73 protein-coding genes, 1 tRNA gene and 1 other RNA gene (2 of these 75 only partly in view) are annotated in these 51,752 nt (G+C 72.2%); 20 read left to right on the plus strand and 55 right to left on the minus strand.

The window, feature by feature from the left end:
• Window positions 1–153 carry the end of a peroxiredoxin gene (locus ACTHAM_RS05795; RefSeq protein WP_440685283.1) on the plus strand. The gene continues 318 nt to the left of window position 1, outside the view, so 153 of the gene's 471 nt are visible here — the last part of the coding sequence; the start codon falls outside the window, past its left edge; it ends in the stop codon at window positions 151–153.
• 53 nt (window positions 154–206) lie between these two features.
• Here the strand turns inward: ACTHAM_RS05795 and ACTHAM_RS05800 are convergent.
• Window positions 207–280, minus strand: a tRNA-Val gene (locus tag ACTHAM_RS05800).
• Between the two features lie 65 nt (window positions 281–345).
• On the opposite strand from ACTHAM_RS05800, the gene ACTHAM_RS05805 reads away from it, so the two are divergent.
• From ACTHAM_RS05805 to ACTHAM_RS05825, 5 genes are all read left to right on the plus strand, one after another.
• Complete coding sequence (locus tag ACTHAM_RS05805; protein WP_440685285.1) at window positions 346–1,194, plus strand: MOSC domain-containing protein; 849 nt, start codon at window positions 346–348, stop codon at window positions 1,192–1,194.
• An 18-nt stretch (window positions 1,195–1,212) separates the two neighbouring features.
• Window positions 1,213–2,262 carry a zinc-dependent alcohol dehydrogenase family protein gene (locus ACTHAM_RS05810; RefSeq protein WP_440685287.1) on the plus strand — a complete coding sequence of 350 codons (1,050 nt, stop codon included), beginning with the start codon at window positions 1,213–1,215 and terminating at the stop codon, window positions 2,260–2,262.
• Window positions 2,259–3,485 (plus strand): Nif3-like dinuclear metal center hexameric protein, encoded by a 1,227-nt coding sequence (locus ACTHAM_RS05815; RefSeq protein ID WP_440685289.1) that lies wholly within the window; start codon window positions 2,259–2,261, stop codon window positions 3,483–3,485. The genes ACTHAM_RS05810 and ACTHAM_RS05815 overlap by 4 nt, the downstream gene beginning before the upstream one ends.
• Window positions 3,486–3,503: 18 nt before the next feature.
• Window positions 3,504–4,250 carry a zinc ribbon domain-containing protein gene (locus ACTHAM_RS05820; RefSeq protein ID WP_440685291.1) on the plus strand — a complete coding sequence of 249 codons (747 nt, stop codon included), beginning with the start codon at window positions 3,504–3,506 and terminating at the stop codon, window positions 4,248–4,250.
• A gap of 87 nt (window positions 4,251–4,337) precedes the next feature.
• Complete coding sequence (locus ACTHAM_RS05825) at window positions 4,338–5,537, plus strand: bifunctional RNase H/acid phosphatase (protein ID WP_440685293.1); 1,200 nt, start codon at window positions 4,338–4,340, stop codon at window positions 5,535–5,537.
• Between the two features lie 37 nt (window positions 5,538–5,574).
• Here the strand turns inward: ACTHAM_RS05825 and ACTHAM_RS05830 are convergent, their stop codons facing one another.
• Both ACTHAM_RS05830 and ACTHAM_RS05835 read right to left on the minus strand, forming a co-directional pair.
• Window positions 5,575–6,744 carry an SLC13 family permease gene (locus ACTHAM_RS05830; RefSeq protein WP_440685295.1) on the minus strand — a complete coding sequence of 390 codons (1,170 nt, stop codon included), beginning with the start codon at window positions 6,742–6,744 and terminating at the stop codon, window positions 5,575–5,577.
• Complete coding sequence (locus ACTHAM_RS05835) at window positions 6,741–7,565, minus strand: YaaA family protein (protein WP_440685297.1); 825 nt, start codon at window positions 7,563–7,565, stop codon at window positions 6,741–6,743. The genes ACTHAM_RS05830 and ACTHAM_RS05835 overlap by 4 nt, the downstream gene beginning before the upstream one ends.
• 76 nt (window positions 7,566–7,641) lie before the next feature.
• On the opposite strand from ACTHAM_RS05835, the gene rnpB reads away from it, so the two are divergent.
• Window positions 7,642–8,036: RNase P RNA component class A (gene rnpB, locus ACTHAM_RS05840), an RNA gene on the plus strand.
• A gap of 173 nt (window positions 8,037–8,209) precedes the next feature.
• Here the strand turns inward: rnpB and ACTHAM_RS05845 are convergent.
• A complete protein-coding gene (locus ACTHAM_RS05845) occupies window positions 8,210–8,446 on the minus strand; it encodes a hypothetical protein (RefSeq protein ID WP_440685299.1) in 237 nt (78 codons plus the stop codon).
• 130 nt (window positions 8,447–8,576) lie between these two features.
• On the opposite strand from ACTHAM_RS05845, the gene ACTHAM_RS05850 reads away from it, so the two are divergent.
• The 4 genes from ACTHAM_RS05850 (at window position 8,577) to ACTHAM_RS05865 (ending at window position 10,047) form a co-directional block, all read left to right on the plus strand.
• Window positions 8,577–8,789, plus strand: a complete 213-nt coding sequence (locus tag ACTHAM_RS05850) for a hypothetical protein (protein WP_440685301.1) — start codon at window positions 8,577–8,579, stop codon at window positions 8,787–8,789.
• Window positions 8,790–8,859: 70 nt separating this feature from the next.
• A complete protein-coding gene (locus ACTHAM_RS05855; protein ID WP_440685303.1) occupies window positions 8,860–9,276 on the plus strand; it encodes a helix-turn-helix domain-containing protein in 417 nt (138 codons plus the stop codon).
• Window positions 9,277–9,441: 165 nt separating this feature from the next.
• Window positions 9,442–9,711 carry a hypothetical protein gene (locus ACTHAM_RS05860; protein WP_440685305.1) on the plus strand — a complete coding sequence of 90 codons (270 nt, stop codon included), beginning with the start codon at window positions 9,442–9,444 and terminating at the stop codon, window positions 9,709–9,711.
• Window positions 9,712–9,726: 15 nt separating this feature from the next.
• Window positions 9,727–10,047 (plus strand): hypothetical protein, encoded by a 321-nt coding sequence (locus ACTHAM_RS05865; protein ID WP_440685307.1) that lies wholly within the window; start codon window positions 9,727–9,729, stop codon window positions 10,045–10,047.
• A 97-nt stretch (window positions 10,048–10,144) separates the two neighbouring features.
• On the opposite strand, the gene ACTHAM_RS05870 is transcribed toward ACTHAM_RS05865, so the two are convergent.
• The 49 genes from ACTHAM_RS05870 to ACTHAM_RS06110 form a co-directional block, all read right to left on the minus strand.
• On the minus strand, window positions 10,145–10,585 hold the full coding sequence (locus tag ACTHAM_RS05870; RefSeq protein WP_440685309.1) for a hypothetical protein: 441 nt from the start codon (window positions 10,583–10,585) through the stop codon (window positions 10,145–10,147).
• A 37-nt stretch (window positions 10,586–10,622) separates the two neighbouring features.
• Window positions 10,623–10,916 (minus strand): hypothetical protein, encoded by a 294-nt coding sequence (locus tag ACTHAM_RS05875; protein ID WP_440685311.1) that lies wholly within the window; start codon window positions 10,914–10,916, stop codon window positions 10,623–10,625.
• 1 nt (window position 10,917) lies between these two features.
• Window positions 10,918–12,069 carry a DUF4082 domain-containing protein gene (locus ACTHAM_RS05880; protein ID WP_440685313.1) on the minus strand — a complete coding sequence of 384 codons (1,152 nt, stop codon included), beginning with the start codon at window positions 12,067–12,069 and terminating at the stop codon, window positions 10,918–10,920.
• 13 nt (window positions 12,070–12,082) lie between these two features.
• Entirely contained in the window at window positions 12,083–13,252 is a 1,170-nt protein-coding gene (locus ACTHAM_RS05885; protein ID WP_440685315.1) for a fibronectin type III domain-containing protein, read from the minus strand.
• On the minus strand, window positions 13,249–13,707 hold the full coding sequence (locus ACTHAM_RS05890) for a hypothetical protein (protein WP_440685317.1): 459 nt from the start codon (window positions 13,705–13,707) through the stop codon (window positions 13,249–13,251). The genes ACTHAM_RS05885 and ACTHAM_RS05890 overlap by 4 nt, the downstream gene beginning before the upstream one ends.
• Window positions 13,708–13,717: 10 nt before the next feature.
• Window positions 13,718–13,867, minus strand: a complete 150-nt coding sequence (locus ACTHAM_RS05895; protein WP_440685319.1) for a hypothetical protein — start codon at window positions 13,865–13,867, stop codon at window positions 13,718–13,720.
• A gap of 1 nt (window position 13,868) precedes the next feature.
• On the minus strand, window positions 13,869–14,714 hold the full coding sequence (locus tag ACTHAM_RS05900) for a peptidoglycan recognition protein family protein (RefSeq protein WP_440685321.1): 846 nt from the start codon (window positions 14,712–14,714) through the stop codon (window positions 13,869–13,871).
• 56 nt (window positions 14,715–14,770) lie between these two features.
• Window positions 14,771–15,193 (minus strand): hypothetical protein, encoded by a 423-nt coding sequence (locus ACTHAM_RS05905; protein ID WP_440685323.1) that lies wholly within the window; start codon window positions 15,191–15,193, stop codon window positions 14,771–14,773.
• On the minus strand, window positions 15,190–16,146 hold the full coding sequence (locus ACTHAM_RS05910) for a gp53-like domain-containing protein (protein ID WP_440685325.1): 957 nt from the start codon (window positions 16,144–16,146) through the stop codon (window positions 15,190–15,192). Before ACTHAM_RS05910 ends, ACTHAM_RS05905 begins: the two co-directional genes overlap by 4 nt.
• Before the next feature lies 1 nt (window position 16,147).
• The gene (locus tag ACTHAM_RS05915; RefSeq protein WP_440685326.1) at window positions 16,148–17,278 is read right to left on the minus strand and encodes a Gp37-like protein; all 1,131 of its coding nucleotides are present in this window, start codon (window positions 17,276–17,278) and stop codon (window positions 16,148–16,150) included.
• Window positions 17,275–18,273 (minus strand): hypothetical protein, encoded by a 999-nt coding sequence (locus ACTHAM_RS05920; protein WP_440685328.1) that lies wholly within the window; start codon window positions 18,271–18,273, stop codon window positions 17,275–17,277. The genes ACTHAM_RS05915 and ACTHAM_RS05920 overlap by 4 nt, the downstream gene beginning before the upstream one ends.
• Window positions 18,270–21,221, minus strand: a complete 2,952-nt coding sequence (locus ACTHAM_RS05925; protein ID WP_440685330.1) for a phage tail tape measure protein — start codon at window positions 21,219–21,221, stop codon at window positions 18,270–18,272. The genes ACTHAM_RS05920 and ACTHAM_RS05925 overlap by 4 nt, the downstream gene beginning before the upstream one ends.
• Window positions 21,222–21,224: 3 nt before the next feature.
• The gene (locus tag ACTHAM_RS05930; RefSeq protein ID WP_440685332.1) at window positions 21,225–21,536 is read right to left on the minus strand and encodes a hypothetical protein; all 312 of its coding nucleotides are present in this window, start codon (window positions 21,534–21,536) and stop codon (window positions 21,225–21,227) included.
• Window positions 21,537–21,562: 26 nt separating this feature from the next.
• Window positions 21,563–22,036 carry a hypothetical protein gene (locus ACTHAM_RS05935; RefSeq protein ID WP_440685334.1) on the minus strand — a complete coding sequence of 158 codons (474 nt, stop codon included), beginning with the start codon at window positions 22,034–22,036 and terminating at the stop codon, window positions 21,563–21,565.
• Window positions 22,033–22,524 (minus strand): hypothetical protein, encoded by a 492-nt coding sequence (locus ACTHAM_RS05940; RefSeq protein WP_440685336.1) that lies wholly within the window; start codon window positions 22,522–22,524, stop codon window positions 22,033–22,035. Before ACTHAM_RS05940 ends, ACTHAM_RS05935 begins: the two co-directional genes overlap by 4 nt.
• Window positions 22,525–22,527: 3 nt before the next feature.
• A complete protein-coding gene (locus tag ACTHAM_RS05945; protein ID WP_440685338.1) occupies window positions 22,528–22,728 on the minus strand; it encodes a hypothetical protein in 201 nt (66 codons plus the stop codon).
• A 14-nt stretch (window positions 22,729–22,742) separates the two neighbouring features.
• A complete protein-coding gene (locus ACTHAM_RS05950) occupies window positions 22,743–23,138 on the minus strand; it encodes a hypothetical protein (RefSeq protein ID WP_440685340.1) in 396 nt (131 codons plus the stop codon).
• A gap of 44 nt (window positions 23,139–23,182) precedes the next feature.
• Window positions 23,183–23,626, minus strand: coding sequence for a hypothetical protein (locus ACTHAM_RS05955; protein WP_440685342.1), 444 nt, complete (start codon window positions 23,624–23,626; stop codon window positions 23,183–23,185).
• On the minus strand, window positions 23,626–24,177 hold the full coding sequence (locus ACTHAM_RS05960) for a hypothetical protein (protein ID WP_440685344.1): 552 nt from the start codon (window positions 24,175–24,177) through the stop codon (window positions 23,626–23,628). Before ACTHAM_RS05960 ends, ACTHAM_RS05955 begins: the two co-directional genes overlap by 1 nt.
• A gap of 130 nt (window positions 24,178–24,307) precedes the next feature.
• On the minus strand, window positions 24,308–24,475 hold the full coding sequence (locus ACTHAM_RS05965) for a hypothetical protein (RefSeq protein ID WP_440685346.1): 168 nt from the start codon (window positions 24,473–24,475) through the stop codon (window positions 24,308–24,310).
• 76 nt (window positions 24,476–24,551) lie between these two features.
• Entirely contained in the window at window positions 24,552–25,793 is a 1,242-nt protein-coding gene (locus ACTHAM_RS05970) for a phage major capsid protein (protein ID WP_440685348.1), read from the minus strand.
• Window positions 25,794–25,842: 49 nt separating this feature from the next.
• A complete protein-coding gene (locus ACTHAM_RS05975; protein WP_440685349.1) occupies window positions 25,843–26,649 on the minus strand; it encodes an HK97 family phage prohead protease in 807 nt (268 codons plus the stop codon).
• A complete protein-coding gene (locus ACTHAM_RS05980) occupies window positions 26,627–27,874 on the minus strand; it encodes a phage portal protein (protein ID WP_440685351.1) in 1,248 nt (415 codons plus the stop codon). The genes ACTHAM_RS05975 and ACTHAM_RS05980 overlap by 23 nt, the downstream gene beginning before the upstream one ends.
• Window positions 27,871–28,044: a hypothetical protein gene (locus tag ACTHAM_RS05985; RefSeq protein ID WP_440685353.1), complete on the minus strand. Its 174-nt coding sequence runs from the start codon at window positions 28,042–28,044 to the stop codon at window positions 27,871–27,873. The genes ACTHAM_RS05980 and ACTHAM_RS05985 overlap by 4 nt, the downstream gene beginning before the upstream one ends.
• An 11-nt stretch (window positions 28,045–28,055) precedes the next feature.
• Window positions 28,056–29,600 (minus strand): terminase large subunit domain-containing protein, encoded by a 1,545-nt coding sequence (locus tag ACTHAM_RS05990; protein WP_440685355.1) that lies wholly within the window; start codon window positions 29,598–29,600, stop codon window positions 28,056–28,058.
• Window positions 29,601–29,616: 16 nt separating this feature from the next.
• Window positions 29,617–30,147, minus strand: a complete 531-nt coding sequence (locus ACTHAM_RS05995) for a P27 family phage terminase small subunit (protein WP_440685357.1) — start codon at window positions 30,145–30,147, stop codon at window positions 29,617–29,619.
• Window positions 30,148–31,430: 1,283 nt separating this feature from the next.
• Window positions 31,431–32,231 (minus strand): hypothetical protein, encoded by an 801-nt coding sequence (locus tag ACTHAM_RS06000; RefSeq protein WP_440685359.1) that lies wholly within the window; start codon window positions 32,229–32,231, stop codon window positions 31,431–31,433.
• Complete coding sequence (locus ACTHAM_RS06005) at window positions 32,228–33,274, minus strand: hypothetical protein (protein WP_440685361.1); 1,047 nt, start codon at window positions 33,272–33,274, stop codon at window positions 32,228–32,230. Before ACTHAM_RS06005 ends, ACTHAM_RS06000 begins: the two co-directional genes overlap by 4 nt.
• 103 nt (window positions 33,275–33,377) lie before the next feature.
• On the minus strand, window positions 33,378–33,986 hold the full coding sequence (locus tag ACTHAM_RS06010; RefSeq protein WP_440685363.1) for a hypothetical protein: 609 nt from the start codon (window positions 33,984–33,986) through the stop codon (window positions 33,378–33,380).
• Window positions 33,983–34,672, minus strand: coding sequence for a hypothetical protein (locus ACTHAM_RS06015; RefSeq protein WP_440685365.1), 690 nt, complete (start codon window positions 34,670–34,672; stop codon window positions 33,983–33,985). Before ACTHAM_RS06015 ends, ACTHAM_RS06010 begins: the two co-directional genes overlap by 4 nt.
• Entirely contained in the window at window positions 34,669–35,223 is a 555-nt protein-coding gene (locus tag ACTHAM_RS06020; protein WP_440685367.1) for a hypothetical protein, read from the minus strand. Before ACTHAM_RS06020 ends, ACTHAM_RS06015 begins: the two co-directional genes overlap by 4 nt.
• Entirely contained in the window at window positions 35,220–35,933 is a 714-nt protein-coding gene (locus tag ACTHAM_RS06025) for a hypothetical protein (RefSeq protein ID WP_440685369.1), read from the minus strand. The genes ACTHAM_RS06020 and ACTHAM_RS06025 overlap by 4 nt, the downstream gene beginning before the upstream one ends.
• Window positions 35,930–36,322, minus strand: a complete 393-nt coding sequence (locus ACTHAM_RS06030) for a VRR-NUC domain-containing protein (protein ID WP_440685371.1) — start codon at window positions 36,320–36,322, stop codon at window positions 35,930–35,932. The genes ACTHAM_RS06025 and ACTHAM_RS06030 overlap by 4 nt, the downstream gene beginning before the upstream one ends.
• On the minus strand, window positions 36,322–36,642 hold the full coding sequence (locus ACTHAM_RS06035) for a hypothetical protein (protein WP_440685373.1): 321 nt from the start codon (window positions 36,640–36,642) through the stop codon (window positions 36,322–36,324). The genes ACTHAM_RS06030 and ACTHAM_RS06035 overlap by 1 nt, the downstream gene beginning before the upstream one ends.
• Entirely contained in the window at window positions 36,639–37,400 is a 762-nt protein-coding gene (locus ACTHAM_RS06040) for a hypothetical protein (RefSeq protein WP_440685374.1), read from the minus strand. Before ACTHAM_RS06040 ends, ACTHAM_RS06035 begins: the two co-directional genes overlap by 4 nt.
• A gap of 74 nt (window positions 37,401–37,474) precedes the next feature.
• Complete coding sequence (locus ACTHAM_RS06045; protein WP_440685376.1) at window positions 37,475–38,305, minus strand: hypothetical protein; 831 nt, start codon at window positions 38,303–38,305, stop codon at window positions 37,475–37,477.
• Window positions 38,302–38,949 (minus strand): hypothetical protein, encoded by a 648-nt coding sequence (locus ACTHAM_RS06050; protein WP_440685378.1) that lies wholly within the window; start codon window positions 38,947–38,949, stop codon window positions 38,302–38,304. The genes ACTHAM_RS06045 and ACTHAM_RS06050 overlap by 4 nt, the downstream gene beginning before the upstream one ends.
• Complete coding sequence (locus ACTHAM_RS06055) at window positions 38,946–39,860, minus strand: ParB/RepB/Spo0J family partition protein (RefSeq protein ID WP_440685380.1); 915 nt, start codon at window positions 39,858–39,860, stop codon at window positions 38,946–38,948. Before ACTHAM_RS06055 ends, ACTHAM_RS06050 begins: the two co-directional genes overlap by 4 nt.
• A 3-nt stretch (window positions 39,861–39,863) precedes the next feature.
• Window positions 39,864–40,214 (minus strand): WhiB family transcriptional regulator, encoded by a 351-nt coding sequence (locus ACTHAM_RS06060; protein ID WP_440685382.1) that lies wholly within the window; start codon window positions 40,212–40,214, stop codon window positions 39,864–39,866.
• Between the two features lie 3 nt (window positions 40,215–40,217).
• Window positions 40,218–41,672 carry a ParB/RepB/Spo0J family partition protein gene (locus ACTHAM_RS06065; RefSeq protein ID WP_440685384.1) on the minus strand — a complete coding sequence of 485 codons (1,455 nt, stop codon included), beginning with the start codon at window positions 41,670–41,672 and terminating at the stop codon, window positions 40,218–40,220.
• Window positions 41,669–41,983 carry a hypothetical protein gene (locus ACTHAM_RS06070; RefSeq protein ID WP_440685386.1) on the minus strand — a complete coding sequence of 105 codons (315 nt, stop codon included), beginning with the start codon at window positions 41,981–41,983 and terminating at the stop codon, window positions 41,669–41,671. Before ACTHAM_RS06070 ends, ACTHAM_RS06065 begins: the two co-directional genes overlap by 4 nt.
• A complete protein-coding gene (locus tag ACTHAM_RS06075) occupies window positions 41,983–42,330 on the minus strand; it encodes a hypothetical protein (protein ID WP_440685388.1) in 348 nt (115 codons plus the stop codon). Before ACTHAM_RS06075 ends, ACTHAM_RS06070 begins: the two co-directional genes overlap by 1 nt.
• Window positions 42,324–42,638, minus strand: a complete 315-nt coding sequence (locus ACTHAM_RS06080) for a hypothetical protein (protein WP_440685390.1) — start codon at window positions 42,636–42,638, stop codon at window positions 42,324–42,326. Before ACTHAM_RS06080 ends, ACTHAM_RS06075 begins: the two co-directional genes overlap by 7 nt.
• Window positions 42,635–42,994: a hypothetical protein gene (locus ACTHAM_RS06085; protein ID WP_440685392.1), complete on the minus strand. Its 360-nt coding sequence runs from the start codon at window positions 42,992–42,994 to the stop codon at window positions 42,635–42,637. The genes ACTHAM_RS06080 and ACTHAM_RS06085 overlap by 4 nt, the downstream gene beginning before the upstream one ends.
• On the minus strand, window positions 42,991–43,182 hold the full coding sequence (locus ACTHAM_RS06090) for a hypothetical protein (RefSeq protein WP_440685394.1): 192 nt from the start codon (window positions 43,180–43,182) through the stop codon (window positions 42,991–42,993). The genes ACTHAM_RS06085 and ACTHAM_RS06090 overlap by 4 nt, the downstream gene beginning before the upstream one ends.
• Entirely contained in the window at window positions 43,179–44,123 is a 945-nt protein-coding gene (locus ACTHAM_RS06095) for a hypothetical protein (RefSeq protein WP_440685396.1), read from the minus strand. The genes ACTHAM_RS06090 and ACTHAM_RS06095 overlap by 4 nt, the downstream gene beginning before the upstream one ends.
• The gene (locus ACTHAM_RS06100) at window positions 44,120–44,353 is read right to left on the minus strand and encodes a hypothetical protein (RefSeq protein ID WP_440685397.1); all 234 of its coding nucleotides are present in this window, start codon (window positions 44,351–44,353) and stop codon (window positions 44,120–44,122) included. The genes ACTHAM_RS06095 and ACTHAM_RS06100 overlap by 4 nt, the downstream gene beginning before the upstream one ends.
• A gap of 44 nt (window positions 44,354–44,397) precedes the next feature.
• A complete protein-coding gene (locus tag ACTHAM_RS06105) occupies window positions 44,398–44,610 on the minus strand; it encodes a helix-turn-helix domain-containing protein (RefSeq protein WP_440685399.1) in 213 nt (70 codons plus the stop codon).
• Window positions 44,607–44,885, minus strand: coding sequence for a helix-turn-helix domain-containing protein (locus ACTHAM_RS06110; RefSeq protein ID WP_440685401.1), 279 nt, complete (start codon window positions 44,883–44,885; stop codon window positions 44,607–44,609). The genes ACTHAM_RS06105 and ACTHAM_RS06110 overlap by 4 nt, the downstream gene beginning before the upstream one ends.
• A 281-nt stretch (window positions 44,886–45,166) precedes the next feature.
• On the opposite strand from ACTHAM_RS06110, the gene ACTHAM_RS06115 reads away from it, so the two are divergent.
• The 3 genes from ACTHAM_RS06115 (at window position 45,167) to ACTHAM_RS06125 (ending at window position 47,469) form a co-directional block, all read left to right on the plus strand.
• Complete coding sequence (locus ACTHAM_RS06115; protein WP_440685403.1) at window positions 45,167–45,691, plus strand: hypothetical protein; 525 nt, start codon at window positions 45,167–45,169, stop codon at window positions 45,689–45,691.
• Window positions 45,692–45,918: 227 nt separating this feature from the next.
• Window positions 45,919–46,329 carry an SHOCT domain-containing protein gene (locus tag ACTHAM_RS06120; protein ID WP_440685405.1) on the plus strand — a complete coding sequence of 137 codons (411 nt, stop codon included), beginning with the start codon at window positions 45,919–45,921 and terminating at the stop codon, window positions 46,327–46,329.
• A gap of 141 nt (window positions 46,330–46,470) precedes the next feature.
• Window positions 46,471–47,469: a tyrosine-type recombinase/integrase gene (locus ACTHAM_RS06125; protein ID WP_440685407.1), complete on the plus strand. Its 999-nt coding sequence runs from the start codon at window positions 46,471–46,473 to the stop codon at window positions 47,467–47,469.
• A gap of 136 nt (window positions 47,470–47,605) precedes the next feature.
• Here the strand turns inward: ACTHAM_RS06125 and ACTHAM_RS06130 are convergent, their stop codons facing one another.
• Together ACTHAM_RS06130 and ACTHAM_RS06135 are read right to left on the minus strand one after the other, a co-directional pair.
• Complete coding sequence (locus tag ACTHAM_RS06130; RefSeq protein ID WP_440685409.1) at window positions 47,606–48,706, minus strand: tyrosine-type recombinase/integrase; 1,101 nt, start codon at window positions 48,704–48,706, stop codon at window positions 47,606–47,608.
• Window positions 48,681–49,286, minus strand: coding sequence for a helix-turn-helix domain-containing protein (locus ACTHAM_RS06135; RefSeq protein ID WP_440685411.1), 606 nt, complete (start codon window positions 49,284–49,286; stop codon window positions 48,681–48,683). Before ACTHAM_RS06135 ends, ACTHAM_RS06130 begins: the two co-directional genes overlap by 26 nt.
• Window positions 49,287–49,373: 87 nt before the next feature.
• Between ACTHAM_RS06135 and ACTHAM_RS06140 the strand changes: the two genes are divergently transcribed.
• The 6 genes in view from ACTHAM_RS06140 to ACTHAM_RS06165 are tightly spaced (each overlapping or abutting the next) and all read left to right on the plus strand, a layout consistent with a single transcriptional unit that may run on beyond the window.
• Complete coding sequence (locus ACTHAM_RS06140; RefSeq protein WP_440685413.1) at window positions 49,374–49,571, plus strand: helix-turn-helix domain-containing protein; 198 nt, start codon at window positions 49,374–49,376, stop codon at window positions 49,569–49,571.
• Window positions 49,568–50,356, plus strand: a complete 789-nt coding sequence (locus tag ACTHAM_RS06145; protein ID WP_440685415.1) for a hypothetical protein — start codon at window positions 49,568–49,570, stop codon at window positions 50,354–50,356. Before ACTHAM_RS06140 ends, ACTHAM_RS06145 begins: the two co-directional genes overlap by 4 nt.
• Window positions 50,353–50,574, plus strand: coding sequence for a hypothetical protein (locus ACTHAM_RS06150; protein ID WP_440685417.1), 222 nt, complete (start codon window positions 50,353–50,355; stop codon window positions 50,572–50,574). The genes ACTHAM_RS06145 and ACTHAM_RS06150 overlap by 4 nt, the downstream gene beginning before the upstream one ends.
• Window positions 50,571–50,915, plus strand: coding sequence for a hypothetical protein (locus ACTHAM_RS06155; RefSeq protein WP_440685419.1), 345 nt, complete (start codon window positions 50,571–50,573; stop codon window positions 50,913–50,915). Before ACTHAM_RS06150 ends, ACTHAM_RS06155 begins: the two co-directional genes overlap by 4 nt.
• Window positions 50,912–51,232 (plus strand): hypothetical protein, encoded by a 321-nt coding sequence (locus ACTHAM_RS06160; RefSeq protein WP_440685421.1) that lies wholly within the window; start codon window positions 50,912–50,914, stop codon window positions 51,230–51,232. Before ACTHAM_RS06155 ends, ACTHAM_RS06160 begins: the two co-directional genes overlap by 4 nt.
• Window positions 51,229–51,752, plus strand: the 5' portion of a protein-coding gene (locus ACTHAM_RS06165; RefSeq protein ID WP_440685423.1) for a hypothetical protein. Its footprint extends 190 nt past the window's final position; 524 of the gene's 714 nt are visible here — the first part of the coding sequence; it begins with the start codon at window positions 51,229–51,231; its stop codon lies off the right edge, out of view. The genes ACTHAM_RS06160 and ACTHAM_RS06165 overlap by 4 nt, the downstream gene beginning before the upstream one ends.

The raw sequence follows: 51,752 nt of genomic DNA on the forward strand, positions 1-51,752 counted from the left end.
GGCGTGCTCGACGAGGAGCGTGGGCTGGCGCTGCGGGGCAGCTTCCTGGTGGACGCCCGGGGTGTCCTGCGCTGGTCGGTGCTGAACCCGCGCGGGCAGGCCCGCGACCTGGCCGGTTACCTGCGGGCCATCGAGGCGCTCGCAGCCGGGTGAGCTGTCTCGCGCGCCCGGCGGTGCGGGACGCGCGGACTGAGCGCGGTGTGAGGTGGGCCCGGCCGGTCTCGAACCGACGACCTCCGCGGTGTAAGCGCGGCGCTCTGACCAACTGAGCTACAGGCCCCTGAGGAACGGTCGCACAGCCTACCGGCGCGGGCGAGCGCGCACGCCCTTGCTACGGTCCGGTGCGTGATCAGCAGCAGCGCACACGTCGAGGCCTTCGTCGCCGGACTGGCCGTGCACCCGGTCAAGTCGCTGCGGGGTGTGCCGGTCCGGACCGCGCAGGTGCGGCCCGAGGGTCTGGCCGGTGACCGGCGCTGGATGGTCGTCGACCCGGCGGGGGACACGGTCACCGCACGACGCGTCCCGCAGATGCTGACGGTGCGTGCCACGCCGCAGGTCGGCGGTGGGATCCGGCTCACGCGGGAGGGCGAGGCGCCCCTGGTCGTGCCGGTGCCGGACTCCTCGCTCGAGGCTGCCGTCACGATGACCGGTGTCGGCGTGGCGTCACCGGCCGGGGACGACGCGCACGTGTGGCTCTCGGCGGCGCTGGGCCGACCGGTGCGACTGGTGCACCAGTCGGTCCCGGCACGGCCTGTCCGACCGCAGGACGGTGGTCTGGTCGGTGACGTCGTCTCGTTCGCCGACGCAGCCCCGCTGCTCGTGGCGACGCAGGCCTCGCTGACGCAGCTCGACGCGTGGATCGGCGCCGGCGCGATCGACCGGGGTGAGCCCGTGCCCCCGCCGCTGCCCATGGAGAGGTTCCGCCCGAACCTGGTCGTCGGCGGTGACGTCGAGGCGTTCGCCGAGGACGGGTGGGCGCGGCTGCGGGTCGGTGAGGTCGAGCTGCGGTTCGCCGAGCAGTGCGACCGCTGCGTCCTCACCACGACCGAACCCGGCACGGGGCGCCGCGGACCGGAGCCGATCCGCACGCTGGCGATGCACCGTAAGCGGGACGGCAAGACCTGGTTCGGTGTGCGGATGGTGCCTGTGACCACGGGGCACGTCACGGTGGGGGACCCCGTCCGCGTCGACTGATGGTCGTAGGGTCTGACCATGCGCGCCACCGTCATCCACGGCCCCCACGACGTCCGACTCGAGACGGTCCCCGACCCGGTGATCCGTCGCCCCACCGACGCGATCGTGCGCGTCGTCGCCTCGTGCGTGTGCGGCTCCGACCTGTGGGCGTACCGCGGGGTGCGCCAGACCACGGAGCCCAGCCGGATCGGCCACGAGTTCGTCGGCGTGGTCGAGGAGGTCGGCGCGGACGTGCGCACGATCCGTCCGGGCCAGTTCGTCATCGCCCCGTTCTCGATCGCCGACGGCACGTGCGTGCACTGCCGCAACGGTGTGCACACCTCGTGCGAGCAGCTGGCGTGGTGGGGATCCCCCGACCACGACGGCATCCCCAGCGACGCCGGGCAGGGCGAGTACGTGCGGGTGCCCCTCGCGGACGGCACGCTCGTCGCCGCGCCCGAGCACCCGTCGAGCGAGCTGCTGCCGCACGTGCTGACCCTCAGCGACGTCATGGGCACCGGCCACCACGCCGCACGGTCGGCCCAGGTCGGCCCCGGCTCGACGGTCGTCGTGGTCGGTGACGGTGCGGTCGGGCTGTGCGCGGTGATCGCCGCCCGCCGGTTGGGCGCCGAGCGGGTCGTCGCGATGTCCCGCCACGCCGACCGGCAGCGGCTCGCGGAGCGGTTCGGGGCGACCGACGTGGTCGCCGAACGCGGGGCCGACGGTGTCGCACGCGTGCGTGACCTGCTCGACGGCATCGGCGCGGACAGCGTGCTGGAGTGCGTGGGCACCAAGGAGTCGATGCAGCAGGCCCTGGACAGCGCGCGGCCCGGCGGACGGGTCGGGTTCGTCGGCGTCCCGGCCGGTGGGCCCGAGCTGCCCGTGCAGCAGATGTTCTCCACCAACGTCTCCGTCGGCGGCGGCGTGGCCCCGGTGCGCGGCTACATCCCCGAGCTGATCGACGAGGTGTGGTCCGGGGCGATCGAGCCCGGGCTGGTGTTCGACCTGGTCCTGCCGCTGGACGAGGTGGCCCAGGCGTACGCCGCGATGGACGAGCGGCGCGCCACGAAGTCGATGCTGCTGCCGTGACCGCGACGACCCAGGACCCCCGGACCGGCGGTGCGGACGGCGCCGCACCCACGCTGGCGAGCGTGGTCGGCGCGCTGGACCGTCGCTACCCGCCGGGCACGGCCGAGTCGTGGGACCGCGTCGGCCTGGTGGTCGGTGACCCCGACCAGGTGGTCCGTCGCGTCCTGTTCGCGGTCGACCCCGTCCTGGACGTCGTGGACGAGGCGGTGGCCTGGGGTGCGGACCTCGTCGTCACGCACCACCCGCTGCTGCTGCGCGGGGTGCACTCGGTGGCCGCGACCTCGGCCAAGGGCGCGCTCGTGCACCGGCTGATCCGCGCCGGGGTCGGCCTGTACGCCGCGCACACCAACGCCGACGTCGCCACCGGTGGCGTGGCCGACGCGCTGGCGGCCGCCCTCGGGCTGGTGGACACCCGTCCGCTGGTGCCCGCGCCCGCGCAGCTGCTCGACAAGCACGTGGTGTTCGTCCCCGTGGCGCACGCCGAGGCGCTCGTCGAGGCGATGTCCGCCGTGGGTGCCGGCGCGCTGGGGGAGTACAGCCGCTGCGCGTGGACCTCCACCGGCGAGGGCACGTTCACCCCGTCGCCGGACGCACGACCGGCGGTGGGTGAGGCCGGTGTGGCCGCGCGCGTGGTCGAGGCGCGCGTCGAGATGGTCGCACCGCGCCGGCTGCGGGACGCCGTGGTCGCGGCCGTGCGCGCGGCCCACCCGTACGAGGAGCCGGCGTTCGACGTGCTCGAGCTCGCCGCGTGGTCGGGGTCGACCGGGTCGGGTCGGGTCGGGCGGCTGCCGGCGGCCACGACGCTGGCCGCGTTCGCCCGCGAGGTGGCCGGCGCGGTGCCCGCCACGGCGCAGGGCGTGCGCTTCGCGGGCGACCCGGACGGGCGCGTCGAGACCGTCGCGGTGCTGGGAGGTTCCGGCGACTCCTTCTTCGACCAGGTCCGTGCGGCCGGCGTGGACGCCTACGTCACGGCCGACCTGCGGCACCACCCCGCGTCCGAGCAGCGCGAACGGGCCCTGTTCGACGCGCGGGGCGGCGCGGCGACGCCATACCTGGTCGACCTGGCCCACTTCGCGTCCGAGTGGCCCTGGCTCACCCACGGCGCGAGCGCCCTGGAGGCCGACCTGGCGGCGCTGGGCACTACGGTGGAGACCCGCGTCAGCACGCGCCGCACGGACCCGTGGACGGGTCGCGTGGCCGGCCCGGCCGACGCGCCGGCATGACCTGAGGGAAGGAACCCCGTGCCCCACGCACCCGTCGCGGACCAGCAGCGACTCCTGGACGTCCAGGCGCTCGACACCCGGCTCGACCAGCTGGCGCACAAGCGCCGCACGCTGCCCGCGCTGGCCCGGCTCGTCGAGCTCGACAGCCAGGTCGGCGACCTGTACACCGCGCTGGTGACCAGCCGTACCGCCGTCGAGGACCTGCGGCGCGAGGTGGCCAAGGCCGAGGCGGACGTCGAGCAGGTGCGTGCGCGAGCCCGCCGCGACCAGCAGCGGCTCGACACCGGTGCGGGTTCCGCGAAGGACATGCAGGCGCTGACCAGCGAGATGGAGTCGCTCGCCCGCCGGCAGGCGGAGCTCGAGGAGGTCGAGCTGGAGGTGATGGAACGCCTCGAGGCGCACGAGAGCGCGCTGGCCGAGCTCACGGGCGCGCACACGGCGCTGGCCGACCAGCGTGCGGTCGTCGAGGCCGAGCGTGACGCCGGCTACGCCGAGGCCGACGCCGAGGCGGTGCGGGTGCGCGAGGAGCGGGCGGCGGCCGTTGCCGGGCTGGACGAGGGCTTGGTGGCCCTCTACGAGCGTCTGCGCGGCCAGCTCGGTGGCCTGGGCGCCGCGGCCCTGCGCGGGCGGCGTTGCGAGGGGTGCCGGCTCGAGCTCAACCCGCTCGACCTGGACGCGATCCGCAAGACGGCACCCGAGACCGTGGTCCGGTGCGAGGAGTGCGGCCGGATCCTGGTCCGCCTGCCTGAGCCCGCCAAGGGCTGAGGCCGGACCGACCGTGAGGCCGGGGCCGACCCGGTGACCGGGTAGACCCGGGCCGACCGAGACTGACGAGAGGCGAGGGCTGGGGACGTGGCGAGGCGGCTGGTCGTCGAGGCGGACGGCGGTTCGCGGGGCAACCCGGGGCCCGCCGGGTACGGGGCGCTGGTGCGGGACGCAGACTCCGGCCAGGTGCTCGCCGAACGGCACGGGTTCCTGGGCGTGGCCACCAACAACGTCGCCGAGTACTCCGGCCTGCTGGCCGGGGTGCAGGCCGCCGTGGCGATCGACCCGGACGCGGCGCTCGAGGTGCGGATGGACTCCCGGCTGGTCGTCGAGCAGATGCGCGGCGTCTGGAAGACCAAGCACGAGGACATGCGTCGGCTCGGCGAGCAGGTGCGCGCACTGGTGGACGTCGAGCGGGTCGTCTGGACGTGGGTGCCGCGGGCGCAGAACTCGGCGGCCGACCGGCTCGCGAACCAGGCGATGGACGCCGGGGGGCCCGAGCTGGCCGAGGTGCCTGCAGAGGACGTGCGCCCGGCGGCACCGAGCGTGACCCCGGGGCCTGCGCAGGCGGACCCCGGGGGCGCCCCCATGCGTCCGCGGGTGTCAGGGTCGGCAGTCCGGTTCGACGACGCCCGCCCGGTCACCGTCGTCCTCGTCCGGCACGGGCAGACCACCATGACCGTGTCCCGGGGGTACTCCGGCTCCTCCGAGCCGGGCCCGCCGCTGGACCAGACCGGTCAGGAGCAGGCCCGCGCCGCCGCCGCCCTCGTCGAGCGGGTCGGTCGTGACCTGTGGGGCGATATCCCGTACCCCGGTGAGCTGGTCGCCTCACCGATGGTGCGCACGCAGCAGACCGCGGCGATCGTCGCCGAGCGCCTCGGCCTGCCCGTGCGCACCGACGCCGCGTTCCAGGAGGCCGACTTCGGGGCCTGGCAGGGCCTGACGCCGGAGCAGATCGAGACGGGTTGGCCCGGCATGCTCGAGCGCTGGCACACCGAGGCCGACGTGCGCCCGCCGGGCGGGGAGTCGATCGTCGACGTGGGTCGTCGTCTGGGAGCAGGTCTGGACGGTCTGCTGGCGGCCGGGGCGGACCGCACGGTGGTGGTCGTCAGCCACGCCGTGGCGATCCGCGCGTGCCTCGGGCTGGCCATCGGGGCGCAGCCGTCGTCGTGGAGCCGCCTGCGGGTCGCGCCGGCGTCGGTGAGCATCGTGCGGCTGTACCCCGACGGGCGGCACGAGGTCGCGGTCGCGGGCGCACCGAGCGAGGGCTGGGGTCCGCGCGGCTGACCTCGCCGGCCCGGCCGGCTGCGCACCGCCCGGCGTGTCAGGCGGTCACGGCGAGGGCGAGTACGGCCGCGGCCACCACCGGCGGGGCGAGTAGGAGCCCCTGGGTCACGATGGTCCGGGCCGGCACGGCCAGCATGAGCTGACGGCAACGACCCCACCACAGCAGCGTCGCGAGCGAGCCCCACGGCGTCAGGAGCGGTCCGGCGCCCGCACCGATCAGCACGGCGGCAAGCCGGATCGGGTCGCCGCCGGCTGCCGGCTCGAGCGCGAGGTAGGCGGGCAGGTTGTTCACCGCGTTGGACGTCCCGGCCGTGGTGCCGGCGAGCCGCAGCAACGCGCCCAGATCGGTGCCGGTACCCGACACGTCGCCCAGCCAGCGGCCCAGCCCGTGCACGTGCGCCACCTCCACCGCGGCGAACAACGCCAGCACCACCAGGAGCATCCGCCACGGCACCAGGTCGCGGGCCGGTACGGGCAGGGGGCGGTGCCGCAACCTGGCGGCGAGGAGCAGCGCGACGGCGGCACCGGCACCGACCACCACGGGCGTCACCCCGGCGGCGAACGCGACCGCGAGGCAGCCGGTGACGACACCGGTGACCACCAGCAGCGGGCGGTCGGGTACGGGACGGTCTGCAGGGGTCACGAACCGACCGGTGAGGGCGTGGCGGTCACGGACGGCGAGGAGGGCGACCGTCACCACGATCGCCGTGATCGCGGGAGCAGCCATGAGCCCGACGTACCCGACGTCGGACGCCCGCAGTGCGTGGTCGGCGAGCAGGTTCGTCAGGTTCGAGACGGGCAGCACGAGGGAGGCGGTGTTCGCCAGGGCAAGGACCGCCAGGGCGAACGGGAGCGGCGGGCTGCCTGTGCGACGAGCCAGCACCACGACGACCGGGGTCAGCAGCACCGCGGTCGTGTCGAGCGAGAGCACGGCGGTGCTCGCGGTGGCCAGCACCACGACGAGGACCCACAGCGCCCACCGCCGACCTCGGGCGGCCCGCGCGGCCAGTCCCGCGGCGGCGTCGAACAGACCGGCGGCCGAGCAGACCTCGGACACCACCGTGAGGGTCGCCACCAGCCCCAGCACCGGCAGCGCCCGGGTGGCCAGCTCGCGCGCCTGGTCGGCGGGCAGCGCCCCGGTGAGCAGCACCGTGGCGATCAGGACCGGGGCAAGGACCCACCACGGTCGGCGTCGAGGAGCGGTCACGACACCACGAGCGAGAGCTGCCGGGCGCCCGAGCGCGGCGGTGCGTCGAGCTCCACGGCAAGCACACGCGGCACGGCTGTGTCGTCCGCCCGGGACGCCGTGGTCAGGGCCGTCCCGACGAGCTCGGTCGCGGCGCCCGCGAGCTCGTCGGCGTCCCGCGGCGCTCGGGACCGCCGTGTGATCAGGTGGCGGACGAGCAGCCCGCGGGTGTGCTTGGCGTGGTGGGACACGACGGTCCGGCGCCCCGCGTGCTCGCGCAGCACCCGCACCGCGACCCAGTGCGACGGCTGAGCCGGACGCCACGCCGCGGCGTAGGCCGCCGACCGGCAGTCGACGACCACGCCGTCGGCGACCTCGGTGTCCAGGACCTGTCCCAGGTGGGGTCTCCAGCCGGACGCGAGCGCACCCACCCCGTCGAGCGTCGTGCCCATCGAGAGGCGGTACGCCGGGATCAGGTCCTCCGGGGTGACGACGCCCCACAGGCCCGAGACGATCCGCACGGTGGCCGTGGCGCGTGCCCGCTGTGCGGGGGTGAGCCGGTCGAGACCGGCGGCCGCGTACAGGACGCCGCTGTAGACCCGCCGCGCGGGTGCGGTGGCAGCGGTGCGCAGCCGCGTGTTGCGGGCGACCTCGTCGGCCAGTCCCGCGCTCACGCCGAGGACCTCCAGCGCGTCCGGACGACGGCTCACCTCGGCCAGCGCGTCGAGCACCCGCTCCCGCCACGGGTTCAGCGCCGGTGCGGACAGGGTGCCGAGGTCGAGGACGGGGCCACCCGCCGCAGGTGCGGTCTTCCCCTCGGAGGGCGGCAGGAGCACGAGCACGGCCCGACTGTAGACGGCCGAGGCGACAGTGCGTCGTCGCCGGCGACCCGTGGGCGCGCTAGGCTCGTCACGCGGATGAGTCAGTCAGGCGGCCGCGTCGGTCCTGCTTCGGCAGGTCCGCCGAGGAACGTCCGGGCTCCGTAGGGCAGGGTGGTGGGTAACGCCCACCCGGGGTGACCCGCGGGACAGTGCCACAGAGAACAGACCGCCTCGTGCGTCCGGTTCGCCGGACGGTCGAGGTAAGGGTGAAACGGTGGTGCAAGAGACCACCAGCGTGCCGGGCGACCGGTGCGGCTAGGTAAACCCCACCCGGAGCAAGGTCAGACAGGGAGCGTTCGAGGGCGGCCCGCCCGAGCTCCCGGGTAGACCGCTGGAGGCGTGCGGCAACGTACGTCGTAGATGGATGGTCGCCACCCGTGCGGGGGTAACCGCGCGCGGGGACAGAACCCGGCGTATCGACTGACTCATCCGCCCTCTAGGGCCCCTGACCTGCAGGAACACCCGCTCTAACGCCCCGCAGAGGGGTCGTCTGGGGGCTGTTGGGGGCTCGCGTTGTTGCAGCATGTTGCGCTCTGTGCGAGCGCGGAGCCCCCAGAGAGCCCCCAGGATCTGCGCCACCCGGGCGCCCTCCGGAGGCTTGCGAGCTACGCCGGCAGGCGCCGACGGACGTCGGCTGCGCGCAGCCAGACGAGGTGCTCGCGGGTCGTGAGCTCGTCGTCGGTGATGACGACCATGACGTGGGTCTGCGTCCAGCGGATCGCGCGTGCCGGGACCCAGAACGCACCGCCGAGCAGGACCAGTCGCGCCAACACCGGGATCCGCCCCTGCGGCTTGACCGGGATGTGCCGGGGCACATCGGCGTTGAGGGGGGCATCGAACACGTGTTCGAGCGTACTCGGGAGGGTGCCAGAAGTGCGGGTGAAGACTTCTTGCAACTTCCGGGTTTAGGAAGTAGACTCGTATCACGAGGTCAGGGGAACAGCCCCAGACCCGGACCGGAAGGAACCGGCCATGCTGCACTACATCACCATCAGCGACGAGAACTCGAACGCGATCGTCGAGACCGAGGTCAACGACCTGGCCGCCGCGCTGACCGAGTGGTTCCCCGAGGCCCCCGCCGAGGTGACGGACGCGATCGAGGACCTGCAGTCCGCCGCGAAGGCGGGCAACTGGGAGCGGGCCGACCGCCTGGCCCACTACCTCATGATCGTCATCAACCGCTGACCCGCCACCCCCGGGGGCGCCACCACAGGCGCCCCCGGGGCCCACCCCACCCCACACCCCGGAGAGCACCATGAGCGACAAGATCGACGCTGTCTGGCCGGCCGTGCCCGCCGACGAGCGCATGAGTCCCGCCGAGCTGCGCGTCGTGCGCGAGTACCTCGGGCTGACCGGCGAGGCCCTGGCCGCCTACCTCGGCGTGAGCTCGCGCACCGTGCGGCACTGGGAGGCCGGCCAGTTCGCCGTACCCGACGGGGTGCGCCTCGAGCTCGAGCAGCTCGAGGAGATCACCGCCCGCGCCGTCGACGACGCCGTCGCCCAGCTGCTCGACGTCCCCGAGCCCACCGTCCTGGTGTACCGCTCGGACGAGGAGTATCGCGCCGCGCAGCCCGACACGCGCCTGCCGGCGTCCTGGCATCGCGCCGTCATCGCCCGCGCCGCCGATCGTGTCCCCGGCCTGGCCATCGACTATCCGCAGCCGGTGAGTTGACCCTCGACGCGGCAGCTGGCGTGGCGTCCAGGCGGAGCGCACTACTCTAGTAGCACAGACGTTCGAACGCGTTATCGAATCGTTACGCGATGCGACTCAACTCACCCTGATTTCCCCCCGATCCACCGGGTGAACCGGGCGCGACGCCCAGGTTCGTGTGCGAGCATGACGAACGTGACGGGGGAATCGACGGTGACTGGGGGCTCTTACACCGACTTCCTGACGCCAGGCGAGGTCTTGCATCGGTCGGTCGAGGATGTGTGCATCCAGGCCGAGAAGCAGGGCTGGCGGGTCCAGAAGCGGGACCAGCGGGGCTTCAGGTATTGGTGTGCGTGTCCGGGCGCCAGGCAGCACAGTGTGTACATCGACGCTGCCGAGATGAGATACGAGCGGCTCGACTTCCTGCTCGAAAAGACCTGCCTCAAGTTCGACTGACGAAAGAGACACACCATGAAGATCTTCGGGTTCCAGGCACAGTTCCAGCCGGCCGGTTCGGAGGTCACCTGCGAGACGATCGACGAGATCATCGACCGCATGCACGACGCGTTCGCCGCCGACGCCAACGTCTACTCCGCTGACCTGGTCGGCCTCGGTACCGAGCAGGTAGACCTGCTCGTCGGTGTCAAGGTCGCTGACGCGTCCGGCTCTGGTGAGGCGACCGAGTTCGCTGTCGCCGCGTTCAACGCCGCCTTCGCCGCGGCCGAACTGGACGAGCCCACGCTCGCGACGTTCTCCGTCGCCGAGGCGCGTCAGCTCGCCTACGCTGGCTGACTTCACTCGCGACGAAGCGGCCCCGCACCTCCCTCGGGCTGTCTCTTATACGCACCTCCCTCGGGAGGTGCGGGGCCGCTGTCGTCTGCTGGGTGCGTCAGGTCGTCAGGATGCGGTCGAGCGCTTCGACGGCGGGGTCGGTCTCGTCGATGTCGGCCAGGGTCGCGCGCAGTTGCTCGAGCACCGCCTGATCGATGCCCTGCAACTCGAGCTCGCCGACCACGGCCGCGGGCGCGTAGCTCGGGGTACGCACGGAGCCGAGGGCCAGACGCACGAGCCAGTCCGGCACCCGCGGCGACAGCCAACGCCACACCAGGTACCAGAGCGCGATCGCCACGGTGACCACTAGCCCGACCGCGACGTCCGAGGACAGCAGCACCGCGAGCGCGTCGCCGAGCTCGGTGGGCAGGTAGTTGAGGGTGGTGGCGAGGAGCCAGGTGACGACGGTGCCCCACCAGGCGGGGACGGCGGTGCGGAGCAGGGCGACGACGAGGTCGGAGAGCTGGCGCTTGTTCGGGGTGTCGGTGGTGGTGCTCACGGGTCCTCCTGGGTCGGGGTGTGTGGGTGTGGGTGGGTCAGGCGGGTTGCCAGGTGGTGCCGTCGAAGATGACGCGGGTGCCGGCGATGGGTCGCCAGGCGGTGCCGTCGAACTCGACGAGCAGGGGTGTGCCGTTGAGGATGCTGCGGACGAAGCCGTCGATCTCGACGATCTCGACGTGTGCGGGTGTGCGGGTCGGGGCGATGGCCTCGATGTCGACGATCTGGACGGTCGCGGAGGGTCCGGGTGTGGCCCAGGCGATGACCTCGAGGATCTGGACGGTGCAGGTGAGCTCGCCGGAGATCTCGGTGATCTCGACGGTGGCGGCCACCTCAGACCGCCGCGGTCACGGCGATGGTCACCCGGACCCCGGACGTCCAGGTCGAGGGGGTGACGAGGGCGACGTCGGCGGCGGGGAACGCGACCTCGACCCACCCGAGGGCGGAGGGGATGGGCACGGGGACGGTGGAGCGCAGCGTCGAGCCGTCGTAGAGGCGGCCGATGAGCGTGCCGGTGCCGGCGCCGATCTTGCGCAGGCGGACCCGCACGACGAACCCCTCGTCGGCGTCGGGGGGGTCGATCTGCCCGTACCTGGCGTCCAGGAGCAGGTCGGTGGGGTTGGGGGTCGAGGTGATCCCGGTCGCGTCCGAGCCGTCGGAGAGCACGGCGAGCACGGTGCCGCCGGTCGGGGTCCAGCCGGCCGAGGAGTTGATCGCGGCCAGGCGGGCGACCGTCGGCATGGCCGAGGCGGTGACCACGACGTCGTCCTGTGCGGTGCCGGAGCTGTCGGTGACGATGCAGCGCAGGACGGTGGTGCCGACGTCGGAGGGCGTGAACGTGGTCGTCGCCGAAGACGGTGCGGAGAACTCGCCCGTGGGCCCGGACAGCTGCGTCCACGTGAACGTCTTGGTGCCCGAGCCGCCGACCGCGGTCGCGGCCAGCTCGGCCGGGGCAGCGCCGATGAAGACCGACTGATCGGCGCCCGCGTTGACGGCCAGCGCGACGGCGGCGACCTCGACGTCGATCAGGTAGCTGGAGGTCCCGGTGAACGTCGAGGGGTTGCCGAGCGTCTGCGCTGCGGCGTCGTAGGCGGCTCCCGTGATCGTCAGGGTCCCGACGGTCAGCGGCAGCGCCGCGGACTTCGCCCCGTAGTTCAGGACTCCGGCGCCCGCCGGCATCCAGATGCCGATGCCGAACGGGGTGCCGGCCGCCACGTCCTGCGGGGTGTCGAAGTCGATCTCGACCCAGCCGGGCGTGACCGGCACGGTGAACGTCTTGGACTGCCGCGGCGTGGAGTCCGCGCCGACCCACAGGTACGCGGTCAGGACACGGCCGGCCATCTCGGTCGCCGAGGCGTAGTACCGGGCCCTCGTGATCGTCGCGGCGACCGACGAGACGAACCCGTGCTTGAGCGCCAGCGGGGGACCCTGGTCGTAGTTCGGGCTCGTCATCTCCGGCGCCGTGGCACCGTACAGGTTCGTCATGCTCCCTCTTCTCCTACGGGGCGGGGATCGTCGCGACGAAGACGCCAGCGGCGGTCACGATGCGGTTGGGGCGCTCGGTGCCCCAGGTGACGTCCTCCGGGCCGACCACGGCGCGGTGCACGGGGCCGAACACCCAGGAGTCCTGCACGATGTCGTTGCCCTGCACGTCGAACGACAGGCCGTCGGGCACGGCGGCGTCGCCGTACATGCGCATGACGTAGCCGCCGCCGGCGAGCAGGTTGTCGTGCCAGGTCTGCATCCCGGTCGCACCGTCGGCGCAGAACAGGGCGGCGTTGGGGGCGCCGACCCCGTTGGTCGGGCGGACGTCGAAGTTGCTGCGCCGCAGGACGACCGTGCCGCCGCCGCCGAAGTTCTGGGCGCCGTCGTTGTGGTCGTCCGGGCCCTGCCCCTTGACGCGCACGAAGCACTCGGTCGCGATCACGTCGCCGTTGGTCCTCAGCCCGTCCGACGAACCGCCAAGCCTGCAGCGGAAGAGCTCGTAGGACCACGAGCCCACCGCGTGGTCCGAGGCGGCGCCGGTGCCGGTGTCGAAGGTGCACCAGCGCGCGACGAACGCCCGCGACGTCGAGGCGTTGTTGATGAAAGGGATCCGGCAGGCAACGAGCGTGACGCCCGCCCGGTCGGGGATCAGCCCGCCCCGGAAGTCGCGCTTCGAGATCGTGCCGCCGTCGGCGACCAGGTCCGACATCGACACCAGCGCGGTGTGCACGACCAGGTCCGCGTCCGTCAGCGTGCGGCCCAGCGACGCGTCGAAGTAGGCGGTGTGGCCCGTGTTCACCTCGGAGATCTCGCGGCCGTGCGCGACGGTTACGACGTCCGTCGTCACGCTCGCCGTCGCCGCCGGGCCCACAGCTCCGTCGTCGTCGACCGCTGCCACCGCCAGGGCGACCGTCACGCCGGACGTCAGGCCGGTCACGGTGTGCGACAGGCTGGTCACCGTGGCGACGAGCGTGCCGTTCACCCGTACCTGGTAGCCCGCGACCGTCCCATCGCCGTCGGTCGCAGCCGACCAGGACAGCACCACGGACGTCGCCGACGGTGTGGCCACCAGCGCACCCGGGGCCGACGGGGCCGCGTTGGCCGGCGGCGTACTGCCGCCGATCGGGCGACCGTTCAGCGGCAGCCACCTCGAACCGTCGAACACCACCTCCGTCGGGCTCACTGAAGCATCACCCCGCGGTCACCAGCGACCGCACCCTCGGCGACCGTCGGGGCGTTCGCCGCGGTGAACGTGCCCCAGTCCGTCCACACCTGCGCACCCGGGCGCCCCAGCCGCACCGACCGCGACAGCGCCTCCTCCGCGGCCGCAGCAGATGACGCCGCCGACGCGGCCGCGGCGTCCGCAGCCGCCTGCAGACCGTCCAGCGAGGTCAGCACGATCGGAGGGAGGCTGCCCGACACCCACAGCACCTTCGGGTGTTCATCGACGCGGAACACCTCGATGAGCCCCTGCGGGCCGGCCTTGATCGACGTCATCGGCACACCCGAGGCGCCGCGCACCGTCAGCGGATTCGCCAACGCGACGTCCGTCGGTGCATACACCTGGCCCTCGGAGTTCGGCGCCAGCTGACCGGTGACCGGGTCGAGTGCGGGGATCGACTCGTACAGGTACTCCATCAGGATCTCCTCACGGGGTGGCAGACAGTGTCGGCGGGGTCAGGAGCTCGTCGGCGACCCGGACCGGTTCGAGGGCCACCCACACCACCGCCGCCAGCACGACCCACATCGCGAGGGCCGCGGCGACCGCGAGCGCGAGGTAGGTGAGGGCGCGGCGCATGTCAGAGGCCGAGCAGGGCGGACCAGGAGCGGGTGCCGCAGCTGCCGTCGGGCTGCCCGTTGGTGCCGGTGGTGGGGTGGTCGATCTGGAACGCGCGGAAGCCGGCGTCGGTGCTGTTGCCCCAGTCGCCGTCGATGCCGGCCTTCCCGATGCCGTACCCGTTCGCGATGAGCAGGCCCTGGGCGCGCTTCACGGCGACGCCCTTGGAGCCCTTCTTCAGGGTGGGGAGAGCGGACACGTCGATACCTCCGTTGGTCACTGCCGGGGCTGTCGTCGGCGGGGTGGGTGCAGTGCCCGGCGCTGGCGCCGTGCCAGCGAGGGTGGCCACGCGGGCCAGGAAGGTGTCCCAGGGGAACGAGGCGCCCGGGTCCCAGTGCGTCGAACGGTGGTAGGCGGCGTTGACGTCCGCGTGCCCGACGAAGCCCGCCTCGCCGGCGAGGATCTGCGCGACGCTCAGGTGCCGGATCGGGATGCCGTGCGCGCGCACCCACTCGGCGGCCTGCTGCGCGCCCTGCTCGAGGATCGCGACCGACGCCGGGTCCGACCATCCGGCCAGGTCCTGGCGGGCGTAGCCGGCCAGCTCGAGCTGCAGGCCGTCGGCGTTCGCACCCGGCGCTGCCCACGCCGTGTCCGCGTCCGGCACGCACCGCACCCGCGAGTCGGTGTCCGCGCACACGTGCGCCGACGCCTTCCGGGCCGGGTTCGCGAACGCCCGCGCGACCGCCTCTGCCACCGCCGGCGACTCGGCGACCTCCATCGTGTGCACGACGATCAGCCGGATCGGCCTGACCCGGCCGGCGTACTTGTTCGGGCTGAGGATCTCGAGCACGGGTGCCTCCCAGGGCATGACGAGGTGCCCGCCACCGGTCGGGGACGGGCTGGTGCTGCAGAGGTGAGGTGAGGTCAGTGCGCGGAGACGCGGACGTGGTCGTCCAGACGTCGAGCGAGATCCACCCGTTCGGTGCGCTCGGTGCGCAACTCGGAGCGGATGCCGCCGATGTCCTGGGCCTGGCCCTCGAGCGTCACGCCTTGCTGGGCGACCATGTCGGTCAGGTGCCCCACCGCGGCCACGAGCGTCGTCAGCGCATCCTTCGACGAGCCGCCGTGGTTCGGGGTGAGCTCGGTCGCCGCGTGCGCCGCGCTGGACGCCGCGCTCTCCGCCTGCTCCGCAGCCTTCTCCGACGATGCCGCGGCCGCGCGCGCGTCACGACGCAGCGGCCTGGTCACCAGCGCGACAGCCACCGTCGCGACCGCCGGCACCACCACCGTCAGCGCTGCGAGCAGACCCCAGACCCACCAGGGCGTGCCCTCCGGAGGTGCGCTCACCAGCCGATCGCCAACCAGTTGACCCGGTGAAGCAGACCCCCGGTGTTCAGCGCCGCCCACGAGGCGCGCGGCCGCATGACCGCGTACACCACGTTCGTGCGGCTGCCCGTCCCCCACGGGTTGCCCGCGATGGACATCTGCAGCACGTCACCAGCGGCGGTGCGGTCGATGTTCGAGTCACCATTGGTGAGGATCGCCGTCAGCAGCCCGTTCGGGAACGGCTTCGGGAACGTGAGCCTTGCGTACCCCGAGGCGTCGGTGATGGCAACCTGCGTACCCGCCTGCAGCAGGAACTTCGGAGACGCCGGAAGGTTCCCGTCCAGCAGCGAACCAGCGCCGAACACGTTCAGGGGCGACGACAGCGGAGTCTCCACCCACGTCGGGTTCCCCTGCGAACCGATCACACGCGACCACGTCGACGTCCCGATCTGCACTCGGGTCCCCGGTCGGGTGAGGTACTGCAGCACCAACTCATCGACGGCGCACATGCCACCGTTTGCCGACCAGCACCGCAGGTCGCGCAGCTCCTTGATGTCGGTGGACCCGGCGTCGATCCGAGCCAGCGCCAGTGGTTGGTCGTCGGCATCCGAAGTGGGGCCGAACCGGGCCCGTGCGGCGATCGCCGACAGCGGGTCCGCGTTGCCTTCGACGACTCCGAAGGTCGTCAGTCCCGATGTCCCGGCCCTGTCCCGGTGGGCGGTGATGAGGTCCCAGCGGGTCGACCCGCTCGTCACTGGATCGAGTGTGAGATTCACGGTCTCGACGGACGTGTCGGAGATCGCCTTGCCCCAACCGGCTCCAGCAGCCACCTGCACGGTACGGTCCGCCAGCGGAACCGCGCTGACTCGCCAGTCGGCAGCGCCGACGACGCCGTACTCGGCGACCGCGGCGAGCCAGTCAGCGGTGTTCGCCTCCGTGACCTGTCCGGCGTATCCGATGGACGTGATGGGCATGTCAGCTCCTGGTCCGGTCGAGGCGCTGGGCGCGCAGCGCCGCGGCGATCGCCGCGGCGAGGATCTGATTCGGGTCGTCGCGGTGCTCGCCGACGACGGGCGTGACGTTCGTGCCGTCGTTCCCCTGCGAGAGGGTCGCTTCGCGCAGCACCTCGGTGACTGTCACCCCGTCGGCGAGGTCGACGGTCACCAGATCACCGACGTGCACACCATCGCCGCCGTAGCGGAACGTCTGCGTCTCGGCGAGCTTGACCGAGAGGCCCGAGCGCAGGGCGCCGGCCGCGAGCGCCGCTTGCATGCGCGCCGTGGCGGCGGTCTCGAACCCGGGGTCGGTGTGCTTGAGGTCGCGGGCGTCGATGAAGGCCTCGACCGTGTCCCACTGGGCTTCGGCGGCGTGGTCGACGAGTGCGCGGAAGGTGCGGGCCTGGTCCTCGCCGTCCGCGCCGAGAACGACGCGTGTGGGCTCTGGCGGCTGCAACGACCAGTCTCCCTCGGTGATCGTGCCGCCGTCCTCGGAGAGGTTGATCGGCCAGGCGGTGGGCTCGTAGGCGTCGAGGACGAGGCCGGCGCCGATCTGGCGGACGGTGATGCCTATCCCGGCCTGGTCGACGAGGGGGTAGAGGACGTCGGCGGGGAGGGCCATGCGGGCCGAGACGGTGATGGTCGAGCCACGTCCGAGGTCGGGGGCCACGGTGATCGGGAGTCCGAGTCGGGTGATCGCGGCACCGAGGAGGGTCTTCGCGACGGTCTCGGCGGGGCCGGTGACGGTGTGCTCCTTGGCCGCCGACTGGTTACTGATGGGCGCGCCCGGCACGGGCCACAGGAGGGCGCGGGAGAGGAGCCACCAGTCGTCGCGGATCTGCAGCGTGAGCGCGCGCTTCGGACCGGCTCCCTGTGCGGAGCGAAGCCGGCACGGGCCGCCAAGGAGGTGCTCGTCGCGGTAGCGGATCACGGCCCGCGCACCGGGCTCGAGCAGCAGGCCGGCCTTCTTGCTGTCGGCCGCGACCGTGATCGACCCGGTGGGCTGCTGGTTGTGCCGCGGCGTCGCGGTCAGCGACAGGAAGTCGCCGACCCATCCGGTGTGCTGGAACGTGCGGTCGTAGACGACGACCTCGAACGGCTCGTCGATCACCACGCCCTCCGGTGGAGCGGAACGAGGGACGCGCGCACGGAGCCGGGGCCGACCATGTCGATCGAGACGTCGACCATGCCGCCGGCCGGGACCGGCCCCCACTTCGTCGAGGGCCCGAGCTCACGGGTCCGGTCCGTCGCCGTCGGCAGCTGCGAGGCGACCCACGACTCCTGCGCCTCACGTGTCACGAGGTCGATCGGCGGTGCGTCGATCTCCTTCGCCGTGCGCGCTGCGGGCGAGGTATCGATGACGAGCATGCGGCCCGGGCCGACCTCGAAGGGCACGACCACCGCGCGGCCGTCCACCCCGATGGTCAGCGAGTCCGTGTCGGTGACCCACCAAGTCACCCAGGACGGGACGTCACCGGGGTTCGTGATCGTGGCGGTGCTGAGCGTCGACTCCTCGCCGATCGCGAACGGGGGCCCGCCGCCCTCGGGGATGAACGGAGCAGCCGCGGCTGCCGCGAAGCGGCGCACGACCGGCGCCCCCTGCCAGTACGGCTGCTCCGCGACGAGGTTGATCCCGTAGAGCGCCCAGCCGACGAGCGACGGGTCGATGTCCGACGCGGAACCGTCCGTCTCGGCGTAGGCGCACCTGAGCGTGCGACGCGTGCCGTCGGGGTGGATGAGGGTCCACACCCCGGGCCGGTCCTCCTGGAGCGTGCGCCAGAACGCGCGGTCGTACTCGACCCACGCCTGCGATGACGCATCGGAGTACACCCGCAGCGGCCAGAACACCTCGCGGTCCAGCACCTGGAACCCGCGCGTGCGCGAGCCCGCGAGCGCCGGGGAGTCCGAGGAGAACCGCCGTGACTTCGGCGGCACGTCGTGGCCGCGGACACCCGACTGCAGCGACAGGCCCGTCCCCTCGGACTCGCCGCCGGTCAGGTCCCAGACGGTGCCGTCCCAGCCCGTCCACGTCATGCCGAACCCGCGGAACGCCGGCAGGGGCGGGGGCGGGGGGATGAAGGGGACTGCGAAGACGGTCGGGCTCACAGCATGCCCCCCGCGCCGTCGAGGCCGTGCATCCGGACGGCGTCGAGCTGCTTCGCCGTGGTCTTGCGAACGAGGTCGTCGACGTCCACCGTCTGGATCACCCCGTAGTTCTCGATGCCTGTGATGCGCGGACGCGAGCTCGTGCTCGGTGAGCCGGTGCTCGGCCCGCCGAGGACCGCGCCGTTCGCGAACCGGCCGACGTACATGCCGAAGCGGCCGGCGACGTCCTCGAGGATCGCCTCGGACCGCTCGCGCTTCGACCTGGCGAGCGGGATGTACGCCTCGCCCTCGGTCTCTGGCTCGTTCCAGATCCGGGTCTGACCCGCCGGCGCGATCTCGGCGACGTGACTCTCGCGGATGCCACCATCCACGAAGTAGTCGACGACTGCTCCGTCGGCCCGGTTCGCGGCCGCGAGCGCCTGGGCGGTGTACCTGGCTCCCATGGCGGCCATTGACCGGTCGACGCCGGTGCTGTCCATGATCGCCTTGACCGTCACAGTCTTTCCCTGCCACCTGGCGAGGAAGTCCTGCATCTGCTGGTCTGCCGTGACGGCGTCGAACTTCGCCTGCGTCTCGACCTTGTCGGGCACCTTCAGGACCTCGTCGACGTAGGCCCACGCGGCATCCTCGGACATCCCGAAGGCGATCGCCGCGTCGTGGAGCGACTGCCGCGACGAGTCGAGCGAGGCACGGAACTCCGCCTCCGACCCCGTTTGCTGCAGCAACGAGTCAGCGCGCCGGACCCCAGCCTGCGCCATCGCGTCGAGCGTCGCCTGGTTCGCCCGACCCTTCTCCGTGCTGATGTCGAGCGACGTGCCGTTCTCCTCGATCGACGCCGTCACCGCGTCGATCGCCTCCTGGAACCTGCGCTCCGCCTCGCGGGCGTCGAGCGTCGGGGAGTTCAGGTCCGAGAGCATCTGTGAGAGCTCCTGCAGGGCTGTCTCGGCGTCCTGCGCACTGACCTCCACGGCGGACAGGGAGGACTCGTAGCCGTCGGCGGACACGGCCGCGTCCTCGGCCACCGGCCCCACAGCCGCGATCTTCTCGCGCAGTGCTTCCTGGTCGGCGGCGACTCCGCGGGTCGTGCCAGAGAGCTCGCCGAAGAGGTCGTTGATGTTCTCGGTCTGCTGCCGCGTCGTGTCCGCCTTCTCGGAGTACGTCGCGTTGGTGTTGCCCAGGCTCTCGAGGTACTTCCGGTTCTCGTCGAGCTGGTGGTTCAGCGACTTCGCCGCGGAGGACATCGGGTCGATCGCGATGTCGACGACCTCGCGCATCCCTAGCCCCAGGCTGCTGGCGGTGGCCAGGATCGTGTCCGCCCGGTCGCTCTGCATGAGCCGGTCGTAGATCAGCGCCCGCGACTGCTCCGTGAGCTTCGCCGTGGTCTGGTCCAGCGTCGCCTGGAACTCCTTCGACGCCTGTGAGGCCTTGCCCTGCGCGGTGAGCCACGCGCCCGCTGCGATGGTCGCCCCAGCGAGCGCGAGGCCCCACGGCCCGGAGAGCGCCGTGGCTGCGCCGCCGACCGCCTTGCCGAGCAGCGACGATCCGCCGCGCAGCGTGTCGATCGTCGTGCTCAGCTCGGCGAGCTTGGGGATCACGATCGCCGCACCGCCGACCAAGGCACTGAGCCCGGCTGCAGCAGCGCCGAGGCCGGCGACCCACGACTGCTGCGTCGGGGTCAGGGCACCGAACCCGGCGGCGAGCGACCCGACCATGTCCGCCGAGTCGGCGAGCGCGGGAAGGAAGTTCCCGCCGATGTCGATCGCGGCGTCGTTGATCTGGTTCCGAGCCATCTGCAGGCGCGCCTCGGTCGTGGCGTACCGCTTGTTCGCCTCGTCGACGAGTGCGTTGTTCTCGGCGAACGCCTCGTTGCCCACGGCGATCGACTCGTTGAGGAGGTCGCCGGCCGACGATGCGCGCCGCAGGGCGTCGGCTACGCGCAGGTCCGTGAGGCCGAGCTCGGACAGCACGGTGTTCGTGTCCTGGCCCTGGGCCTGCATCTTGCCGAGGCCCTCAATGAACGTCACGAGGGTGCCGGCGGCGTCTCGCTGCCACGACGTGCGGAAGTCCGCGGCGGACACGCCGGCGACGCGCGCGAACGTCTCGAGGTGGCCCTTGCCGGAGATCACGTCGGAGTTGATGTTCGTGATGACGCGGGACACGGCTGAGCCGCCGGCCTCCGCCTCGATGCCGACGCTGGACAGGGCCGAGGCGATGCCGAGGACGTCGGCGGTCGACATGCTCGCCTGACGGCCGGCACCGGCGATCCGCAGGCCCATGGAGACGATGTCCTTCTCCGTGGACGCCCCCGCGTTGCCGAGCGCCACGAGAGAAGCACCGACCTGGTCGGACTCACCGGCTGTCGTGCCCATGATGTTCGCCAGCTGCGCGAGCGACGTCGCGGCCTCGTCGGCCGACAGGTTCGTCGTCTCGCCCAGGTCGATCATCGTCTTCGTGAACTGGGTGACGTCCTGGCGCTTCACTCCGAGCTGGCCGGCGGCCTCCGCGACGGCGGCGATCTCCTCGTGCGTCGCGGGCAGCGTCGTGGCCAGGCCACGCAGCGACTCCTCGAGCGCGGCCATCTGCTCGGGCGACCCGTCGACGGTCTTCGTGACCCCGGCCCACGCCGACTCCCAGTCGATCGCGGACTTCGCCGACAGGCCCAGACCGACGGCGATGGTCGCCGAAGCGACCAGCGTCTTGCGACCGAACGACTCCATCGCGTCGGCCTGGGCGCGGTTCGCCTCGACGACTGCCGCCGCCTTCTTCGCCTCAGCGGCAGCCATCTCCGCAGCCGCCTGCGTCTGCATGTTGACCTGGCGACGCTGCTGCTGCTCGAGCTTGTTCAGCTCGCGCTCAAGAACCTTCGCCGACTCCTCAGCGGACTTGAAGCCCGTGCCGTCGAACTGGGAGGTGACGTTGACCCCGACGTTGCGGTTGCGGGTGGACACCGATCACCCCTCTCGTCGGACCGGCTTGTTCGCCTCGTGCTCGGCCACGCACCGCGGGCACTGCGCGAGCGTCCCGGCGACCAGCCGGACGTGCGCCCCCGGCTCGTCCTTCGAGGCCCGGGTCGCTGCCTCCTGCTTCACGCAGCCGTCGCAGATGTCGACATGGGCGTGCCGAGCACCCTCGTCCGGGTGGGACCCGCACCCCCGGCAGCGGCGGGACTCGTAGCCCGCCCACTCAAGGGCGGCGTCCTGGTCGTGCTGGGACCAGGAGAGGAACGCGGACAGCGGGATGCCGCGCGGCCCGCAGTACGCCATCCGGGCGCGCAGCAGGTCGTCGCGGCTCAGCCTTTTGAGACGCCGCCCGCGGGGACCGTGTAGTGCAGGACCGTGAACAGCCGGTAGTACAGATCGGCGAGTTCGCCCGGCGACCACGCCCCGGACGCGAACTGCTCCGCCCACCACTGCTCGTCACGCAGCTCCTCGTCGACCGCGCACGCGGCCGCGAGCGCGATGCGCATCGCCGGCTGGTCGACATCGCCGCCCGGAGCGTTCGCGGCCAGGAGCTCCTCGAACAGGTCCGGGGCGAGTGCCTCGAACTCGACGTCGACGAAGTGGGCCTCGACGGCTGCGTCCGCCGCCGTGACGGCCTCGCGGAGCGCCTCGATGGACTCGCTCGTGATCCCGGTCGCCTGCCCGACAGCGAGCTGGGTGCGGGCGCCGGCGGCGCGTTCCTGGTCCGCGGTCGGGTCGGAGACCTGGACCGGGAACGAGACGCGCCGCCGGGCCTTCGCGGCGAGTCTGTCGCGCAGGCTCACGCGGCAGCCGGGAGCGAGACGTCCTCCGAGGGCTCCTTGGTGATCGCGAAGGTGACCGTGACCTGGAAGGCCTGGTCGCCCACCGAGCGGAGCTTGCCGACCGAGGTCACCTCGATCTTGAAGATGTCCGCGGGCAGGTCCACCTCGTCGCCGTGGTCGGCCCAGAGGATGAAGCCCTTCGTCCCACGCGGCAGGACCTTGCGCACGTCATCGCCGCCCAGGTCGGCGTAGAACGTGATGGACGACTGCTCGGCGTTCGTCCGAGCGGCGATCTGCGAGATGAACCGCCGACCGTAGTCCGGGGTGGTGATCATCGCCGACGAGATCGTCCAGCCCGACAGGCCGGCGATCTCGTCGGTCAGACGGGTGCCGGCGGTGATCTCGGGACGCGTCGGGACCAGCGTCGCCGCGGCGATCGCCGGCAGGAAGATGCACTCGCTGATCTCGGGCTGGAAGAACCGCTCGGTCGCGGGCAGGCTCGGGGTCATTGCTCACTCCTCCGTGTGCTCGGACTCGCCCGCGACGGGGTCGTCCTGGTCCCCAGCCGGGTCCGGCTGGGGGTCGGTGGTGTCGGCGGGCGCGTGCTCGCCGACGGGGGCCCAGCCGGCTCGGCGGTGAGCCTCGACCGACCGGGGATGCACGAGGGCCGTCACCTCGACGGCCGGGTGCGCGATCTCGACGAAGTCCTGCATGGGTGTCTCCTCGGTCAGCGGCCGAAGCCGTGGCGGGCGAGGGTGCTGTCGATCGCCTCGAGCGCGCCGGCGACGACGTTCTCGTGGGCCTTCTCGGCGGCCGGCATGAGGAACGGGCGCGCGGCCTGCTCGTACCACCAGTCCCGGTTGCCGAAGAAGGGGTGCCTGAACGGGTCATCGACGATGCCCTCGTAGACCCGTGCGTGCGGCGCCTTCTTCGCCGAGGCGGAGATCCTCACGCCCGTGCGCGGCCCGTCGAACGACACGCGCATCTGCAGCGCGCCGGGGATGCGAGAGGACCACGAGGCGTTCGCGGCAGCGTCTTCGCGGACTTGTTCGCCGACCGTCCGCAGTTGCTTGCGCAGCTCGCCGTGAAGCTCGTCGGGCACGCGGGACAGGGCGGCGGCCACGACACGAACACCGGCCGAACCCTCGAGGACTGAGTACTGCGAGGTCACAGGCTGCTCGCCCCGACCACGTCGAAGAACACGGAGACCGTCGCGCCGTCAGTGTGCAGCAGCGGTAGCCACTCCATGCGTGACCCGAACGCGACGCGCTGCCAGACGCCATCGCGGACAGGTGCGGCCCGTAGCGCCGCGTCGATCTGAGCGAGGGCGTCCGCGGCCTGCCGGCGCAGTACCGGGACAGCGCTGTCGCCGGATGTGACGGACAGCAGCGAGGAGACCGTCCACTCCTCGACGTACCGGGCGCGGCCGAGGCCGTCCTGCCGGGTGACGTTCGTGTCGTAGCCGGGGCGGCTCTGGTCGGGGCTCAGCCCGACGCAGATCGCCGCCTCCATGATTGCGCCGAGGGACGGCCCGTCGAGCACCTGCAGGCCGGTGGACGTCGCGAAGACCTCAACGAGGGCGTCGAGTACGTCGGGGATGCGTGTGAGCATCACGGGATCCGGAACGGGGCGATGAGCTGGGCGGCTCGCCGGGGCACGGCGAAGCCCACGCGCGTGGGTGCAAGCTGGTCGTCCTGGCCGGCCATCATCTGGCGGCGCTGCGGGTCACCCTTGCCGCGCTGGGTCTCCCACAGGTGCGCGGCGACGATCTTCACCGCGAGCGAGACGGAGGCGCGCTGCTGGTCTGTGCGGACCGCGACCCGCCAGTCGCCCGCCCGAAGGTGCGGCACCGTGATGATGCCCGCGAGCCTGTCGACCTGGGCCGCCGTGACAGCGACCTCCGCGCCGCTCGGGTCGATCACGGACGTCACCTCGGCCAGGTGCGTCATCGGCAGGACGAGGTACCGGCCCGACTGCTGCACGTCGATCGTCTGCGACACCTCGCCGAGCGGACCGACCTCCGACACGGCCCACTCGAGCGCCGACGCCGTGTGCTCGGTCAGCTTCGCCAGCTCACCCTCGTCCGCCGACAGGGTCATCCGCATGTGGTCGGCCACCGCCTGCACGGTCACGAACGGCGCACCTGGGGTCGGCTCAGACATCAGCGGCGCTCCGCCGGCGGGCGCAGCACGGTGGCAGCGACCGTCCGGACGTCATGCTCGGGCCGCTCCGACCGCGGACCCGGTGCCGGCGCGACGGAGGTTCCGCGGACGTCCGGACGGTCGCTCACGATCACTCCGCCGAGGGCGTGCGCGGGTCCTCGGAGTCCGGGACCAGCTGCACGAAGCCGGGCGTCTGGTCCGGGGTGCCGTCGGCACGCAGCGACGGCAGCGCGACGACGTCGACCGTGGTGGTCGGCGCCGGCGCAGCGGTGTCCTTGTCCTTGGTGCTCATGGTCATGCGCTCCTCGTGTGGAGTCGGTGGGTCGCTGGGGTGGTGCCTCGGGGGCGGCGTTGAGGCCGCCCCCGAGGGGCGATCAGACCTTGGTCGTGAGGACCGCGGCCGCGCTGGTGTCCTGGACCTTCGCGTCGAGACGCTGGAAGCCCAGGAAGCCGACCTGCAGGTAGTCGGCGTAGCGCTCCGTCAGGCGCATCGTCTGCGCGCCGCGCACCATCCGGATCAGGTACGCGAGCTCGATGTCCCCGTAGACGATCGACTTCGAGCCCGCCGCGAGCGCCGCGAGCCCGTTGTCGACGATGTAGGGCCGGCCGTTGATCGTCGACGGCGCACCGGCGACGTAGGACGGCTGCCACACCGGGCGGCCGGTGGAGTCCTTCACCTTGCGCAGCGACTTCACGACGTCGTCGTGGCAGATGAACCGGGCGCGCTCGGAGCGGTACGCCGGGTCGATCGAGTGCTCGAGCTCGACGAGGTCGTCGAAACCGATCGCACCGCTCGCGGCGGAGGTGACCGAGCGGGTCAGGCCGACGGCGAGTCCCTGGGGCTGGGCGGTCCCCGTGCCCGAGGCGTAGTGCGCGGCGGCGGCCCGGCCGATGCGGGCACCGAGCTTCGTCGGGAGCCACGTCTCCACGTTGAAGCCGGCGTCCTGCAGGAGCTGGATCGCGACGCGGACGATCTTCGAGGTGTAGGTGTACGCCCCGATCGACCCCTGCCCGAACGTGAGGTCCTGCTCACCCATCTGGGTGTTCTGGTCGAGGATCGCGCCGACGTTCGACGTGTCGTCGTTGGTGGGCCACGGCAGCGCGGCACCGGAGTCGGTGGTGATGACCTCCGCGTGCTGGGCGATGCCACCGAAGGCCCGCTGAGCCTCGACCATCCGGTTGAGGAACTCGGGCGGCACGGTGTAGCCGCCCGCCGCACCGGTGGAGGTGCCCTGTGCGCGCTCCTCGGCCACGAATCCGCTCTGCAGCATCCGGACCTCCTCCGGCGTCGCGCCCGCCATGCCGCGGCGCAGGTAGCCGGTGAACGCCTCGCGGTACGCCGCGCCCCCGTCGGGGTCACCGGCGGTCGCCTGCGGGGTCGTGCCACGCAGGTCCTCGGCGGGCGTGTTCATGACGATGTCGAGGCGGGCGGAGCGCTCCTCCTCCTCGACGATCCGCGACAGGCGCTCGACGTCGTCCAGCGCGCGGGTGTACGTCGCGCCGTCCTCCTCCGAGTCCTGGTAGCCCTCGCGGGAGCGGCGGTTCTGGATGTCCTGCACCTGGGCCCAGGCGGTGGCCCGGTCCTCGAGCGCCTGACGGTGACGTGCGCTGGTCATGCTGACTCCTCGTGACGGCTCGGTCGCCCGAGCGGTGGGGGCGTGGCTGCTACGACCGGGGAAGGCCGTAGCGGATCGCGAGCGCGTGAGCGCGCTCGTCCTGCCTGGCGACGCCCCGGGTGGTCTGAGCCGGCGCGGGGTCGCTGGTGTCGTCCCGGGTGGCGTCGATGGCCGGCGCGGGACGCGTCCCCTCCGCGCTGGAGGGGGTGTCGGTGGGGATGCCGCGAGCGGCGCGGACCTCGATGGCCTGCGCGCGCACGTTGGCGTCGGTGTCCTCGTAGGCCGGGAACGTCACGGCCGAGACCTCGAGGAGGCGGACCTCGACGATCGTGCGGAGCCAGACCGTGCGTTGCTCGGTCTGGCCGTCGATCTCGACATCGACCTCGAGCTCCTCCCAGCGGTCGCGCACGACGTAGAAGCCGAACGACATGCCGGTGATCCGACGCTTGTCGAGGTTGCGGACGAGGTCGCGAACGTAGGACAGCTCGGTGTCGAGGTCGGCGTCGACCGCGAGGCCAGTGCCATCGGTGGAGAGCCGCAGATCGCCTGCCGACTTGCGCGCCACCAGGAGCCGCGAGTCGTGGTCCACGAGGAAGCGGGCGTCGCCCTCCGAGAGGGTCTTATCGAACGCGCCGGGCTCGATCTCCTCGTACCAGCCCCACCGCAGGGGGTCGCCGATCGCCGTGCGCGAGTTGAACACTGCCGCGTGACCGACGAAGCGGCGAGCGTCCTGCTCGCCGTCGTCGACGGCGCGCACGAGGCGAGCGTCGGTGTCCGCGAGCGCGCGAGTGCGGTGCTCGAGCACTGTGCAGGCACCAGCGGCCTGCACGACGTTACGCGTCAGCGTCGTCGTCATCGTTGCCTCCGGTGGTGGTGTCGTCGCTCGCCTGGGCACCGGCGGACGCGTTGAACGGGCGGTACGGCTTGTCGCCCCACGGGACCGGGGGCATGTCCTCGAAGTCGCGGGGCTCGTTGGGCACCATCCAGCCGCCCGTGATGCCGGCCTGGTAGAACGCGGCGCGCGCCTTCGAGTCGCCGCGGAGGAGGCCCTCGGCCTTGAACTTGGCCGACTCGGTCCGCGGGTCGCAGATCTCGCGCGTGACGCGCTGCTCGATGCGCTGGAAGTACGGCTGCAGCGAGAGCACCACGAAGGCGATGAACTGCTGCTCCATGCCGGTGCCCCAGCTGGTGCTCTTCTCTTGGTCGTTGATCATCCAGCCGGGAAGGCCGTAAATCCGCGCGATGTCCGTGGTGTTGAACTTGCGCGTCTCGAGGAACTGGGCGTCGGCGGGGCTCATCGACACCTGCTGGAACTTGGCGCCGTTGTCGAGCACACCAACATCGCCTGCGTGGTCGAGGCCGGAGAACCGGGCGTTCCAGCGACGCCGCAGGATCATGGCCTGCTCGTCGGTGAGCGAGTCCTCGGTTGCCAGGAAGCCGGAGAGGAAGAGCCCGTGGTCGTACAGCCGCGACGCGAGGTCCTCGGCGCGGTGGGCGCGCTCGAACGTCTTGCGCAGGAGGGTGACGGGGGAGACGCCCTTCACGCCGTCGAGCGACAGCCACGGGATGTGCATGATGTCCCGCTCGGTGAGGGACAGGGCCCCGCCGTCGATCTTGAACCTCTTGACGAACGGCATGCCCACGGCCGCCGCGTCGTCGCCGTCGAGGATCTCGACCTCGACGCGGGTCGGGGCGATCGGCATGAGCTCGACGAGCCGCCCGTCGCGCGCATGGACCTTGCGCACGTAGGCGTTGCCCCGGGTCGCGATGTGCGAGACGACGGTCTCCCACATCTCGAACGGCGTCGTCCCGACGCGCTCCATCGCGAGAGCTGGGATGTGCACGTCGTTGCGGGTCTCGCGGTTGCGGACCTTCAGCGGGATGCCGGCGGTCGTCGACGCGAGGATCTGGATGCAGCGGTACGCGGCCCCGACCTGCATCGGGTTCCCACCCCCGCCGTGGTTGCCCCAGAGCTCGTGCGGCGACTCGATCTGCGACAGGAGCCGCTCGCCGCCGATCGGCTGCGAGGGGTCCTCCGCCGAACGGGCCATGAGGCCCGCGAGCGCGTCGAGGGCCTTCACCGGCCCTCACCCGAGGGTGCGGGCGCCGTGCTGTCGGCGCCCATGCGGGTGAGCACGCCGAGCCCCGCCAGCACGACGCCAGCCACCAGCACGCCCCACCACGCCCCGGCGAGGAAGGCGACCGCGAGCGCCACCAGCGCCAGGCCGCTGACGAACAGCGCTTCGGCCATGGTGGGCCTCCTCACCAGAAGTTGGTCCGTTGCTTGGAGCCCTCCGCGTACCACCACTCGGCGCGGGCGACGCCCATCACGGCGCACACGGCGAGGTCGATCTTGCGGGGGCTGTCGGGCTTGTCCTTCGCGATCTGCGAGCCGCGGTACGTGGTCTTGAGCACCGTGTTGCCGACGTGACGGGTGAGGCGTGGATCCTCGGTGTGGGTGAGGTCCCGGTCGATCACCCGCTCGTAGAACCGCTGTGTCGCGGGGCGCATGCGCTCTGGTGTCTGCGGGAAGTACTCGACGGGGATCCGCTCCTCGAGCAGGTCCTCAGCGGCGTCCTGCCACAGGAACTCGTCCCAGGCGATCTCTCGGACCGCGAACCGGCGGCACGCGTTGCGGATCGCGTCCTTCACCTCAGCGCGCGGTACACGCCAGACCTGTCCGTCGTCCGGCTTCTCCCACAGGCCGACGACCTGCAACCGGGGTCGCGCTTCGATGCTGACTGCGAGGAGCGCCGTGCAGTCGTTCGACCGCGACCCGTCGAACGCGAGGACGACGGGCGCGCCGTGCTCGATGGTGCGTTCCTTGTCCGCGCAGGAGTCCCAGGTGCCGTCCGGCAGCCACGGGTTCGACGACGTGACCCACAGGTTGAGGCGCTTCGTCTTGAAGTCCGGGGCCGGCATCTTCCGCGAGACCGCGGCCATCTTCTCGAGCTGCAGGAAGTCGCCGAGGGCGGGGTTCCCCTCGTACCACTTCGACTCGTCGAGGTAGTTGTCGTTCTCGCCGAGCTTCGTGGCGTAGACCCGACCACCGAACCGCGGGTCGTCGGTCTCGCCGGAGAGGACCTTCTCGAAGTACTCGTGCTGCGCCTTGCACACCGAGGTCTGCCCGGTGGAGTCGGTCATGACGCCGAACGTCGAGATCGCCACGACCAGGGGCTGGTCACGGGTGTCCGAGCCCTGGTTCATGACGTTCCACAGTTCCCAGTTGGGCTGGGCATGCAGCTCGTCGAACAGCACCCGCGAGGGGTTGAGGCCTTCCTTCGTGAACGCCTCGGCCGACAGCGCCTTGTAGACCGAGCCCATCGCTGGGTACTCGATCGCGTCGCGGTAGACCTTGAAGATCCCACCCTGCGCGGCGTCGAGCTCGGGCGACATCTCGATCGACTGCCTGACCTCCTTGAAGATCAGCTTCGCCTGGTCCTTGTCCGCCGCGCAGCTGTAGACCTCGGCGCCGGGCTCGTCGAGCATCCCGTCGAGCGCGAGGCCCGCTCCGAGCAGCGACTTCGAGTTCTTGCGGGGGAGCAGGATCAGGTACGTCCAGTAGACGCGACGCCCGGAGGTGTCGGTCCTGAGCACGTCGCAGACGAGGTCGCCCTGCCACATCCGCATGCGCACGAGCTCGCCGCGCTGCATGCCCTTTGTCAGCCGCAGGTACGACTCGATGACGTCGCAGGCGAACAGGCCGTCCGTGTTCGCGTCGGTCCACTTCGTGAGGGCCGGTTCCCACAGCGCAGGACCGCGGGGGAGGACATCGGGGAAGCGTGGCGGGGACCAGCGGGGCAGCATGACGCCGCCGCCGATGTCAGTCGCGCGCGGAAGCCCTCGACGCGCGGGAAGCACGCTGGCCGCCAGCGGCCTGCCGGCCGCGCGTGCGTCGCTCGATGAGCTGCTCGAGCGTCGACTTCTCGCCGGTCTTGCCGACCTTGACGCCGAGGCGTCCGCCGTCCGAAGGGTTGAACCCACAGAGGCCCTCCCACTTCGTGATGCGGTCCTGCAGCACGCGGAGCATGGTCACGGCCGGGTGGGCGACCAGCCCGCCCCGCTGACCAGACACCCACGGCCCGTCCTCGTGCAGCGCGCGCTGCAGGTGCGCTTCCTCGTCGTAGGCCCGGCACAGGCGCTCGAGGATCCGCCCGTCGCGCTGCAGCGAGAGCCACGATCGCCCGTTCGTCCAGAGCAGCGTCCAGGTGGCCACCGCGAGGTCCCGCATGCAGAGCTCGCAGGGCTCCTCGGACTCCCGGTCAGCGAACGGGCACTCACCGGATCGGGCGACCGACGACAGCCCGGCCGGCGGCTCAGGCACCGCGTCAGCCTTGGGCAGCTCGACGACCACCTCGGGGAGAGGTCGACCGCCCGAGTCCCGACCCGGCGCGCGCCCGTTGCGCTCGCGCTGCTCCAACGGCTTCGGTGGACGGCCCACTGCGGGTCTCCCCTCTCGTCCGCCAGGAGTGCGTCCGGTCGATCCCCCTCTGGTGACCTCGGAATGGTGATCTCGTCGGGGTTCTGAGCGTGTGCGCGTTCGCCTGTGCGCGGGTCAGGGGATCGTGCACCCCCCGACTTCCGACCCGCCCCCCGGGTGGGAGTCGAGGAGTCGGCATTTCCTCAGGTCAGAGGTGTGCCGAGCGACCGCCAGCAGCGCGGTTGCACTCTCGCGCGTGCTCCGGGCCTGACCATTCGGTGCGGGCGTCGGAATGTCCGAGGTCCCATTCTTCACGCGGAGCAATGGGCATTCCGCAGCGCACGCAGATTGCATTCCCTGCCTCGACGACCGGGCGCCAAGCCTCGCGCTCGGCCTGGTGCTCGGCCCCGTAGCCGCGCTCCGTGGTGGTGCCCCGAGCGCGGCTGCGCGTCCTGCTGCAGCTCGTGCAGATGCGTGGACCAGGGCTCCCGCAGTCGATGCACGGCATGCGGTCCTCCTACGTTGGCCTCACCCGAGCAGGTCTCGTCGGCTCGTTCTGGCCGGCGTGTGTGCCGGGTGCGCTGCACCGGGTGAGGAGACGGAGGGGGTCGGCGCCGTCGGGCCGCTCGACGGTTCGACGACGCCCGCTCGCGCGGTGCCTCACCGACCCTGCACCCGGGATCCGCACCGGGACGGCCTGCCCCCGGAGCGTGCGGCTCCGGGAAGCACGAAGGCCCGAACCGTGAGGTCCGGGCCTGATCGAGGGTGTGCGACACCCACCGAGGTGCACGCTACATGTGGACAACCTCGGACCGCAACGTGAGGACACGTCGGCGTGTCATGCCTGGAACGCCGTCCCGCTCGCGAGCGGCCCGGGCACGTGGGGGCCGCTCGCCGCTGCGCACCTGGCCGAGCTCGTCCCTCGATCGAGGCGACGCCACGTCGGCATGCCAGGGCTCGGCTCCTTCGGCACCGTCGGGTCGTCGCTCACCCGGACCATCAGGCCCTTGAGCAGCAGACCCTCCTCGATGGGCTGCCCGCACTGTGTGCAGACAGAGGTGCGGCCGGTCGTCTCGTCGTTCGTCACGGGCATCTGGGTTCTCCTCGCTCGGTGCGCGCCTCGCAGTCTGCCGCGAGGCGCGGGATCGGGTACGGGTGTTCGTGGCACGAGCAGTGCCACGCGGTGGCGCCATGGCCGACAGCGAGCGTCGGCCCGCTCACGCGATCGCCGACTCGTCGACCGGCAGCAGCCGCTGCGCGAGCCAGTCCCACTCGCGCACGGGCCACGCCGGGCGCCGGGGACCGTCCTGCGGGCCCTCCCACGCTCCGACGTCGGAGTCCGGGGGCGTGCAGTTCATCCCGCGACACACGATCAACGTCGTACCGCGCTCGGGGTCCGCGGCGCCGGCTTCCTGCTCCGCTCGCGACATGCGGTCGTGGACGACGAGGGTCAGGTCGCCGCCGGTCGGCCGGCGCTCCGAGCGGCCCAAGCACCACGGGCACAGCGCCTCGAGCACCTGACCGTCGTGCACCTCACCCAAGTGCGCGGCGATCGAGTCAGCCAGGCCGTGCAGCTGCTCGGCGACCCAGGGCCGGACCCGATCGTCGGCGTCGCACGCCGGCTCGAGCCATGTGCGGGCCCTGACCAGGTACGGCCGTGGATCAGTCCACGCCGACGACGGGGACGGTGGTCGCTCGACGCCTGCGCACTGCGTGACCGTCTCGGCCACGTCGGAGGCCGTCGCGACGAACACGGCGAGCAGGTCCAGCAGTGGCACGTTCACCGGTACTGCGTGCTTGCCCGGCGCGGCGTACCCCGGCTTGCGTGCCTCTGCCCGGTCCTCCCGCGCCTCGAGCGCCGCACGCTCCCTGGCCCGCTCGGACAGGTGATGCCGCGGGGGAAGGATGCGCGCACGGCCAGACGTGCTCGGCACGCCCAGCTCGACGAGCAGCGGCCAGGCGCCGAGCAGGTAGTCCGTGTCCTCGGTGATCTGGTGGCCGAGGCGGGTCGAGCTCATCGGGTGTCTCCCTCGGTGTCGTACTCGTGCTGGCATCGGAGGCAGGGCTCCGGGAGGTGGTGGGCGGGGCACAGCCCAGGTGGTGGTGAGCGGCGGCCACCGCGTCGTCCACGCCTGCTACGTGGTCGGGCTCGCGCAGGCGGCTGGGTCTCCTCGGAAGGCGGGGGAGCGGGCGAACTACCAGAGACCGACCCGACCCGACCCGACCCGGCAGAAGCCGTTCCGTCGACCTTCGACTTCGACTTCCCGGTCGCATTCGCTGGGGTCCGCGCGCCCGGCGCTGCGCCGGCGATCCGGGGCGCTGCGGATCGCACACCATCGGGTGCGGTGTCCGCGGCTGCCGCCGGGGCCGGGTGCTGCCGGTCGCTGTCGTCCTCGTTGCGGACGTTCTGCTTGGTCGGGTAGCCGTTTGTCGTGAGGTACTTCGCGGTCTTCGCGCTGTAGTTCGGGGTGGCCGGCGGCAGGCGTAGGTCGTGGTCGGCGTCCCACACCTCGACGTTGTCCATGCGGGCGGAGTTGCAGCCCAGGCACGCGACGAACATCGTGTCGGGCGTGCCGGCCTCGCCGGGGACCTCGTGATCGAGGGTGCCGGTGCGGTTCGACTTGCGGCCGAGCCACTGGACGAGCACCCCGCACCAGCGGCAGTTGTCACCGTCGCGGCGCAACACCGGCACCCGCAGGCGCGGGTCGCGGGTGTCGTTGCGCTGCTGGCGCTCCCACATGACCTCCTGCCGCAGGCGCATGTGGATGAACTCGGGGTCGTCGACGATCACGTAGACCGGGATGCCGCCGCGGCGCTCCTCCGTGAGCAGGCCCGTCTTCTTGCACAGACGCACGAGCTCGGCCGTTCGAGCGCCGCCGAACATCTCGGCCGTGCCGACGTCCACCGTGTAGTCCGTGAGGTGGCCGGCCGCCTGCGTCGAGCAACGCCACAGCCAGCCCGCCACCTCGTTCACGGTGCGCTCGTCCGAACGACGGTCGGCGCGCACGCTCATGAGCGGCGGGTAGGTCGCGGCGTTGTCGCCGTTGCGCATCCATGGCACGGGGCCCGGGTCTCCTCGTCGTCAGTCGGAGCACCGGCACTCGCCGGTGTAGGGGTTGATGCATCCGCCGCAGGACTCGCAGCGCTCGGGATCGGGCATGTCGTCACCCCCCTTCGCAGTTCGGGTGAGCGGTGAACGACCGGTCGCGTTGGGCGAGGACCGGGTCGAGCGGTAGGCCGCACGCCGAGCACTTCGGCGCCTCCGCGAGCCGCCGTGCCGGCGCCCGCTTGTCCGCGGGGCACGAGCGCTGGTGCTGCCGGAACAGCGGCTCACCGTCCGGCGGTGTCTCGTGGCCCGCAATGACTCGTGCACGGGTTCCCTGAGGCGTCGCGTGCGGCCACACGGTGCCGTCCTCGCGCGGGAAGGGGTCCAGGAACAGGCGGACGCCGGCGTCCGTCGTCACGATCAGCACGGGCCAGCCGCACGCCGGGCACATCACCGACGACGGCATCGTCCGAACGCGCGCCTCGAGGAAGCCGAGCGCGAGCTGCCACGTCTCCACCGACGCATCCCGATCGAGACCCGCCGCACGGCGCACCCGCCGCCGACGGTCCGCGTCGGCAACCGTCCCACCCACGCACGTCAACTCGTAGGGCTGCAAGCCCAACGACGCCGCCGCGGCCGCGAGCGCGGACGCCTTCTTTCTGCGGTTCGCGGTCGAGGTGGGGGTGTGGGCGTGGTCGGTGGTTGGTGGGCCGTCGGGCGTCGTCACCAGTCCTCCCCGGCGGCCACCCTCTCGGCCTCGCTATCCAGCCATTGCGAGGCTCGGTGGCCGACGTCCACGCCGGACCCGGAGACGCGGCCGAGCTGCTGCTCCGCACGAGCGGCTGCGCCACGGAGCGCTCGGAACGCGACGGCGCGATCGTGGTCGGTGATGGCCTGCGCGTGCTCGCACGTCGGCTCTGACTCCCACACGTCCGGGCACCACGGGCATCCGGAGATCACACCGCCGTCGTGGAGCAGCTCGCGCAGCGACAGGACCGCGCGCAGGTCGGCACCGGTGAACGCCTCCGGCGCGGCCGCGGCCTGCGACGTGACGCTGACGCGCTCCGAACTGGCGTTCCCGGTCCCCGACGGGTTGAGGCCGCCGTTCTCCCGGTCGGGTCGGATCAGGCCTGAGTCGGCTGGGATGAACGCCTGACCGAAGTCCCGGTCGGAGTACTTCGACGCGTCGAAGATGTCCACGGCCTTCTCCGACAGGTCGTAGACCTGCTCGAGGTGATCGACGAACGCCTGCGCCTTGGCGATCTCCGGCCGCAGCGCGTCGACGATGAGGAACGCCTCGTTGCGGAGGGCGTACAGCAGGTCGGTGATCACTGAGGAGGGCTTGACCTTGTACCGGAGCAGGGTGTCGATCGTGGCCGGCTCTGGCCGGGGCGGCGGCTGGTCGGTGCTCATCGCGCGCCGCCTGCCCGAAGGCCGTGTGCGAAGGCGATGACGGTCTCGGGCTGGCCCATCGACCTGGCAAGTGCGATCACAAGGGTGCTGACCTGCGAGACGACGTGGGCGCCCGCCGTCAGCACTCCGGCAGGGTCGGTGACGGTGCGACCTGCCGCGAGATCGCGCAGCGCTGCCGCGAGGGAGGTGTAGTCGACGCTGTCACGCGCCTCGTCGTCGCTTGTCCTCGCGTCGGCCGAGTCCGGGGTATGCCATGTGCCGAACACGTTGCCGTGAGGCCCGGTGTGCCCCGCGACGTCCGCCGTGCAGGGGTACCCGGTAGCAGGCTCCGTGGCCGGGCAGTCCACACAGGCTCGGCAGTCGCACGGCACCCCCTCGGCGTTCGCGATGTCCGCTCCCTCGACACGGTGCGGCGTCGTCGTCTTCACCCACCCACGGGCCGCGAGCGCGTCGGCGAGGCGGGGTGAGGTTGCGCCCTGGTGGGCCGTGATGTCGCGGATGTCGGCGAGGAGCGTGACGGCCGTGTCGGCTGGGGTGGTGTTGGGGGTCATGGGAGGAGCACCTCTGCGGCCTCGGTGAGGATCAGGTCGAGGCGGGCGGCCGCGTCGTCGAGGAGCTGGTTCGCCTGCGGGTGACCGGCCGGGAGCAGGCCGCGTGCCTGGTAGGCGTCGTTCGCGGCGAGGGCGAGGGCGCCGGCGCGGACGAGGTTGCGGATCGGGCCCTTCGGCTTCCAGTACGCGGGCGCCCAGGGCCAGCGGTGCTGGATGAGGGAGCCGCCGAGGGCCACGGACATGTAGCAGCGGGCGGCGGCCAGGAGGTTGTGGGGGTCGTGCTGGGCGTCGTGCTCGGTGGTGAAGCCCTCGACGTCTTGCTGCCGGCGGCGCTCCGCCGTGAACAGCTCCACGGCCGTCGGGACCGGGTGGGGGACCTGGGGGAGGCCGTCGTGCCACAGGACCGTGACCGGGGTGACCGACTCCTCGTCGTCGTACCCGTCCGGGGCGATGCCACCGACGCGGACCGCGAGGGTGTCGCGCACCGAGTCCGGCAACTGGTCCCAGGGGCCGTCGTCCTCGGACACCGGGCGGATCCCCAGCCACTCGCCGTCCTCGGACTCCCACGCCAGCACGGGGCCGTCCGCCGTGCCGTCCGACACGATGAGGTAGAGGCCCGAGTCGAGCGCCTCCCAGTCGGCCTGAGTCTCGACACGGAACGGCACACGGAAGGGCCGCCCCTTCGGGTTCGTCGTGCTCGTGGTGCTCATGCTCGCCTCCTGGTGAGCTCGTGGTGGATCCGGTCAGAGAGCAGGTCCGAGGGGCGCCACACCGCGGCGTCCTGTCCGGCCTGCGTCAGGGCGTCCAGCCAGGTGCGCTGCTCCGGGCGCAACCGCCCCTTCTCGGTCTTCAGCTCGCGGAACAGCACGCCCCGGTCGGGGTGCACCAACACCAGGTCCGGGAAGCCCGGCTGCGAGCGCCGCGAGTCGTGCGTGTGGTAGCCGCGCCACCCCAGTCGTCGGGCGTCCTCGAGGACTCGGGACTGCAGCACGGCCTCCGTCATCGCGCTGGCGACACGCGCGCGGTACTGCTCGGGCGTGAGCATCCGGGCCGGGGGGCCGTCCGGCGTGGCCGAACCGTCGCCGAGCAGGAGGCGCATCAGGCCCACCGCCCCGGGTCGAAGCCCGCGCCCGCCGCGGCCAGGAGCTCACGGCCGAACGTCGCCAGCAGGTGGTCGTCGTACTCGCGGTGGGCACGCAGCCGCTCGGCGGCCAGGCGCAACCGGTACCGGAACGCCGCCGCGTCACGGACCGCGATACGCCCGGACGACAGCAGGAAGGCCCGGCCGGCCGGGATCAGCGGTGTCTGGAACACCTGCCACGCCGCCGGCGTGATGTCGCACCGCGCGAGCAGCGTGGCGAACCCGTCGATGGAGCCGCACGAGACCGGGCCTGCCGTGCTGGTCGGAGGCGGGCTCACGCGGCCACCTCCGCGGCCATCTCGTACCTGCCGCCGATGCCGAGGACTTTCCGGGTGCGCATGACCGTCTCAGCGCACACGCCGAGGCGATCGCCCACCTGAGCGTCGGTCAGCCCCTCCGCGTGCAGCAGGGGCACCAGGTGCAAGCGCTCAGCGCGGGTCGTGGCCAGGTGCTCGCCCGCGAGCGCGCGGACGATGACGACCTCGTCGACGGTGTCGTCGAGGTCGAGGTCGAGCTCGGTCGGGTCCTCGATGGTGTCCTCGTCCCACGCGACGGGTGGCTCCCAGCCGGCCGCGAGGGCGTGCGCTGCGACGACCGGTGACGGGCCGGGGGTGGTGGCCAGGTCGCGGTAGGCGGCGCGGACGCGGGCCCAGGTGCGGGCCTGGACCTTCGGCTGCTGGCCGCGGCGCACCCGCCACAGTGGCTGGGCGGCGACGTCGGCCGCCGCGGCGATGGCGTCGGGGTCCCAGCCGAGGGTTGCGAGGGCCTCGAGGCGGCGGCGGGTGGAGAGGGCACCGACGAGACCAGTGGTGGGGTCCCCGGCGGCCAGGAGCGCGCGGACGGTGGCCCACGCCATGCGGTCCGCGGTGCCGGCGCGCACCGCGCGGATGACGCCGTGCACCGTGGCGACGGACAGACCGGCGGCCGAGGCGATCGCCGCGGCCTCCCACCCGCGCTCAAGCCACCCGGTGACACGGGCGGCAGCGTCGGCCGCCGGTGCGTGCCGGTAGCGACCGGCCCGGTTCAGCTTGGACATGCGGGCGTTGCTGGCCCGGCACGGGTCGCACGAGCACCGCGTCCACACCGACCCGGGGCGGCGGATGCACCCCGTCATGACGGGTCCCCTGCCTTCACGACGCTCAGGTGCACGCCCGAGCCGCTGCGGAGCAGTTCGCGGGCCTGGTCCTGCAGGTCCGTGACGACGTCGGCGGGCACCTCGACGCGCACCGGGCGACGGATCGGGCTGAGGGCCTCGACCCACACGTCGACGTTCCGCCGGTCCCGTGTCCGTTCCTTCTCGGTGTCGTCCGGGTAGGCAGGCAGGAGCCCGACGACGCGTTCCCCGATGCGGATCACGGCGCACACCGGGTTCTCGATCGCCTCGAGGCGGATCGGGGCGTTCCATGCCTTCCCGGCCGCCTGGAACCGGGCCAGGTGGTCGGCGAACACGCGGAGCTGCGGGACCTGCGAGACCTGTCCGAAGAGCGCCTCCACGACCAGGCGGGGCACGTCGGGGTAGCGGTCCTGTCCCTGCTCCGGCACGATGCGCAGGACCTGCAGCGACCGGCCCTCGGCGACGTCGGTCCAGGCGGGCTCTTCGGTGAACACCACGTGTTCCGTGGTCACCCGGACCCGCATCATCGCGTCGTCCCACATCATCCGGGCGTCACCCGCCGGTGGCTTGAACACTGCGAGCGCGCGGGCGACCTCCGCGGCCTGCAGGTCGAACGTCTCGAGGTCGGCGTCGCGGTGCTGGTCGATCGTGATCGACGACACCACCGACGTCGTGTAGTCGGTCGTCCACGCCAGGAGGCGGTCGCCGAGGGGGTGGAACCGGACCCGGCCCAGGAGCGGGGTGTCCTCGGACTCCTTGCCGGTGTGCGGTGCGGATGCGGCCAGGAGGGCGCGGAACTGGCCGCGGGGGACGGTGAACGTCGTCACGCGGCACCACCCATCACACGCTGGTAGATCTGCTGCGCCCAGCGGGCGTCACCCATCGCGGTGTGCCGGTGCTCACCGGCGGGAGGCTCCACGCCGATCGCGCGCGACAGCTCGTCGGAGGACCACGGCACCGCGTCTGCGAGCGCCTCGGGCCCACGATCGAGCGGGGCCAGGAAGGCGGCGAGGCTCCCCAGCGCGAGGGCCTCGACGTCGATCAGGTGGTAGTGCCACGCCGGCACCCGACGCGCACGGCGCAGCAGGGAGTCGAGGACCTCCGCGTCGAACCACGGCATCGCGCCGACCAGGTGCGCACCGCGGGTCCACTGCTCGACCCACACGGCGGCCTGCGCCTCGGACAGCACCCGGTAGTCCGCGTGCCCGCCCCACGGCTCGGGGGAGTACCACGACCGCTCCCGTCCCGTGGGGGAGCGGTGCAGCCCGTTGTACAGGGGGTGACGGTCGTAGAACCCGCCCACCTGCAGACCCTTCGGGTCCGCACCCGAGAGGTCCACGTCACCGATGAAGCACGACCGGCCGCGACCGTTGCCGTCCTCGTCCACGCGGATCAGCGCGATCTCCCACGCCTTGCGACCCGGGTGCAGACCCGTCGTCTCGGTGTCCACGAACACCAGCGGGGCGCTCATGCGACACCGCCGGCGGCTGGCTCGGTCGTCCCGGCCTCGAGCACGGGCGCGCCCGGGGCGACGCGCACGCCACCCGGGTTCGGCTGACCGCACAGGGCGCACTCGCCACGCTGCGCGGAGTGGTCGTGCAGGAGCTGCTTCTCGTGGGATCGGATCACCGACTCCCAGCAGCGACCGCACGCCACCGAGCCCAGCTTCGAGCCGCGGGGGTGCTCGAGCTTGACGCACCGCGCCCGGGCGCGGGAGGCCAGGGGGTGCGTCAGGGACAGGTGCCAGCCGGCGCCCTTCGCCCGGTTGCGGACCTTGCCCGAGCGGACACGGCCCTGGGCGATCGAGAACGTCAGCGGGCGCTGCCCGGCGCGCACCTCCTCCTGCTCCTGGACGGACAGCGACAGCAGCGCCAGCCGGCCCGACACGTAGGACTGGGTGCGGCCGATGCGCTTGGCGAGCAGACCGTCCGTCAACCGCTCGATCACCTTGAGGCGGTTGAGCGCCCGGGCCTCCTCGATGGGGTCGAGGGACACCCGCTGGTTGTTCTCGGCGAGCATCGCCGCCAGCACGTGATCGGCGGGCATCTCGCGGCGGACGATCACGTCCACCGACGTCCACGCCAGGTGCTGCAGCGCCGCCAGGCGGCGGTGCCCACACACCACGACCAGCCCGTCACCGTCGCGGCGCACGATGATCGGCTGCAGCAGCCCCACCTGCGCGATCGACTCGGCCAGGTCCACGACGTCCGTCAGGTCCGTGCGCGGGTTGTTGGGGTCGGGGCGTAGGTCCGCCAGGCGGACGCGCTGCAGCTGCACGCCCGGGCGCAGCGCCGGCGCGCCAGCCGGGTTCGGGGGCGGGCCCGGGAGGGGCACGGGGGTGCCGAGCGCGTTGTCGAGCGCGGCGGTCAGGTTGTCGGTCATCGGTCAGTCCTCCGAGTCGTCGAAGTCGGTGGATGGGGCCCCGTCGGAACCGGCGGGGACGTTCAGGTGGGCGCCGGACCACACGACCCGGCGCGGCAGACCGTGGGCACGCTGCAAGGCCGCGCGCTCGGCCTCCGTCGTCGCGCCCCACACCCCGGCCTCCGGGTTCGTCAGCGCCCACGCGAGGCACTCGCGCACCAGCGGGCACTCCCGGCACACGGCCTTCGCCTCCTCCGCCTGCCGGCGGTCGGACTGGGCCGGGTGGAACAGCTCGGGGTCCCGCCCGAGGCACGCCTGCGTGCCGTCGAGCCCGGGGAACGAGGCGCGTGCGGGCTGCACGCGCGGCCTCGCCACGGCTCAGCCCTCGCCGGCGGGGGCGTTGTCACTCCCGGTCGGGGTGGTGCCGCCCTTCGCGCCGCCGATGACGGACTGCTCGAGTTCGGACAGCCCGTACCCCCAGGCCGCGAGCGCGGCCAGGTGGGTGCGGTGCAGGTCGCGGGGTGTGCCCCAGAAGTCCTTGGGGGTGTGCAGCTCGGCGCGGGCGGCGGCGACGGCGAGCAGTGCCCGGGTGGCCAGGTGCGGGGTCTTGAGGTCGGCGATCGCGTCGGCCGTGCTGATCTCCTTCTCGCCGTACACGAAGGTGCGGGCGAGGGCGGTCTCGCGGTAGTCGTGGGCGGTGGCGGCCAGCAGGACCCGGGCGATGTACACGGGGGCGTCGGCGGGCAGGGTCTTGCGCTGCAGCAGGTCGTGGATGAAGGTGCGGCGCACCGTCTCGGCGGACACGGCGGCCTTGTTGTTGGCCAGGGTGCGACGCCGCTCGTCCTTGGCGTCCTGCGAGCTCGGGACGGGCTTGTTCGGGTCGGCCCACCGGTCGACGTGGCCCTGCTCGCGGGCCTGGGTGCACACCCACAGCAGGTGCGCTCGCCACCCGTTCGGGTTGTAGGTGCGGAACGCCTGCACGTGCACGGCGTGGCCGGGGCAGGCGGCGTGGTTCTTCTCGGTGAGCAGCTTGCCGCCGACCTTGTCGCGCAGCTGCTCGAGGCGGCCGCTGGGCGGGTACTCGGGCAGGACGGTCGTGCCCTCAGGCAGGTCGGTGATCGCGGCCGCCACGGTCGCGGCACAGTCGCGCTCGTCCCGCAGCGCCTGCAGGCGGTGGTCCCACCGCGCCGGCTCCTTGGCCAGGGTGTCGTGCAGGGTCTTCGTGGCGGCCTTGTCGCCCTCGAACTCGGCGAAGCCGGCCAGCTGGTCGAACGTCGCGTCAGGGACCTGCGCGGCGGCCTTGGCCGCGGACTTCGACGCGGCCACGGTCAGGGCGCGCTCGACGGTCTCGCGGCGCTGCCCGTACCGCTTGGCGATCGTCTCGGGCGAGCGGCCCATGAGCGCGAGCTGGTGGAACGCGGCCGCGGTCTCGGAGGCGGTGAGGGCCTCGCGGCCGTGGTTCGTGACGAGCTGGTCCCACAGGCGCGCTTCGTCGTCGCCGACGCCGTCGAGCATCGCGATCGGCACGAGGGGCAGGTCGAGCTCGAGGGCGGTCACCAGGCGGCGCTGGCCGTCGATGACTAGCAAGCTGCCCAGGGGGTCGCGCCGGCACAGCAGCGGCACCCGCACGCCGTGCTCGGCGACCAGGGCCTTGAACTCCGCGGTGATCTTCAGCTCGGTGCGTGCGTTCGCGTCGAGGGTCAGTGTTCGCGGGTCGACAAGGACCTGCTCGGACACGCTCGGGGTACCCGGCCCGGCGCCGGTGAGCTCGTCGAGTGCGGTCGACGTCGACGTGGACGTCGCGGGGGCTGGGACGGTGGCGCGCTTGGTCATCGGGACTCCTGTGCGGTCAGGGCGTGGGCGGGTCGCGGTGCTGCCGGCGGGCGCTGGCGGGCCGGGCAGGTCGCGAAGTGGGTCAGGGCCGGGTGCTCGTGGTGCTCGAGCGGGCGGTCGGCGGTGATCGGGCGGCACGTCGTGCGGCCGGCCGACAGCGCGTGCGAGGGCGGGGTCGCGGACGACGCGGTGTCGAAGTCGAGGTCCAGCGGCACGTGCTTGCGGGTCGTGCCCTTGCGGGGCTGGTCGGGCACGACGAGCACCAGCTCGATCGGTGCACCGCAGAAGTCGCACGTCGTCCGGTACGCCATCACTCGCCACCGTCCGTGTCGCGGCCCAGGCGCCGGTACACGCGGACCGTCGCGCGGCGCGCGGATGCACCCGTGGACGGCTCGCGCACGGCGTAGTCGCGGCCCCACGCCGAGACGGTCACCGGCTCGATGAGGCCGAGGGTCTTGGCCAGGTGGAACAGGCCGCCGCGGTCCTTCTCCGGCACACCTGCAGCGACCAGCCGTTCCCGGATGTCGTTCACGGTGAAGACCCGACGTGCGGGGATCGACTCGACGACCCGCAGGAACGCCGCCTGCGTCGACTCGTCGACCGCGGCGGCCAGGTCCAGCAGGTCGACCTCGCGGTAGTCCGTGGCGGTGCTCACCATGGGTCCACCGCCGTGACGCCGCGGGACACCAGCCGGTAAGCCCGCTTGGCGCAGGACATGTGCACCGGCCACGGCCCGGGGCGCGGCCCGCCGAGCAGCGTCTGCCCTGCCGTGCCGGCACCAACGTGCAGGTCCGCGGTGTCCGGCTCCGTCAGGACCTGGTGGCCCGTGGCGATCAGGGCCAGGTGTGCGGCGTGCAGCTCGGCCGGGGTCACGGCCGCGGCCATCGAGAGCAGGGCATCCGTGGCGGTCAGGTCCTCGCCGACGCGGGCAGCTGCAGGAGTGGGGCTCAGGGTCGGGGTGCTCATCGGCCGAACCCCCGGCCCCACACGGCGTGCACACGCAGCCCGTCGCCGGCGGCGTGCCGACCGGTGTGAGCGGCGATGCGCGTGCACACGAACGCCCGCAGCTGCTGCTGCCCGACCTGCTCGACGAGCCCGGAGCGGGCCATGCACCAGCCCAGCGGCCAGCACCGGGCGCCGCGGGTCAGGTCGAGGACCACCGGGCCCTCACCGGGGCCCCCCAGGTGCCACTGCACGCGGCGGCGGGCCGCGGCCCGGGCCGCAGCGGCCACGACCTGACGGTGCGCGACGTCGTCCTCGTCGAGGAGGCCCAGCACCAGCTGGTGCTCGAGCGGGCGGGCGACCACGTGCCGGGCGCTCATCGCAACCACCCGCGTCCCACGAGGTGCGCGCAGATGATCGCGAAGACGGCGAGCGCGAGCACGAGAGGCAGGACGAGGCCGGTGAGGGCCAGGTCGGGGCGCAGCACGACCAGGACGCACAGGCCCAGCACGAGGACCACGGCACCGGCCAGGGCCCGGCGGAAGACGGACTGCACGCGGGGGCTCACCGACGTGGCTCCCTGTCGCGCAACGGGCGGGACGTGAGCTTGAGGGCCGCGCCGACACCGGCGAGCGCGACGACCACGACGATCGCGACGGCGATGTCGGCCGCGCCTGTCTCGGCCAGCTGCGGACCAGGCACCGGCGCGACGTCGAGGACCTCGGTGACCGTGGACGGGGCCGGCTCGGGCGTCGCGCCCCTGGCATCAGGGGCGGTCAGCGCGATGCCGAGGACGACGAAGATCGCGAACGCGATGGTCCACAGGACCGCGCGGGCGACCTTGACGCCGACCGTCGTCTCAGCCCAGATCTCCTCGACGCGGTCCGTGCGGCGCTCGGCGTCGTCGGTGGCCTCGGACTCGAAGGTGATCCACAGCCCGGTGCTCGATGCCTCGAGGGCGGCGAAGAACGCCTCGAGGCGCGCGCGGGGTCCGCGCAGCACCACGTGGAGGTCCGGCTGGGCGTAGTAGTCGTCCCACGCGTCGGCCAGGAAGCCGTCGTCGGCGATGGCGCTGTACGGGATGGCCGACGACACCGAGTCGATGACGTCGGCGAAGTCCGCGAACGCGGCACGGAAGACCTGGGCCGGGGACGACGAAGGGGGGGCGTCGTCCCCGACCAGGCTGGCCGTCGGCACCACGGGCGCGGGAAGGGCGGCCGCGCTGGTGGCGCCGACGGGGTTCAGGGTTCCAGCGGCGATGTCGTCGCGGGCCGACTTGCGGGAATCCTGCAGCGCCTCACGCTCCAGGAGTGCGGCACGGGCCAGGCCGTGGCCGGCCCACGCGGCGAACGCGGCGAGCTCGTAGCGGCCCTCGTCGGCGATGTCAGCGGCGCGCGCGACCACGTCGGCCAGGACGTGCACCGGGTGGCGGCGGCCGGCCGCGGACGCGGCGAACGCTGCGACGTCGTCGAGGGCGACCGCGGTGTCGAAGTCGGCGACGGCGATCACGCCGCACCCCCGCGGCGTGCACCCTCGATGACGGCGTTGTCGAGCAGCGGCCCGGCGACGAGGAGCCTGGCGAGGGAGTAGTCGACGCCAGCCAGGTCACGAGCAACGGTGACCTCGAACGCTGGCGGCGCCACGTGACGGCCGCGGGTGCGGCTGGCCGCGAGCGCGCGGACGTCGGCGAGGAGCGAGGGGCGGTGGCGGGCCGCGCGGTCGCGGGTGGTGGTGCTCATCGGGTGGTCCTTCCGTGTCGTCGAAGACGGAGGAGCGGGTGTGGTCAGTTGCGGGGCGTCGTGCTGCGGGCGTCCTTGAAGGCGCGGAGTGCGGTGTGCTCGACGCGCAACGCGCCGCGGCTGCCGCGCCCGACGCGGTACGCGGCCAGGTCGCCGCGGCGGATCAACTGGCGCACGGTCCACGCGGACTCCCGGAGGACGGCCGCGACCTCGGGGACCGTCAGGTCCGGGGTGATGGCGTCGGTTGCGGTGCTCACGCGCTCATCCGCTCGCCCGGCGACGCCTGGTGCTGGACGTCTCGGCTAGTGGTGCTGGGCAGATGGGGCACGAAGAGAAGCCCGATCGGCACGTCGAGGGCCTCCGCGATGCGCTCGGCGGTCTTCGGCTCGCAGGAGTTCCGGCGGCCGGCGAGGAGGTGGTCGATGAAGCTCGGGTGCTTGCCGGTGTAGCGGGCGAGCGTCCGGGCGGACATCTTCTTGTCCTCCTCGGGTCCGACCAGAGCGCGGAGGATGTCCCGCGACGTGAGCTTCATCCAAGTCCCCCTCGGCCACCGGCGGTGGAGTCGCACTGCGTTGTTCATGGATCCTCCCTCGGTAGGCGCCTACTGTCAAGCACTGATAGCGCCAGCGTGCATCACTGGTAGGCAGGCTCGCAAGATGCCCGGCAATACTTCGCCCGCTGCCAGTGCGTTCGACCAGCACGCGCGCGTGCCAACTGGTAGGCACCCCCGCTACGGTGTGGCGTCTAGCGTTGGTAGGCAGGTGCGCGTCGGAACGGGTTGCCGCGCGCCGACCTGGTCGGGAAGGTGCGGTCATGAACCTCGCGGAACTCATCCGCACGACCAAGGGGGACCGGTCCTATGACGACCTCGCACGCGACGCCGGCGGCGCGCCGGGCAGACAACGGTGGCAGCAGCTCGCAAGCACCATGCCGCTCAAGAACTTCCCCGACCCCGACAGCATCCGCGCGATCGCTCGTGCTCTCGGCGTCTCCCAGCGGGCAGTCGTCGATGCAGCCGGGGAGTCGCTCGGCCTCGACATCGCGCGCGGACGAAGCCGGTTCGAGGAACTCCTCCCTGACGGCGTCGACCTCCTCGACGACGACGCACAAGCCGCCGTGCTCGCCGTGCTGCGAGCCCTTGCCCGCGCGTCCACCACCGAGGCGCCTGTCGACCCGGCAGGCATCAGCGGCGCCTCTGACGCTCGATCGATCGAGCCTCAGACCACCGCAACAGCAGGAGCCGACAGCGCGACCACGGACGGCCCGCGGGTCGGTACGCCGCAGCTGCGCTCTCGAAGTGCACGGAGTACGGGCAGCCACCGGCCCAGGGGCACCTGAGTTCGCACGTTCGTCGCAGCGGCTGTGGTCGCGCCTCGTGTGTCACAGCGGGGCAAGGTGACCGTCGCTTCGTTCACGGCATAGGGCCTGACCTGCGCGGATACGATCCCCATCTGGGGGTGATCGGCCCGCAGGGCACAGAGATCAAGCCCAGACAGCAGTCCGGTACGCACACAGGGGGCGCGAGAGCGATGAGGGAAGCAGGACCAGAGCGGAACGAAGCTGACATGCGGGTCGTCCGAGCGGTGGGCCTCGTCGCGGGGCCGGCGATAGCGATCGCCGGATTGCTGGTCGGCGTGCTCCCGGCGAGCGGCACCTACGGCGGGGAGTGCGGGTCGGCGTTCGCGCCGCGCGACCTGTACGGCAGCTCGGTCGCGGACTTCCTCGTGATCGGCGGGTGCGACGACACGCTCGGTGCGCGCCGCGCGTGGGCCATCGCCCTCATCCTTCTCGGCCTCGTCGTCCTCGCGGCGAGCCTGGTTGGTCGAGCGCGGCACGCGGCCGAGGCAGCCGTGCCGGCGGGGAGTCTGGCCGCTGAGGTCGATCGACTCGTCGCGCTGCACAAGGCAGGCACGCTCAGCGACGAGGAGTTCGCCGCAGCGAAGCGGCGCGTCGTCGGCGCACCGTCCGACGACTGATCGGCAGGCGCCGAGGTGGCTCACATCGAGGACCGGTGGACCGTCCCGGGCGAGAACGGCCGGCGCGTTCGCGGCCCCCGCCACGGCAGCGGGAAGCGGTGGCTCGCCGTATGGCACGAAGCCAACGGCGCGCGTCGCAAGATGGCCTTCGACACCAAGGACGCCGCTACCGCGCACCTCGAGAAGGTCGGCGTCGACCAGCGCACCGGTGCCTACGTCTCACCGGCCGCGAGCGCTGTGCGGTTCGAGGAGGTCGCTGAGCGTTGGTTCGAGGAGCAGGTGCACCAGCGGTCGACGACGCTGGCGGTGATCCGCCGACGCCTGGACCTGACGATCCTGCCGAGCCTGGGCGGTGTCCGGCTGTCCCGTCTGGACCGGGCGACAGTGCAGAGTGCGGTGACGTCGTGGTCGAGCGAGCTGGCCGCGAGCACGGTGCGGGTCGCCTACGTCTACCTGGCAGGGATCTGCACGCTGGCGGTGCGCGAGCGCCGGATGGCGGCGACCCCGTGTCAGGGGATCAACCTGCCGAGGGTGGCCCTGCTGCCGGTCGTCCCGATGACCACCGGGCAGGTGCAGGCCCTGATGTTGGCGGCACCGGCGTTCTGGCGGCCGATGTTCGTACTCGCGGCCGCGACGGGCATGCGGTCGGGCGAGCTGCGCGGGCTGACGTGGGACCGGGTGCGGGAGGTCGACGGCGGGGCGGTGCTGAGCATCGACCGGCAGCTGACACGCGACGCCATGGCGGGTCGGCCGGCGTGGGGTCCGCTGAAGACGAAGTGGTCCGTGCGGTCCATCCTCATCGGGAAGTCGACGCTGGACGCACTCGGGGAGCGCGGCGAGGGGACCGTGCTCAAGAGCCCGACCGGCGGGTGCGTGACGCACAAGGTCGCGTGGCAGAGGTGGAACAAGGCCGCCGCGGTGTCCGGCGTCGGCGACGAGGACGGCACCGGATGGCACGAGCTGCGACACTTCCACGCCTCGCTGCTGATCGCCGGCGGCCACTCACCGGTGGCGGTCGCGCACCGGCTCGGTCACAAGGACGCGACCGAGACCCTGCGGACCTACGCTCATCTGTGGGTGGACGACGACGAGCGGATGCGCGACGCGACCGACGGCGTGATCGTCCTGCCGGAGTCGTGACCCCGGGGCAGTCGGCCCAGGCTCAGAGCCCCCAGGGAGCCCCCAGCGGGGCGAACGTGCAGGTCAAAGGCCCAAAGTTCGATACCCGGCGTATCGACTGACTCATCCGCCCTCAGGGCTCTGACCTGCAAGGACGCTACGGCGCACCGTCGCCAGTCCGCAGGGAGTCCGCAGGAACCTCACCGAGTTCGAGGTCGACGGCCTCCCGGGTCTGGTCATCCGAGTCAGGCCACAGGTGGCTGTAGGTGTCCAGCGTCTCGACCGCGGACTTGTGCCCGAGGCGGTCCTGCACCGTCTTCACGGACGCCCCGTGCCGGATGAGCAGCGACGCGTAGTAGTGCCGCAGCCCGTGGAAGACGAAGCCCTCGAGCCCCACCGCGCGCACCGCGGGCCGCCACACCTCGCCGAAGTCCGAGCGCCGCACAGGGCGCCCTGACGGCGTGGTGAACACGTACCCGCCAGGCTCGGCCGGGAACGCCGCCAGGTGTGCCGCGAGCGCGTCCACGACCACCTTCGGCAGCGGGACCACGCGCACCGACGACGCCGTCTTGGGCGGTCCCAGCTCGACGACGCCGGGCAGCGTCACCAGCTGCCGATCCACGCTCACCTTGCGGCGCAAGAAGTCGACGCGGTCGACCGTGAGGCCGGCGACCTCCGAGTACCGCATGCCGGTCCCCGCGGCCAGGGTCACCATCGCCCGGAACCGCTCCGGGAACGCTGCGACGAGTTCGTGCACCTTGGCCGTCTCGACCGGCACGACGCGCGGCTTCGGTGGCTTCGGGATCGACACGCCGACGCACGGCGACGTCGCGATGCGCCGGTCCGCGACCGCCGCCTTGAAGACCGCCGACAGGTGCCGGTAGATCACCGTCACCGTCGCCGGCGCTAGCGTCTTCGACAGGTTCGCCACCAAGCCCTTGAGGTCCGACGGGCGGATCGTCGACAGCGGCTTGGTGCCCAAGGTCGGGTACACGTGCAGCGTGAACTGCCGGCGCACCTGGTCGCGGGTCGAGGGCCGGTGTGCCTGGATCTCGCGCCAGTGCTCGGCGTAGGCCTGCAGCGTGATCTTCCCGGCCTTCGGGTCCACGTACTGCCCCGTGACGACCGAGGCCGTGACCTCGTCCAGCCACCGCTGGCCGTCGACCTTCCGGGCGAAGTGCCGGGCGTGCTCCTTGCCCGCGTCGTCGCGGTACCGGGCCCGCCACCGGCCGTCAGGGCGCTTCTGGATGCTCGCCATCGTGATCCCTCTCGAACGCGGACGTGCTCACCAGACCCTCGACCACGCGAGAGATCAAGTCGCGGCAACCGTCCGCCGCCCGACGGACGTCGGCGACCGATGGTCCCCAGACCTGAAGCGGATCGTCCTGATCCGCTTCAACCACCAGCTGCGCGATCAAGTCGATGATGTCGGTGAGGTCGGTTCCCGACAGGCCGTGTCCCGCTGCCAGTTCGCGCGCACCGGGCCGTTGGAGGAAGGCATTCATCGAGGTGACGTTGGCAGCCATGGCTCGGAGCGCGCGCCGTGCATCCAGTGCGTTCGTGACGCTTCTCTGCATCTGACTCTTGAAGTCCGACGTGCGCACATGCATCAGATCGGCCGGCTCGACGCCTAGGGCGGCGGCGATGCGCGCGACCTCGGAAACCCGGAGCGACCGAGAACCCTTCTCGATCTTGGTGATGCCCGTGGTTGCGATCTCCCAGCCGCTATCTGCCAGGCGTTCTGCGAGCTGACGCTGAGTGAGCCCGCGACCCTCGCGGAACCGTCGGACCCATGCACCAACCGAGGCGTCGACAGGGTCAGGTGTGGTTGTTGCCATGGACGGCATGCTACTGCCCTTGACGGCATGTGACGACAGGGTGCAGGCTAAGTGCCGCAGGGAGCAACAGATGCCAGAGGAGGCAGCATGGACCTGATGACCACCGAGGAGGTTGCAGCCGAGACCCGTGTCCCGGTCAACACGCTCCGATACTACCGAGCGCGCGGTGCGGGCGAGGGCCCCCGGTCCGCCAAGTACGGCCGCCGGGTGATGTACCGCCGCGCCGACGTCGAGGCCTGGCTGCAGGAGCAGTACGAGGCCAGCAACCCCGGGGACGCGGCGTGACCACGCTGACCCCGAACACGAAGAAGCCCCCGCACCGGTTGCAGCCGGTCGAGGGCGTGATCCCAACCCCTGAGCAGGAGAACGAGATGAGCCCCACGGTACAGATCTCGACCGACAACGTCGAGCAGCTCGACTTCACCGAGGCGATCACGGCGCTGGAGTCCGCGCCCGTCGCCTCGACGGCCCACGACGACCTCGGCTGCTGGACGAAGGAGCTCGACGGCTCCTGGCGCTTCGACGGCGCCGACCACACCCGCGACGCGCAGTGGGTTGCGCGCACCGCGGTCGGGCATCTGAGCATCGAGGAGCCGATGCGGAAGGTCCGTCTGCCCGAGAAGTACGTCGAGCCCAACTTGGCCCGGTTCAACGCGCTGGCCGCGGCGCACCGCTCGATGGTGCTGCCGATCGGCTCGCCGGACCCGCGCGTCGACACCCCGTGCCCCGCGTGGTGCGAGGCCGATGGGGATCACACGGTGGGCGTCGGCTTCCCGGACCACACCTCGGAGCCCATCCGCGTGCCGCTGTACGCCAACGTTACGGCCCGGATCGACCACGTCATCGCGACCTCAGGATTCGACGTCACCCTCGGCGAGCGGGGCAACTCCCGCTTCAGCAGGACGCGCACCATCGGCCTGAAGCTCACGCGCAAGGTCCGCGGCGAGCAGGCGATGCGCACGGAGGACCTGGCCGAGATGTCGATCTCCGAGGCGCGCGCGCTCCGCGACGCCCTCGACGCCGCGATCTCGCTCGGTGAGCCCGACGGCGACTTCGAGGAAGCCCGGTGACCCCCCGCTGCCAGCGCTGCAAGCGCAAGTACCGCGGGCGTGGGGAGTGGAACGCCGTGTTCGCGAAGGGCGTCGTCGTCGCCTTCCTGTGCCCGACGTGCCAGGCGCCGGAGGAGAACGCGGAGGCCGTCATCAACGAGGCGACGATCGACTACTCGAAGGCGACGACCGACAACTTCGGCAGGCTCGTCGCACCGACGATCGGGGCCACCCGATGAGCGCCGCGCGCCCGTGGGACCAGGGTGTCCTGGACGTCGTGCACACCGACTGGCGCCCCTCGCGCCGCGACGCCCGGGAGGCCGTGCGTCAGGCCATCACCCTGTGCGCGCAGCGCAACGGCGGGCGGGTCCACATCGCGTGGTTCCGTGACGACCTGCCCGAGTGGGTCTCGCCCCCGAGCATCGGCGCGGCCGTCTCGTCCTGGACCGCGCAGGGGTACCTGCGCGACACCGAGGAGTGGGTCCCGATGGGTGGGCACGCCGGCAACGCGGGCAAGCCCGCACGCGTCCGCATCCTCCTTCGGCCGATCCCGTCCGAGACGCAGGGAGCAGCAGCATGAGCGACGACCAGGTGACCGTGTGGTGGGAGCCCCTGACCGAGGACCAGATCGCGCCGACGCCACCCAAGGGTGCCGCGATGCGGTGCGTCGAGTACCTGGCGCACGGCATGACGATCTCCGAGTGCCGCGAGTGCTTCCACTGGTCGGCGCACGTCGACATCGTGGACGGCGACGTGATCGTGCGCGAGTGGCACAAGCCCGAGTGCTCGACCGCCGAGGTCATCCGGCAGATGTGCGCCCGCTGCCACGACACGGTGGCCAACGGTCGCTACTGCCCCGAGTGCGGCCTCTACTCGGCGGAGGAGCCCGACTCGTGAGCGACGGCGCCCCGGCGCTGACGAAGCTGCAGTGGCAGAAGCGGCTCCGGGGCGCCGACATCACCAACACCGAGTACCGCATCCTCATGACGATCTGCAGCTACACGGACAAGTCGCTGAGCAACGCCCACCCCGGATGGGCGCGCATCGTCGCCGACTCGTGCATCACCGAGAAGACCGCCAAGAAGGCTGTGTTCTCGCTCATGGTCAAGGGCTGGCTCCGGCTCGTTGAGGCCGGCGGGAACCAGTACGGGAAGGGGCGTGCGAACGTCTACGCGCTCGCCGTCCCGTTGTCCACAAGGGGTGTAGCCGGTGCACCCCTTGACGACTTCCCGCCGAGTCCTGGAAGGGGGGTAATCGACGACCGAAGGGGGGTAATCGACGACCAGGGAAGGGGGGTAGCGGCTACACCCCCATCAGGAAGTACTTCTATCAGGGGCATGCATCATCATTCCGCTGTCCAAGTCCAGCGGGACCAACTCGCCAGCGAGCCGGTCGCCGATGATGACGATCCGTGGCA

Origin of the sequence: Cellulomonas soli (genome assembly GCF_052036975.1) — a bacterium.
GTDB lineage: Bacteria > Actinomycetota > Actinomycetes > Actinomycetales > Cellulomonadaceae > Cellulomonas > Cellulomonas soli_A.

Excerpts from the sequence above, each read along its gene's own strand:
- ACTHAM_RS06155 (WP_440685419.1), top strand. The coding sequence starts at position 50,571 with ATGAGCGCCGCGCGCCCGTGGGACCAGGGTGTCCTGGACGTCGTGCAC.
- ACTHAM_RS06040 (WP_440685374.1), bottom strand. The coding sequence starts at position 37,400 with ATGTCCAAGCTGAACCGGGCCGGTCGCTACCGGCACGCACCGGCGGCC.
- ACTHAM_RS06140 (WP_440685413.1), top strand. The coding sequence starts at position 49,374 with ATGGACCTGATGACCACCGAGGAGGTTGCAGCCGAGACCCGTGTCCCG.
- ACTHAM_RS06100 (WP_440685397.1), bottom strand. The coding sequence starts at position 44,353 with ATGAGCACCACCACCCGCGACCGCGCGGCCCGCCACCGCCCCTCGCTC.
- ACTHAM_RS05880 (WP_440685313.1), bottom strand. The coding sequence starts at position 12,069 with ATGACGAACCTGTACGGTGCCACGGCGCCGGAGATGACGAGCCCGAAC.
- ACTHAM_RS06065 (WP_440685384.1), bottom strand. The coding sequence starts at position 41,672 with ATGACCAAGCGCGCCACCGTCCCAGCCCCCGCGACGTCCACGTCGACG.
- ACTHAM_RS06025 (WP_440685369.1), bottom strand. The coding sequence starts at position 35,933 with ATGAGCACCACGAGCACGACGAACCCGAAGGGGCGGCCCTTCCGTGTG.
- ACTHAM_RS06050 (WP_440685378.1), bottom strand. The coding sequence starts at position 38,949 with ATGAGCGCCCCGCTGGTGTTCGTGGACACCGAGACGACGGGTCTGCAC.
- ACTHAM_RS05900 (WP_440685321.1), bottom strand. The coding sequence starts at position 14,714 with ATGCCCTGGGAGGCACCCGTGCTCGAGATCCTCAGCCCGAACAAGTAC.
- ACTHAM_RS05985 (WP_440685353.1), bottom strand. The coding sequence starts at position 28,044 with ATGGCCGAAGCGCTGTTCGTCAGCGGCCTGGCGCTGGTGGCGCTCGCG.
- ACTHAM_RS05910 (WP_440685325.1), bottom strand. The coding sequence starts at position 16,146 with ATGCCCATCACGTCCATCGGATACGCCGGACAGGTCACGGAGGCGAAC.
- ACTHAM_RS05865 (WP_440685307.1), top strand. The coding sequence starts at position 9,727 with ATGAAGATCTTCGGGTTCCAGGCACAGTTCCAGCCGGCCGGTTCGGAG.
- ACTHAM_RS05955 (WP_440685342.1), bottom strand. The coding sequence starts at position 23,626 with ATGCTCACACGCATCCCCGACGTACTCGACGCCCTCGTTGAGGTCTTC.
- ACTHAM_RS05930 (WP_440685332.1), bottom strand. The coding sequence starts at position 21,536 with ATGGCGTACTGCGGGCCGCGCGGCATCCCGCTGTCCGCGTTCCTCTCC.
- ACTHAM_RS05895 (WP_440685319.1), bottom strand. The coding sequence starts at position 13,867 with ATGCGCCGCGCCCTCACCTACCTCGCGCTCGCGGTCGCCGCGGCCCTC.
- ACTHAM_RS06160 (WP_440685421.1), top strand. The coding sequence starts at position 50,912 with ATGAGCGACGACCAGGTGACCGTGTGGTGGGAGCCCCTGACCGAGGAC.
- ACTHAM_RS06020 (WP_440685367.1), bottom strand. The coding sequence starts at position 35,223 with ATGACCCCCAACACCACCCCAGCCGACACGGCCGTCACGCTCCTCGCC.
- ACTHAM_RS06030 (WP_440685371.1), bottom strand. The coding sequence starts at position 36,322 with ATGCGCCTCCTGCTCGGCGACGGTTCGGCCACGCCGGACGGCCCCCCG.
- ACTHAM_RS05810 (WP_440685287.1), top strand. The coding sequence starts at position 1,213 with ATGCGCGCCACCGTCATCCACGGCCCCCACGACGTCCGACTCGAGACG.
- ACTHAM_RS05860 (WP_440685305.1), top strand. The coding sequence starts at position 9,442 with ATGACGAACGTGACGGGGGAATCGACGGTGACTGGGGGCTCTTACACC.
- ACTHAM_RS05940 (WP_440685336.1), bottom strand. The coding sequence starts at position 22,524 with ATGACCCCGAGCCTGCCCGCGACCGAGCGGTTCTTCCAGCCCGAGATC.
- ACTHAM_RS05890 (WP_440685317.1), bottom strand. The coding sequence starts at position 13,707 with ATGGAGTACCTGTACGAGTCGATCCCCGCACTCGACCCGGTCACCGGT.
- ACTHAM_RS06075 (WP_440685388.1), bottom strand. The coding sequence starts at position 42,330 with ATGGTGAGCACCGCCACGGACTACCGCGAGGTCGACCTGCTGGACCTG.
- ACTHAM_RS06125 (WP_440685407.1), top strand. The coding sequence starts at position 46,471 with ATGGCCTTCGACACCAAGGACGCCGCTACCGCGCACCTCGAGAAGGTC.
- ACTHAM_RS05975 (WP_440685349.1), bottom strand. The coding sequence starts at position 26,649 with ATGACGACGACGCTGACGCGTAACGTCGTGCAGGCCGCTGGTGCCTGC.
- ACTHAM_RS05965 (WP_440685346.1), bottom strand. The coding sequence starts at position 24,475 with ATGACCATGAGCACCAAGGACAAGGACACCGCTGCGCCGGCGCCGACC.
- ACTHAM_RS06080 (WP_440685390.1), bottom strand. The coding sequence starts at position 42,638 with ATGAGCACCCCGACCCTGAGCCCCACTCCTGCAGCTGCCCGCGTCGGC.
- ACTHAM_RS06110 (WP_440685401.1), bottom strand. The coding sequence starts at position 44,885 with ATGAAGCTCACGTCGCGGGACATCCTCCGCGCTCTGGTCGGACCCGAG.
- ACTHAM_RS06070 (WP_440685386.1), bottom strand. The coding sequence starts at position 41,983 with ATGGCGTACCGGACGACGTGCGACTTCTGCGGTGCACCGATCGAGCTG.
- ACTHAM_RS05850 (WP_440685301.1), top strand. The coding sequence starts at position 8,577 with ATGCTGCACTACATCACCATCAGCGACGAGAACTCGAACGCGATCGTC.
- ACTHAM_RS06120 (WP_440685405.1), top strand. The coding sequence starts at position 45,919 with ATGCGGGTCGTCCGAGCGGTGGGCCTCGTCGCGGGGCCGGCGATAGCG.
- ACTHAM_RS05970 (WP_440685348.1), bottom strand. The coding sequence starts at position 25,793 with ATGACCAGCGCACGTCACCGTCAGGCGCTCGAGGACCGGGCCACCGCC.
- ACTHAM_RS06135 (WP_440685411.1), bottom strand. The coding sequence starts at position 49,286 with ATGGCAACAACCACACCTGACCCTGTCGACGCCTCGGTTGGTGCATGG.
- ACTHAM_RS06015 (WP_440685365.1), bottom strand. The coding sequence starts at position 34,672 with ATGAGCACCGACCAGCCGCCGCCCCGGCCAGAGCCGGCCACGATCGAC.
- ACTHAM_RS05960 (WP_440685344.1), bottom strand. The coding sequence starts at position 24,177 with ATGTCTGAGCCGACCCCAGGTGCGCCGTTCGTGACCGTGCAGGCGGTG.
- ACTHAM_RS06000 (WP_440685359.1), bottom strand. The coding sequence starts at position 32,231 with ATGAGCTCGACCCGCCTCGGCCACCAGATCACCGAGGACACGGACTAC.
- ACTHAM_RS06085 (WP_440685392.1), bottom strand. The coding sequence starts at position 42,994 with ATGAGCGCCCGGCACGTGGTCGCCCGCCCGCTCGAGCACCAGCTGGTG.
- ACTHAM_RS05990 (WP_440685355.1), bottom strand. The coding sequence starts at position 29,600 with ATGCTGCCCCGCTGGTCCCCGCCACGCTTCCCCGATGTCCTCCCCCGC.
- ACTHAM_RS05945 (WP_440685338.1), bottom strand. The coding sequence starts at position 22,728 with ATGCAGGACTTCGTCGAGATCGCGCACCCGGCCGTCGAGGTGACGGCC.
- ACTHAM_RS06055 (WP_440685380.1), bottom strand. The coding sequence starts at position 39,860 with ATGACCGACAACCTGACCGCCGCGCTCGACAACGCGCTCGGCACCCCC.
- ACTHAM_RS05855 (WP_440685303.1), top strand. The coding sequence starts at position 8,860 with ATGAGCGACAAGATCGACGCTGTCTGGCCGGCCGTGCCCGCCGACGAG.
- ACTHAM_RS06130 (WP_440685409.1), bottom strand. The coding sequence starts at position 48,706 with ATGGCGAGCATCCAGAAGCGCCCTGACGGCCGGTGGCGGGCCCGGTAC.
- ACTHAM_RS06115 (WP_440685403.1), top strand. The coding sequence starts at position 45,167 with ATGAACCTCGCGGAACTCATCCGCACGACCAAGGGGGACCGGTCCTAT.